This is a genomic window from Paracoccus haematequi (assembly GCF_900631945.1).
Classification (GTDB): Bacteria; Pseudomonadota; Alphaproteobacteria; order Rhodobacterales; family Rhodobacteraceae; genus Paracoccus; species Paracoccus haematequi_A.
Map to the genome: position 1 here is coordinate 1 of NZ_UZWE01000029.1, position 55,155 is coordinate 55,155.

Here is a 55,155-nt window from a genome sequence, read left to right on the forward strand (position 1 = left end):
CGCCATAGCTGGCGGCCAGCCGCCCCATCGGCACCCGGCTGGACAGGACCACCGGAACCCCCGCCGCCGCGCAGCGCGCCACGGCATCGGTCACCGCCGCCGTGGCGTTCCCCGATCCGAGCGCGGCCAGCACGATCCCCTGCGCGCCCGCCGCAAGGCTGGCGTCGATATGGGTCGCATCGCATCCCGGATGGATGGCCACCAGATCGACGCGGATTCCACCGACGGGCGCGGTCAGCGCCGCATCGGGCGCCGCCGCATCGGCCGCCAGGCGAAAGGCGTCGGCGCTGTCGGTGGCGAATTTCACCAGCCCCCAGGCGGGAAGCACCCGCCCGCCGAAGGCCAGCCTTACGCCCCCGCCGTCCAGCACCGCGCGGATCGCCGCCGCCATGTTCGCGGGACCGTCGGCCTGGGGATGATCGTCGGTGAATTGCGCGCCGGTCAGCACCACGGGCGCGCCGGGATGCTGCAAGGCCAGCAGCAGCGCCGTTTCCTCCATCGCGTCGGTGCCGTGCAGAACGACGACGCCCGCCGCCCCGCCGCCCGGTTCGGTGCCCAGTTCGGCGCGCACGGCATCGCTGATCCGCTGCATGTCGGCCAGGGTCAGGGCCGAGGAATCCTTGGCGAACAGATCGACGGGCCGCAGCCTGACCGGCGGCAGATCGCCCAGCCGGTCCAGCAGCGCCTGCCCGTCCAGGCTGGGCGTGCTGGACCCGTCCGGGTTCTTGCGGCTGGCGATGGTGCCGCCGGTGGCGATGACGGCGACAAGGGGCGCGGGGATCATGCGGCGGCCCTCGGTTCCAGCCGCGCCGCCACGCGCTGAGAGATCACGGCGCAGACGCCCAGTTGCAGCAGGTGGAACAGCATAAGCGGCAGGATGATCAGAGAGATGTTCTGCCCCGCGAACAGGATCCCCGCCATCGGCAGCCCGGTCGCCAGGCTTTTCGTCGATCCGCAATACAGCACCGCCATCAGGTCGGCATGATCCAGCCCCGCCACGCGCGCCATCAGCATCGCGGCCCCCATCACCGCCGCCAGCAGCAGGGCGCACAGCCCCAGCAGGATCGCCAGCGACGGGGCCGACATCACCTGCCAGATGCCGGCCACCACCCCTGCCGAAAAGGCCGCATAGACGATCAGCAGGATCGACCCGCGATCCACGATGGTCGTGGCCGTCCGGTGCCGGGCCAGCCATCCCGCCAGCAGCGGGCGGCACAGCTGGCCCAGGGCGAAGGGCAGCAGGATCTGCTGGACGATCTTCCAGATCGCGGACGGCTCGATCCCGTAGCCCGATCCCTGCGGGATCAGCAGCGCGAACAGCAGGGGCGACAGCACCACCCCGATCAGGTTCGACAGCGAGGCCGCGCAGACCGCCCCCGCGACATTGCCGCCCGACACCGCCGTAAAGGCGATCGAGCTTTGCACCGTGGACGGCATGCAGCCGATATACAGGATCCCCGCGCCGATGGCCGTGGGCAGCCAGATCAGCGACAGGGGCTTCAGCGCCAGGGCCAGGATCGGGAACAGCACGAAGGTCAGCGCCAGCACCGACAGTTGCAGCCTCCAGTTCGCCAGCCCCGCCAGGATGGTCGCCGTGGTCAGCTTGGCGCCGTACAGGAAGAACAGCAGCGAAATCACCCAATAGGTGACATGCGACAAGATGACCGCCGCGGCTCCGCGCGCGGGCAGAACGGTCGCCAGCACCACGGTCAGCACCAGCAGCAGCATGTATCGGTCGAAGCCGAAACGGGCCAGCACGGCCTCGGTCCTGCGCAGGGACATGGGAATTCCTAAACCTGTCTGTTTCCCGCGCTTGTATAAGTCCGGCCGATGCAATCCAACAGGGTCCATCATGTCGCCCGACCCTTCCAGAAGCACAGATCCGACCGCCCTGCTGGACCAGTTCGAGGCTTTGGGGGAAATCTCGGCGCTGTGCGCCACGCTCGCCGCGCGCCGGGCGCCCCTGGCCGAGATGCAGGCGTTGGAGGATCTGGTCAACCGGATCGAAGAAGCCGATCCCCACGCCTTCCGCCAGGCCAGCCTGGATCTGCACGACCGGATCTGCCGGCTGACGAAGAATGCCGAACTGGGCGGACTGGCCGCCGGCCTGCGGACTCGGCTGGCGCCGCTATGGCCCGTCTGGCCGGTCGGTGACGACCGTCGGCAGCGGGCGATGCACGAATATCGCGCCCTGGCCGAGGCGATCTGCGACCGCGACGAAGACCAGGCCGCCATCGTCATGCGCGGCCATCTGCGCGCCCTGTCGCGCGAGGTTCTGTTCACCGCGGGGGTGTGCCCGACCGACCTGGTTTGACATCGCGCGGCCCTGCCCCTAGGCCCAGAGCGCAACCACGACCGGATCCGCCGATGAGCCAGACCGACCTGATCCAGCGTTTGACGGCCGATCTTCCGGTCACCGCCGGTTCCTTCATCGTCACCGTCTATGGCGACGTGGTGGTGCCGCGCGGCGAAGTCCTGTGGATCGGCAGCCTGATCGAGATCTGCGCCCGCATCGGCATCAGCGAAAACCTGGTGCGCACGGCCGTGTCCCGCCTGGTCGCCGCCGGGCGTCTGCAAGGGGAACGGGTCGGGCGGCGCAGCTTCTATCGCCTGGCCCCCGCCGCGCGGGCGGAATTCGCGGATGCCGCGCGGCTGCTTTACGCGCAGCCCCGGCCCTCGGGCGACTGGCTGGTGATGCTGGCCCCCGACATGGCCGAGGATCTGACCCGCCGCCACCGCATGGCCCGGATCGGCGGCGATCTGTGGATCTGCCCGGCGCGGGGCGCCCTGCCGGACACCGGCGGGCTGGTGCTGCGCGCGTCCCCCGTCGCGGGGCTGGACCGCCTGCCGCAGCTTGCGGGATACTGGGATCTGGCGGCGCTTGCCGACGGCTATCGCACCGTCCTGGACCGTTTTGCCCCGCTGGCCGACGGTTCCGCCCTGTCACCCGAAGATGCGCTGATCGCGCGGCTGCTGCTGGTGCATCTTTATCGCGGCGTCCTGCTGCGCGATCCCGGCCTGCCGCCCGAAGCCCTGCCCGCCGATTGGCCGGGAACCGGGGCGCAGGCCCTGTTCCGCCGCCTTTACGCCGCCCTGACCCCGCGTGCCGAGGCGCATATCGCCCGCTCGATGGAGGGCGAGGACGGCCCCCTGCCGGAAACCACCCCCCGGACCCAGGCGCGGCTGGCGGCGCTGGCTTGAAACATTACAGACAAGACCACATTTTTCTTTGCAGTGTAATGTATCGCCTGCTATAAGCTGACCAATCGGTCGACGAATTGGGAGAATCGTCGGCCTCAGCTTGAAATCTCTGGGGGTCTGCATGTCCGAAGCCTTCATCTGCGATGCCATCCGCACGCCGGTCGGTCGCTATGGCGGGGCGCTTGCCACGGTGCGCGCCGACGATCTGGCGGCGCTGCCGCTGAAGGCGCTGATGGATCGCAATCCGGGCGTGGACTGGTCGGCCGTCGACGACGTGATCCTGGGCTGCGCCAACCAGGCGGGCGAGGACAACCGCAACGTCGCCCGCATGGCGGTGCTGCTGGCCGGGATGCCGATCAATGTGCCGGGCACCACGGTCAATCGCCTGTGCGGTTCGGGGATGGACGCGGTGGGCATGGCCGCGCGCGCCATCAAGGCGGGCGATTGTGACTTCATGATCGCGGGCGGCGTCGAATCGATGACCCGCGCGCCCTTCGTCATGCCCAAGGCGGAAACGGCGTTTTCGCGGTCGAACGCGGTCTATGACACGACCATCGGCTGGCGCTTTCCGAACCCGGCGCTGAAAAAGGCCTTCGGCACTCATTCGATGCCGGAAACCGCCGACAACGTGGCCGCCGATTACGGCATCAGCCGCGCCGACCAGGACGCCTTCGCGGCGCTGTCGCAGGCCCGCTGGCAGGCCGCGCACCAGGCGGGCCTGTTCCGCGACGAGATCGCCCCGGTGACGATCCCGCAGAAGAAGGGCGATCCCATCGTCTTCGACACAGACGAACATCCCCGCCCCGGCACCACGGCCGAGACGCTGGCCAAGCTGCGCGGCGTCAACGGCCCGGATCTGACGGTGACGGCGGGCAACGCCTCGGGCGTCAACGACGGGGCGGCGGCGCTGGCGATCCTGTCGGAACGCGCGGCCGCCGCGCAGGGCCTGACGCCGCGCGCCCGCATCGTCGCCATGGCGGCGGCGGGGGTCGAGCCGCGCGTCATGGGCATCGGCCCGGTGCCCGCCGCACGCAAGGTTCTGGCCCGCGCGAACCTGTCGCTGGACCAGATGGATGTGATAGAATTGAACGAAGCCTTTGCCGCACAGGGGCTGGCCGTGCTTCGCGACCTGGGTCTTGCCGATGACGATCCGCGCGTGAACCCGAATGGCGGCGCCATCGCCATCGGCCATCCCCTGGGCATGTCCGGCGCCCGGCTGGTCACCACCGCGATGTATCAGCTGCACAGGACCGGCGGACGCCATGCCCTGTGCACCATGTGCATCGGCGTGGGCCAAGGCATCGCCATCATCATCGAACGCGTCTGAGAGGAGAGACTGCCATGTATGCACAGCTGGTCAAATCCGAAGGGTCCAAGACCCGCGAAGAAATGACGCCCGAGGAGATCGCCTTCCAGGACCGGATCGACCGGAACGAGAAGATCGAGCCGAAGGAATGGATGCCCGAAGGCTATCGCAAGACGCTGATCCGCCAGATCGGCCAGCACGCCCATTCCGAAATCGTCGGCCAATTGCCGGAAGGCAACTGGATCACCCGCGCCCCTACCTTGGAACGCAAGGCGATCCTGCTGGCCAAGGTCCAGGACGAGGCGGGGCATGGGCTGTATCTGTATTGCGCCGCCGAAACCCTGGGCGTCAGCCGTGACGAACTGCTGGAGGCGCTGCATTCCGGCAAGATGAAATATTCGTCGATCTTCAACTATCCCACGCTGACCTGGGCCGACATGGGCGCGGTCGGCTGGCTGGTCGACGGCGCGGCGATCATGAACCAGGTGCCGCTGCAACGGACCAGCTATGGCCCCTATTCCCGCGCGATGATCCGCATCTGCAAGGAGGAGTCGTTCCACCAGCGGCAGGGTTACGACATCATGATGAAGATGTGCGCGGGCACCCCGGAACAGAAGGCGATGGCCCAGGATGCGCTGAACCGCTTCTGGTATCCGGCGCTGATGATGTTCGGGCCGTCCGACAAGGATTCGGTCCATTCCGCGCAGTCGATGGCCTGGAAGATCAAGATGAACACCAATGACGAACTGCGCCAGAAGTTCGTCGACCAGACCGTGCCGCAGGCCGAATACCTGGGCCTGACCGTCCCCGACCCCGACCTGAAATGGAACGAGGAGAAGGGCGGCTATGACTTCAGCGAACCCGACTGGTCGGAATTCTTCGCCGTGATCGCCGGCAACGGTCCCTGCAACGCCGAACGGCTTGGCGCCCGCGTCAAGGCGTGGGAGGACGGCGCCTGGTTCCGCGACGGGCTGATGGCCCACGCCGCCAAGGCCAGTGAACGCGCCCGCGCCGCCCGCCACGCCGCCGAATAAGCCGCCAGCCACAACCCGCATCATTGGGAGAAGCCATCATGTCCAGCGAATGGCCGCTTTGGGAAATCTTCATCCGGGGCCAGCACGGCCTCAATCACCGCCATGTCGGCAGCCTGCACGCCCCCGATGCCGAAATGGCGATCCGCAACGCCCGCGACGTGTACACCCGCCGCAACGAGGGCGTGTCTATCTGGGTGGTGCGGTCGAACGACATCACCGCGTCCTCGCCTTCGGAAAAGGGGCCGCTCTACGATCCGTCGAACAGCAAGGTCTATCGCCATCCGACCTTCTACGACATCCCCGATGAAGTGGGGCATATGTGATGCCCTCGCTTCCCGACATGACCACTCCGAACCTGGATGCGCTGGCCGGTCAGGCGCTGGCCCAAGGCGGCCATGCCCAGGTGCCCGCGCCGGATGCGGGGCAGCCCCAGTTCGTGGAATTCCTGCAACGGATGGGCGACAACTGCCTGATCCTGGGTCATCGCGTGTCGGAATGGTGCGGCCATTCCCCGGCGTTGGAGGAGGACATCGCGCTTGCCAACCAGGCGCTGGACCTGATCGGCCAGTGCCAATTGTGGCTGGGCTTGGCGGGCGAAGTGGAAGGCCGCGGCCGCGACGCCGACGCGCTGGCCTATCTGCGCGACGCGGGCGCCTTCCGCAACCTGCTGCTGGTGGAACTGCCCAACGGCGATTTCGGCGTCACGCTGATGCGCCAGTTCCTGTTCGACGCCTTCCATATCGAGATGCTGCGGGCGCTGAGAACCTCGGCCGATCCCCGCGTGGCCGAGATCGCCGCCAAGGCCGAGAAAGAGGTCGCCTATCATCTGGAACGGTCCGCCGATCTGGTGATCCGGCTGGGCGACGGCACCGACGAAAGCCATCGCCGGATGCAGGCCGCGCTGGCGAAGCTGTGGCCCTATACCGGAGAGATGTTCCTGGACGATGCCGTGGATCAGGCGATGGCCGATGCCGGGGTGGCGCCGCTGCCCTCGGCGCTGAAAGCCGCCTGGGACCGCACCGTCGCGTCGGTGCTGGACGAGGCGACGCTGGCCCTGCCCGCCGATGGCTGGCACCACAAGGGCGGCAAGAACGGCATCCATACGGAACATCTGGGATATATCCTGGCCCAGATGCAGTTCCTGCAACGCGCCTATCCCGGCGCGAAATGGTGACGCCATGTCCGCCACGACGCTGCCCGATACCGGCCAGATCTGGGACTGGCTGTCGCAGGTGCCGGACCCGGAAATCCCGGTCATCAGCCTGACCGACCTGGGCATCATCCGCGATGTGGCCTGGCGGGGCGACACGCTGGTGGTGACGGTGACGCCCACCTATTCCGGCTGCCCCGCGACCGGCGTCATCAACCTGGACATCGAATCCGCGCTGCGCGCCCACGGCATTCAGAAGCTGGAACTGAAACGCCAATTGTCCCCCGCCTGGACGACCGACTGGATCACGCCCGAAGGGCGCGAGAAGCTGCGCGCCTATGGCATCGCCCCGCCCGTCGACGGCACGGCGGCGGATGGCGTTCTGGCGGGTCGGGTGTCGCGGCTGATGGGCAGCAACCTGACCATCCAATGTCCGCGCTGCGGATCGACCCATACGCAAAAGGTCAGCCAGTTCGGATCCACCCCGTGCAAGGCCAGCTGGCGCTGCACCGACTGCCTGGAACCCTTCGACTATTTCAAGTGCATCTGACCGCACCCAAGGAAAGACACCCCGATGGCACGCTTTCTGCCCCTGAAAGTCACCGATGTGCGCCGCGAGACCCGCGATGCGGTCGTCGTGACCCTGGCCCCCCGCGACGAGGATCGCGCCCTGTTCGATTTCACCCAAGGCCAGTACCTGACCTTCCGCCGCGCCTTCGACGGCGAGGAATTGCGCCGGTCCTATTCGATCTGCGCGGGCGTCGATGACGGCTGCCTGCAAGTCGGCATCAAGCGCGTCGATGGCGGGGCCTTTTCCACCTGGGCCAACGAGAACCTGGCGCCGGGAGACGAGATCGAGGCGATGCCGCCGATGGGCAAGTTTTCCATGCCCCTGGACCCGGATTCCGCGCGCCATTACGTGGGCTTCGCCGCCGGATCGGGGATCACGCCGGTCCTGTCCATCGTCAAGACCGTGCTGCGGCGGGAACCGAAATCGCGCTTTACGCTGGTCTATGCCAACCGGCAGATCAGCAGCATCATGTTCCGCGAGGAATTGGAGGATCTGAAGAACCTGCATCTCGGCCGCTTCTCGGTCCTGCATGTGCTGGAGTCCGAGGCGCAGGAGATCGACCTGTTCACCGGCCGCATCGACGCGGACAAGATGACGGCGCTGTTCGACCGCTGGATCGATCCGAAATCGGTCGACGCCGCCTTCATCTGCGGGCCGGAACCGATGATGCTGACCGTGGCGCAGTCGCTGCGCGACCACGGCCTGCGCGACGACCAGATCCGGTTCGAACTGTTCGCCAGCAGCCAACCGGGCCGCGCCAAGGCCCGCCCCGTGTCGAAAGCGACCGAGGGGGGCGAGGGCACCCAGGCCACGGTGACGCTGGACGGCGCCACCCGCAGCTTCGCCATGCCGCGCGAGGGCCAGACGATCCTGGACGCCGCCATCGCCAACAACCTGGACGCGCCCTATTCCTGCAAGGCGGGCGTCTGCTCCACCTGCCGCTGCAAGGTGCTGGAAGGCGAGGTCGAGATGGCCGTGAACCACGCGCTGGAAGACTACGAGGTCCGCGCGGGTTACGTCCTGTCCTGCCAGTCCTATCCGCTGACCGACCGCGTGGTCGTCACCTATGACGAATGAGGCCCCCATGCCTGATACCATGAACATCGAGGACTATCTGGCCCAGGGCGGCGTCCTGACCGCGCCCGGCAACGTTCCCGCCCGCTATCGCGGCGAGCTGATGCGGCTGATGTCGTCCTTCGTGGACAGCGAACTGGCGGCCTCGGCCGGGTTTGCGTCGTCCATCAACTTCGCGCCGGGCATCCGGGAACGCATCGCCGCCAGCCGGATCACGCTGGAAAAGGCCGATCACGCGGAACGGGTGCTGGCCGTGATGGGCGATTTCGGCACCGATACGGGTCGTTACCAGACCCAGCATGACTGGGCCGCCCGCGTGGATCGCGACAGCGACCTGGGCGCCGCGCGGCAACAGGGCGACATGCGCCTGTCGGTGTTCCACTATCCGATCACAGGCTGGACCGACGCCGTGGTGATGAACGTTCTGCAAGGCCTGGCCACCGGCGTGCAGATGACGGAACTGACCCGCGTGTCTTATGCCCCCTTGGCCGAGGTGTTCCGCGAGATCGCCCCGCGCGAGGCGCGCCACGCCGAACTGGGGCTGGAGGGACTGGCCCGCATCGTCGAGACGGACCAGGGCCGGGCCGAGTCGCAGGCAAGCCTTTCCTATTGGCGGCCCCGCGTGGCGGCGAGCTTTGGGGTGGCGAACTCGACCCGTTACGACACGCAGGCGCGGTTCGGCATCCGCCATACCCCGAACGAAACGCTGTTGGCCCGCTGGAATGCACTGGCCGACGAACACCTGGGCGCATTGGGTCTGTGAACCCAGCCCTGTTGACGGAAAAAGGAACTGCCATGACCATCACGCCTCATACCCCGCGCCGCCTGGAAAGCTATCTCTGCGGGGAATGGGTGCCCGGCGCGAAAGAGGGGCAGACCCTGCTGGACGCCGCCACCGGCGATCCGGTCGCCACCATCGACGCCACGGGCCTGGATTTCGCGGCGGCCCTTGACTACGGCCGCGCCAAGGCGGGGCCAAGGCTGCGGGCCATGACCTTCCACGAACGCGCCGGAATGCTGAAGGCCCTGGGCCTGGCGCTGATGCAGCGGAAAGAGGAATTCTATACCGAAAGCCTGCATACCGGCGCCACCCGCGCCGATGGCTGGGTCGATATCGAGGGCGGCATCGGCACCATGCTGGCCTTTGCGTCCAAGGGCCGGCGCGAATTGCCGAACGCGCGCGTGCTGACCGACGGCGATGTGGAACTGCTGTCGCGCGACAACACGTTCAGCGCCCAGCATATCCTGACCCCGCTGCATGGCGTGGCGATCCACATCAACGCCTTCAACTTCCCCGTCTGGGGGATGCTGGAAAAGATCGCGCCGACGCTGCTGGCGGGGGTGCCCTGCCTGGTCAAGCCCGCCAGCCAGACCGCCTATCTGACGGAACTGGTGGTGCGCCGGATCGTCGATACCGGCATCCTGCCCGACGGCGCGCTGCAACTGATCTGCGGATCGGTGGGCGATCTGCTGGATCACGTCACCGAACAGGACGCCGTGACCTTCACCGGATCGGCCCATACCGGCCGCAAGCTGAAGACGCACCCGGCCATCGTGCAGCATTCCGTCCGCTTCACGATGGAGGCCGACAGCCTGAACGCCACCCTCCTCGGCCCCGACGCGGTGGCGGGCACGCCCGAGTTCGACCTGTTCGTGCGTGAAGTCGCGCGCGAGATGACCAGCAAGGCGGGCCAGAAATGCACCGCCATCCGCCGCGTCATCGCCCCGCGCGGCCAGGTGGACGCGCTGATCGCCGCCCTGCGCGACCGGCTGGACAAGACCGCCCTGGGCCTGCCGGGCGATGAGAGCACCCGCATGGGACCGCTGGCCAGCCTGGATCAGCGCGACGAGGTGCGGGCGCGGATCCGCGAATTGCAGGCGGTGGCGGAAATCGTCGCGGGCGATCCCCATGACGTGCGCGTCGTCTCGGGCGATGCAGGGAAAGGCGCCTTCCTGAACCCCGTCCTGCTTTACGCCGACAAGCCCTTCGAGGCGGCGGCCGTGCATGATTGCGAGGCCTTCGGCCCGGTGTCCACCGTGATGGGCTATGACGATCTTGACGAAGCCGTCGCGCTTGCCGCGCGCGGGCGGGGGTCGCTGGTGTCCTCGGTCTTCACCGACGACAAGGACGTGGCGGAACGGGTGGTCCTGGGCGTCGCGCCCTTCCACGGGCGGGTGCTGATCGGCAACCGCGCCTCGGCCAAGTCGTCCACCGGGCATGGTTCGCCCCTGGCGCCGCTGGTCCATGGCGGCCCAGGCCGCGCGGGCGGCGGCGAGGAGATGGGCGGCATCCGGGGCGTCAAGCATTTCATGCAGCGCACCGCCGTGCAGGGCGCGCCGCGCCTGCTGTCCGCCGTCACGGGCCGCTGGATCGAGGGCGCTGACGTGCAGCAGGGGGAACACCCCTTCCGCAAGTCGCTGGCGGACCTGCGCATCGGCGACCAGCTCGTGACAGCCGCGCGGCAGGTCACGCAGGAGGATGTCGAACATTTCGCGCATTTCACCGGCGACACCTTCTATGCCCATATGGACAGCGAGGCCGCGCGCGCGAACCCGTTCTTCGACGACCGCGTGGCGCATGGCTACCTGATCGCCTCTTTCGCCGCCGGGCTGTTCGTTGAGCCGAACCCTGGCCCGGTGCTGGCGAATTACGGCGTGGACAACCTGCGCTTCCTGACGCCCGTTTATTTCGGCGACAGCCTACAAGTCCGCCTGACCTGCAAAGAGATCAACCCCCGCGAAAACGCCGGCCACGGAGAGGTCCGCTGGGATTGCCGGGTAACGAACCAGAAGGACGAGGTGGTGGCCCAATATGACGTGCTGACCATGGTCGCCAAGCAATGGCCTGCCGCGTGATGGCCAAGGTCTATTCCTGGGACGGCATCGTTCCCGTCATCGACCCTGCGGCCTTCGTCCACCCCGAGGCCGTGGTGATCGGCGACGTGATCGTGGGCGCGGGGGTCTATGTCGGCCCCTGCGCGGTGCTGCGCGGCGATTTCGGACGGATCGTGCTGCATCCCGGATCGAACGTGCAGGAAACCTGCGTGGTCCACAGCTTCCCCGGCAAGGACGTGGTGGTCGAAGAATCCGGCCATATCGGCCACGGCGCCGTCCTGCACGGCTGCCACATCGGCAAGAACGCCATGGTCGGCATGAATGCCGTGGTCATGGATGAGGCGGTGGTGGGCGAAAACTCCATCATCGCGGCCATGGCCTTCGTGAAGGCGGGCGCGCGGATCCCGCCGAACTCGCTGGCGGTCGGATCGCCCGCGAAGGTGGTGCGGGAATTGACGGCGGACGAGATCGCCTGGAAGCGCCAGGGCACCGGCGTCTATCAGCAGCTTGCGGTCGAGGCGAAGGAGAAGCTGGCCCCGGCGGTGGCGCTGACCGAGGTGGAAGTGGACCGGCGGAGGGCGGAGGCGCCGCGTTATGATCCGCTGGTGACGGCGCGGACGGGGTTTGAGGGGTAGGGTGCGTGCTTGTGCGCCCTACTTTTTCTGTCATAGAAGGCGCATCTGCTTATGGCCAGGAACATATTCCAAAACCCGAGCGATCTCAATTTCTTTCGAGAGGCTGTCACGAGCTAAGCTCTGCCTTTCTATAATCAAACATAGCAGTGTGTCATTTGCCGACAAAGCAATACTGCCGTTTGCTACCTTTGTAAAAAAGTCTTCATCAGTAACCGTCGCGGTGAAGCTTTTCTCCCCTCCATCGCTAAATCGCCAGACATATCCGTCACGGAACGGAGCTGTAACAATTTTTAGCCAAGCCTTACGTTCGGACGTGGCCTCCAAGGGTTCTTCATCCAGAGGTTCAGGAATCTTTAATGATTGAAGATCACCTTTTTCGAGGATAACTTCCGGGTCCGGGTCGTCATCCGTAAATCTAACGCTAGACAAGCCGGGGATCCTGTCGAGTTTCTTACCAAAATCCTCGGTAGCTTCTCTTGTTGCGCTGTCTTCGAGAAGGATGACCGTTCGATTATCAACAATCATGACCTCGGGGCCTGAAGTAATGGTTGTAGTTCCATCCCCATTTGCTTTGATTTCATCTGGGCGTTTACCACGGAGTTTTTTCAAAACATAGAAAAAGCCCGCTAAACTGGCGCCTCCAGTTGTTCCCGGAATTATCCCTTTGACACATCAGCCTCTACATCTTGTGTCGGCATAGATTTCGTTTCCCTGTCAGATCGCCAATGTGGGTGGTCATGAGCCATGTCCATCGCCCCGTCCGCCGCAATCCCCACGACATCACCTTCGCCGCGATCGAGAGGATCGCGTCGGACGAGGCCGCATGCCTTGCCTTTTTCAAGGCTATCCGCTTTCCCGGCGGCCTGACCTGCGACAGCTGCGGCGCCGATGAGGCCGAGGGCGCGCATTTCACCCATCATCGCTCCCGTCCCGGTCTCTATACATGCGGCGGCTGCCGGCGGCAGTTCTCGATTACCTCCGGCACCGCGATGCACCGAACACGGCTGCCGCTCGGACAATGGCTCAGGGCCATCTGGCTCCTTGCGTCTTCCAGCAAGGGCATCTCGGCCCGCAAGCTGGGCGAGATGCTGGGCTTGAGCTACAAGGTGGCCTGGCACCTGTGCCACCGCATTCGCACCATGATGAGCAACCGGCAGATCAGCCTCACGGGCGTGGTCGAGATCGACGAGATCTATGCCGGCGCCCCGCCCCGCAAGCGCCATGGCGGCGGCCCCTCGGGCGTGCCTGTCGGGCGCGGCCCGCGGCGACCCCTCGTTCTGACGATGGTCGAGCGCGGCGGTCGCGTGGTCTTCGAGCGCATTGCCAGTCATTCTTCCGTTGCCATCGGCCGTGCGGCACGGCCTGTCCTGGATCCGGAGGCAACCGTCATGACCGACAACCTGCCCGCCTACCGCCGGGCCGTGAAGGGCCATGCGCACCTGACGGTCACGCACTCGTCCGGCGAGTATGTCGCGCACGACGCAGGCGGGTCCGGTCTGGACGCCCACACCAACACCGCGGAGTCGGTCCATGGCCTGATCCGCCGCGCGGTTATAGGAGTGTGGCATTGGATCTCCCAAAAGCACCTCGACCGTTATCTGGACGAGTTGTCCTGGCGCCACAACCGGCGCGACGACGGGCACCTCCTGCGCATCGCCGATGCGATCGGCAGGGGCGGCCAGCCGCTCTCCATGCGGGCACTGACGGCAGGCCTCTGATCTTTTCAACCCGTTGTAACGAATTGATGTTTCCAGTTTGTTCGCGTCGTGCTATCTCCTTCGGGAGATGAAGCGTTGCGATCACCTGCCATTGCTCGATGCCAATCCCGGCAAGATCCGGGCGCTGCTGGCCATCATGAAGGCCTTCCGGGACTGCGCGCCCGCCGTCGCGGTCCAGCAGTGGCGCCTGTTCTTCGAGACCGGCCGCTTCAACAAATACACCCCTGCGGCGGCCGACAAGGCAGCGCCCGCGCTCATGGCCGCGAAAGCCGTTCTCGGCGCACAGCGCCTGCAGATGCTGCGCTTCCAGGTGGTGGGCCAGCTTGACGGCTTCATGGGCAACCGCGCCAACGAGTTCAAGGACACCGTGCTGGGTTCGTCGCTCGACGAGACGACCCGCCACCAGCTGCTGACCATAAACTGCGCGGGAGCATGGTTCTCGCGCGAGCCGGTCTCCATGATGTCGGGACCGCTGCAAGGCCAGGTCATCCCCGATGAGATCCGCAAGCTGGCCCGCACCATCATGCGCGCCGTGCTGGCCCGCCACCGGCGGCCGCGGTTCTCGCGGATGAACCCCAACATCGACGCGCGGCAGGCCAGCGTCGAGACCGCGCAGTCCGCCCGCCATGGCGATCTGTGGATCAGCGTGGCCACGCTGGCGCCGCTCGACGGTCCGACTGCCCGCTGGCTCTCAGTGCAGGACGAGGCCCGCGCCACCCGCCAGGGGCGGGAGCCGGAGGCGTTCCGGGCGGGCAGCCACCGGATGATCCACCTGCCCGTGAGAAGCCATGGCCGTTTCGAAAGCCGCGGCGGCGATCTGGCGAAGACCGTCCAGCTGATCGAGCGCCCGGCCAGCCCACGCGCGGTCAAGCTCGGCCGCTGGACCCACCGCCTGGCCGACGGCCGTCCGGGCGAGCTGGTCATCGGGCTGGTGTCCGACATGAAGGCGGCCTTCAGGGAAAGCCGCAAGGCTTACGCCCCGCGCTGCGAGGAGATCTGTGTCGACTTCGGGCTTCGCACGATGCTGGCGACGGACCGGGGCGATCTGCTGGGCCGCGACTGGATGGACCGGCTGATGTGGCATGATGCCCGGATCTCGGGACTCGCCGCACGGCTCCAGGCCCAGGGCATCCGGCCGAACCGGTCCCCGCGCTACCGCGCCATGGTGGAAAGCCTGCGGGGCTTCATCGAGACATCCGTCGGCCGGGCGCTGAACCGGCTCGTGGAGATCCGGGCGCCCGCGCATCTGGTGCTGGAGCGGCTCGACTTCCGCGGCGCGGATCTGTCGCGCCGCATGAACCGGCTGCTGGCCAATTGCGGCCGCTCGGTGCTGCGCGCCAAGCTCAAGGATCTGAAGGAGCGCTTCGGGATCACCTCCGTTGAGGTGAACCCGGCCTACAGCTCGCAGACCTGCTCGTGCTGCGGTTATGTGAGCCGCACGAACCGCAAGGCTCAGGACAAGTTCGTCTGCGGCGCCTGCGGCAGAACCATCCATGCCGACATCAACGGGTCCCGGAACCTCGGGGGCGGACGTTCCGCCTTTGATCGGACAGCCCGCATGACGAAGGCGGAAAGCCTCCAGGCGACGGTGATCCGTCATCTGGAGCGCCTTGGGGCGGCAAGGGAGGGGGTCGTGCTCGACCCCGCGCTCTGGCCCCCTCGAACCCGGGATCGGGTGATCCCGGAGCGAAGCGTGTATGTGTCCAACCGATACTTCGGCGAGGCCCTGGGGAGTGTCATCCCCGACTGGGGCAAGAGACCCGAGAAGCAGGCACCACGGGCGCGGCGCTTGAAGTCCCGCGATGATCCATCCGGACCGGAAAAGGTGACGGCGCCGCCGGCACAAGATCTGGTAGCTGATGTGTCAACGGGATAATCACCATTGTTCCCATGTTAATGAGAAGGTCGGTCAGCTCTTTCGCTGTCGCAATGCGTTCTTTATGGCCTGTTGCATAATCAATCATGTCAACCATTGCCGATAGAAAAGAAACATCAATGCTTAGAATGGCGTCAAAACTGCCCTCAGCTGTTGCTTTAACCATCAACCGCGCCTCGGCTCGGTCGCCATTAATAGCCTGATTGGCACGTTTTACGATGTTGCCAAGAGCAAGCAGAGCTGGCGCTAGATCGGCAACGTCGATCTGATGTTCTGCAAACGCAGGTCCATCAAAAATGAACTTAAATGACTTCTCGCTCATAACACTTCCGTATTTTTCGTAGAGATAGCAGGCAGATTCGCTTATGTCTCGGGGGAAATGCGCTCACCCTCACCGAACCGCCTTGATCCCCTCCAGGATCAGCGTCGTCGCCACGTCCGCGTAATCCTCGCGGCTGATGCGGCCGCCGTCCTTGAACCACATGTAGACCCAGTTCATCATCCCGAACAGCGACATGGTGACGGGCATCAGCAGCGGGCGTTCGCGGGTGTTGAGATCCGGGTTGATCTGGTCCAGCACGGCGGAAAACCGCTTCACGATGCCGCGTTCGACCGCCATGATCTGCGCCTTCTGGTCGTCGGTCAGGGCGGCGGTCGCGTTCAGCTGGACCTTGTGCTGATTGTCGGCGCCGCGATAGCTTTCCAGCACCGCCCCCACCAGGCTGCGCAGCCGCTGGTTGGGCGGCAGGGCGGGGTCGTCGGCGGCCTCGATGGCGTCCTGCAACTCCTCCAGATGCGTCATGATGATCGCGAAGATCAGCGCATCCTTGGAGGGATAGTAATGATACAGCAGCGCCTTGCTGACCTGGGCCTGCTGGGCGATCTGGGACATGGACGCCTTGTCCATGCCCTGTTCGGCAAAGACCAGGGCCGCATGGTCCAGGATGCTGCGGCTCTTTTCCTCGAAATCCTGTGCCCGCGTTCGCGCCATGGGATCACTTTCCTGATGGACGGTCGTGTGCCGCTTTAGCGGGCGGGGGCGGCAGAGTCACCACCGCCTCCGCGCGGGCCGTCATTCTTTCGGGCGGTTGTCGATCACCCGCTTGGCCTTGCCTTCGGACCGGGCGATACCGCCGGGATCGCGCACCTCGACCCTGGTGGACACGCCCACCACCGACTTGATGTGATGCGCCAGTTCCCTGGCCGAGGCCGCGCGGGCGTCGCTGTCGGCGTGATCCTCGGCGCATTCGACATGGACGGTCATGTTGTCCATGCGGCCAGACCGCCCCAGTTCGATCTGGAAATGCGGGGCAAGGCCCGCGCATTTCAGGATCTGCTCCTCGATCTGGGTGGGGAAGACGTTGACGCCGCGCAGGATGATCATGTCGTCGCTGCGCCCGGTGATCTTCTCGATCCGGCGCATCGACCGGGCGGTGCCGGGCAGCAGGCGCGTCAGGTCGCGGGTGCGGTAACGCACCATCGGCAGGCCTTCCTTGGTCAGCGTGGTGAAGACCAGCTCGCCCATCTCGCCGTCGGGCAGGACTTCTCCGGTCGCGGGATCGATGATCTCGGGATAGAAGTGGTCTTCCCAGATGTGCAGCCCGTCCTTGGTTTCCACGCATTCCATGGCGACGCCCGGACCCATCACCTCGGACAGGCCATAGATGTCGACGGCATGCATGTCGAAGGCCTCCTCGATTTCCTGGCGCATGGCGTTGGTCCAGGGCTCGGCGCCGAAGATGCCGACCTGCAAGGACGACTGGCGCGGGTCCAGGCCCTGGCGGCGGAATTCGTCCAGGATCGACAGCATGTAGCTGGGCGTCACCATGATGATGCGCGGCTTGAAGTCGTGGATCAGCGTCACCTGCCGTTCGGTCATGCCGCCCGACATCGGCACCACCGTGCAGCCCAGCCGTTCGGCGCCGTAATGCGCGCCAAGCCCGCCGGTGAACAGGCCATAGCCATAGGCGTTGTGCAGCATGTCGCCGGGCCGCCCGCCGCCCGCGCGGATCGACCGGGCGATCAGGTTCGCCCAATGGTCGATATCGGCCTGGGTATAGCCCACGACCGTCGGCTTGCCGGTGGTGCCGGACGATCCGTGGATGCGCACCAGCTTCGATTGCGGCACGGCGAACATGCCGAAAGGATAGCAGTCGCGCAGATCCTGCTTCACGGTGAAGGGGAATTTCGCAATATCCTTCAGCGACTTCAGATCCTCGGGGTGGACATCGGCCTTGATGAACTGGTTGCGGTAGAAGGGCGAGTTTTCGAAGGCGTGTTTCAGCGACCGCTTCATGCGGTGGAATTGCAGCGCCTCGATCTCGTCGCGGGATGCGGTCTCGATCGGGTCCAGATCCTTGGGATTCGGGGTCAGGTCTTCCATGGTTTCCTCCCTGGAAATGCGGTCAGGCGGGCAGGTGCGTGCCCTTGACGGTACGCGAATGGCCGCGGAACTCGGCCACGTGTTCGCCGTCCTGGTTGGTGATGCGGATGTCGTAGATGCCCGACCGCCCCCGGCGCGACGTTTCCGTGGCGGTGGCGGTCAGCCGGTCGCCGATGCGGCCGGGGATCAGGTAGGTGATCGAGCAATGCTGCGCCACGACCATCTGGTTGTAGCTGTTGCAGGCGAACGCGAAGGCGCTGTCGGCCAGCGTGAAGATATAGCCGCCGTGGCAGTTGCCGTGGCCGTTCGACATCGCCTCGGTGACGGTCATGGACAGCGTGGCCTGGCCGGGGGCGATATGGTCCAGGGTCATGCCAAGCCGCTGGCTGGCCGAATCGTTGTTCCACATGGCGCGCGCCGAGGCTTCGGCGATTTCCTGCGGGGTCATGTCGCAGACGGGTTTCATCGGCCGGTGAACCGTGCGGGACGCTTTTCCAGGAAGGCGGTGACGCCTTCGGCATAATCGGCGCTGCGGCCCGCCTGCTGTTGGGCGTCGCGTTCGGCGTCAAGCTGCTGGTCCAGGCTGCGGGTCGCGGCATCCTGGATCAGCCGCTTGGTCAGACCCAGGCCCAGGGTCGGCCCGGCGGCAAGGCTGACGGCAAGCGCCTGCGCCTGATCCATCAGGTCGGCGTCGTCCACGGCCTTCCAGATCAGCCCCCAGTCGGCGGCTTTCTCGGCGGGCAGCGGTTCGGCCGTCAGCGCCAGGGCCTTGGCGCGGGGTTCGCCCAGGATGCGCGACAGGCTCCAGGTGCCGCCCGCGTCAGGGATCAGCCCGATCTTGGCAAAGGCCTGGATGAACTTCGCCGATTTCGCGGCCAGGACGATGTCGCAGGCGAAGGCGATATTGGCCCCCGCCCCTGCCGCCACGCCGTTGACCGCGCAGACGACCGGCTTTTCCAAGGCGCGGATCAGCCGCAGCGTCGGGTTGTAGAAGCTGTCCAGCGTCGCCCCCAGATCCGGCGCAGGTCCGCCCTTGCGCGGGTCGCGGTCGCCCAGATCCTGGCCCGCGCAGAAGCCCCGCCCCGCCCCGGTCAGCAGCACCGCGCGCACGTCCGAATCGTCATGCGCCCGCTGGACGCCCTCGCGCAGCGCCAGGTGCATCTCTTCGTTGAAGGAATTCAGCTTGTCGGGGCGGTTCAGCGTCAGCGTCAGAACGCCGTCGGCAAGCGCCGACAGCACCGTCCGGGATGCGGTCATGGTCTTCTCCCTTGCGCGTCGATTTCTCGAAGCTCCTCGCAGAAAGCTGTTGCATAAACCGACCGGCCGGTCAATGATATTCGCAAGCCGGAGGAGGAACCGGCGGAGGAGCCGATGACAGACCTGTTTGCCCGACATCGCCGGATGCTGGAGGATGCCGTCCAGGCCCTTCACGCGCGCCGTTTCTGGACCCCCTTCCCCGAGGTGCCCAGCGGCAAGATCTATGGCGAAACCGCAAAGCTGGACGGCGACGCCGCCTATGCCGCGCTGCTGGGGCGCGGTTTCGTCCTGCCCGGCCATCCCGAACAACGCCGCCTGGGCACCGAGGTCTCGCCCTGGGGCGAGGCGCTGCGAATCACCTATCCGGCGGCGGATGCGCCCGCGCTGATCGCGGCGGCGCAGGGGGCGGCGGACGCCCTGGCATCGGCCGGCGTGGAAACCCGCGTCGGCGCCTGCCTTGAGATTCTGGTCCGGCTGAACCGCATCAGCTTCCTGCTGGGTCATGCGACCATGCACACCACCGGGCAGGCCTTCGCCATGGCCTTCCAGGCGGGCGGTCCCCACGCGCAGGATCGCGGGCTGGAAGCGGTCGCCGTCGCCTGGGCCGAAATGACCCGATATGCCGACGCCGCCCGCTGGGAAAAACCGCAGGGCAAGGCTGCGGCCCTGGTCATCGACAAGCACTGGACGCTGGTGCCTGCGGGCATTTCGCTGGCCATCGGCTGCAACACCTTCCCGACCTGGAACAGCTATCCCGGCATCTTCGCCAGCCTCGCCACGGGCAACCCGGTGATAGTGAAGCCTCACCCTGCCGCGATCCTGCCGCTGGCCCTGACCGTGCAAGTCGCGCGCGGGGTGCTGGCGGAGGCGGGCCTGCCCGCCGATGCGATCCTGCTGGCGGTGGACGAACCAGGGGCCGAGATCACCAAGCCCTTGGCCAGCGACCCCGCGGTGCGGCTGATCGACTATACCGGATCGTCCGCCTTCGGCGCCTGGCTGCGGGAAAACGCCCGGCAGGCGCAGATCTTCACCGAGGAGACCGGCGTCAACAGCGTCGTCATCGCCGCCGCCGACGATTTCGACGGCATGTGCGCGAACCTGGCGTTTTCGCTGTCGCTCTATTCCGGGCAGATGTGCACCTCGCCGCAGAACCTTTACGTTCCGGCGCAGGGCATAGACACCGATCAGGGGCACAAGTCCTTCGATCAGGTCGCAGCGGGCCTGGCCCAGGCCATCGACACGCTGCTGGCGGATCCGAAGCAGGCGGCGGGCATCTGCGGCGCCATCGCCAACCCGGCGACGCGGGACCGCGTGGCCCGCGCCCGTGACCAGGGCCGCGTGGTCCGTGACGGCACGCCGCTGCTGCTGGCGGTCGAGGCCGACGCCCCCGTGGCGCAGGACGAATGCTTCGGCCCCGTCGCCTTCCTGATCCCCTGCGCGGATGCCGACGACGGCATCGCCCGCGCCGCCGACCTGGCCGCGGCCAGGGGCGCCATCACCGCCGCGCTCTATGACACCGACGACGCCCGCATCCGCCGGGCCGTCGCCGCCTTCGCCCGCGCGGGCGTGAACCTGTCGGTCAACCTGACCGGCAACATCTTCGTCAACCAGTCGGCGGCCTTCAGCGATTTCCACGTCACCGGCGCGAACCCGGCCGGAAACGCCAGCCTGACCGACACCGCCTTCGTGGCGACCCGCTTTCGCCGCGTGATGTGGCGCAGGCCGGCCGCCGCCCCCGCTTGACTAGTTCTCTGGGAGGAGACGACATGCAGAAGACCCTGACCACCACCGCCCTTGCCACCGCTCTGGCGCTTGGCGCCACCGCAGCATCCGCCGAAATCCGCATCGGCGCATCGGTCTCGGCCACCGGCCCGGCCGCCTTCCTGGGCGACCCCGAGGCCAAGACCCTGGAAATGCTGGTCGAACAGATCAACGAACAGGGCGGCATCAATGGCGAGGAGATCGCCCTGACGCTGTATGACGACGGCGGCGATCCGAACAAGGCGCGCACTTTCGCCACCCGCCTGATCGAGGATGACGAGGTGGTGGCCATCATCGGCGGATCGACCACCGGCACCAGCATGTCGATCCTGTCGGTGGCCGAGGACAACGAGGTTCCCTTCATCTCGCTGGCGGGCGCGATCGAGATCATCGACCCGGTGAAGCCCTTCACCTTCAAGACCCCGCATACCGACCGCATGGCCTGCCAGAAGATCTTCGAGGATATGCAAAAGCAGGGGATCACCACCATCGGCATGATCTCGGGCACCGACGGCTTCGGCGCGTCCATGCAGGCGCAGTGCAAGGACGTGGTGGGCGAATACGGCATCACCGTCGCGGCGGACGAGACCTATAACCCGACCGACGCCGACATGACCACGCAACTGACCAAGATCCGCAACACCCAGGGCGTGCAGGCGGTGCTGAACCCCGGTTTCGGCCAGGGGCCGTCCATCGTGACGCGCAACTATCGCCAGTTGGCCATCGACCTGCCGCTGTATCAGTCGCATGGCGTGGCGTCCGACGGCTTCATTGAACTGGCGGGGGCGGAAGCCGCCGAGGGCGTGCGCCTGCCCGGCACCGCGCTGCTGATCGCCGACCAGCTTGGCGCGGACGATCCGCAGAAGCCGGTAGTGGACGCCTACAAGACCGCGTTCGAGGAGAAGACCGGCACCCCGGTCGGCACCTTCGGCGGCTATGCCAACGATGCCTTCCTGATCCTGACCGACGCCATCAAACGCGCCGGCAGCGCCGAACCCCAGGCCATCCGCGACGCCATCGAGGCGACCAGCGGCCTGGCGGGAACGACCGGCATCTATACCATGTCGCCGGAAAACCACCTTGGCCTGGATCTGTCCGCCTTCCGCATGTTGCAGATCAAGGGCGGCGAATGGACCGTGGTGGAATGATCCGCCGACCGCCGCGCCCCTGATTGTTAGGACAGTCAGGGCGCGGCATCCCTGCCAGAGAGGGTCATCATGCCGGAACTTCTGCAATTCCTGTTTTCGGGCGTGACGGTGGGCGCGGTCTATGCGCTTGTCGCGCTTGGCTTCACGATCATCTACAACGCATCCGACGTGGTGAACTTCGCCCAGGGCGAATTCGTCATGCTGGGCGGGATGCTGACCTTCGTCTGCCATGCGGCGGGGCTGCCCCTGCCGCTGGCCGCGCTGATCGCCATCGCCGCAACCTCGGCCATCGGCGTGGCGATGAACAAGCTGGCGATCGAACCCGCGCGCGGCGCCCCGGTCGTGTCGCTGATCATCATCACCATCGGCGCATCCATCTTCATCCGAGGCGGCGCGCAACTGCTGTTCGGCAAGCAGATCCACAGCTTCCCTGCCTTTTCCGGCGACACGCCGCTGCGCATCGGCGGCGCCACGATCCTGCCGCAGAGCTTGTGGGTGATCGGCGGCGCGGTGGTGGTCTTCATCGGGCTGTGGCTGTTCTTCACCCGCACCCTGACGGGGCGGGCGGTGCTGGCCACGTCGAACAACCGGCTGGCCGCGCAACTGGTGGGCATCAACACCAATTTCGTGATGACGCTGTCCTTCGCGCTGTCGGCGGGCATCGGCGCGCTTGCGGGGGTGCTGGCGACGCCGATCACGCTGACATCCTATGACGTGGGCCTGGCCTTCGCGCTGAAAGGCTTTGCCGCCGCGATGCTGGGCGGCATGGGCAACCCCAAGGGCGCGCTTGCGGGCGGCTTTTTGCTGGGCCTGCTGGAGGCGCTGACGGCGGGATACCTGTCGTCGCAATACAAGGACGCGGCGGCCTTCGTGGTGATCCTGCTGGTGCTGTTCTTCATGCCGCAGGGCCTGTTCGGCCGCAAATCCGTGGATCGGGTGTGATATGAAGCTGACCCCCAAAACCGCCACGCTGCTGGTCCTGGTCCTGCTGGTCGCGCTGTCGCCGGTGCTGTTCCCCTCGGGCTATTACTATCGCGTCGGCGCGCTGATCTTCGTCAACGCCATCGCCGTCACGGGCATCGTCATCCTGACGGGCTATGCGGGCCAGATCAGCCTGGGCCATGCCGGTTTCGCCGGGATCGGCGCCTATGCCTGTGCGCTTGCGCCCGTGCATCTGGGCCTGCATCCGTCGCTGGCCCTGGTCCTGGGCGCCGCGATCTCGGGTCTGCTGGCCTTCCTGGTCGGCCGTCCGATCCTGCGGCTGAAGGGCTATTATCTGGGTGTGGCGACCCTGGGCTTCGGCATCCTGGTGTCCATGGTGCTGAACAACGAACGGCAACTGACCGGCGGTCCCGACGGGATGGAGGTGCCGGATCTGGGCCTGCGCGGACTGCTGAAGGATGCGGGCCTTGACCTGACCAACGGCCAGTTCTGGTATTTCCTGTGCGGCATCGTGCTGATCCTGGGCGCATGGCTGGCGCTGAACCTGTTCAACAGCCCCACCGGCCGCGCCCTGCGTGCCCTGCACGGATCCGAGGTCGCCGCCCGCACCGTCGGCGTCGACGTGGCGCGGCTGAAATTGCAGGCCTTCGTGATTTCCGCGGTCTATGCGTCCGTGTCGGGATCGCTGCTGGCGTTGCAGAACAAGTTCATCACCCCGGACGTGGCGGGCTTCATGCATTCGATCGAGATGGTGACGATGGCCGTCCTGGGCGGCGTCGGCTCGGTCCTGGGCGCGATCTTCGGCGCGGCGGTGCTGACGCTTCTGCCGCAGGTGCTGACGGTGTTCGCCGAATACGAACAGCTGGTGCTGGGCCTGGTGATGATGCTGGTGATGATCTTCCTGCCGCAGGGCCTGCTGCCGTCGATCCTGCGCAAGATCCGGGGGAGGGACGAATGAGCGTGCTTCTGTCAGTCGAGGGGCTGGGCATCAGCTTCGGCGGCCTAAGGGCCGTGAACGAGGTCAGCTTCACCGTCCGGCCGGGCGAGATCACATCGGTCATCGGGCCGAACGGCGCGGGCAAGACGACGCTGTTCAACATGATCTCGGGCGTCTATCGGCCGGGATCGGGGCGCGTGGTGCTGGACGGGCAGGACGTGACCGGCATGGCCCCGCATCTGCTGGCCCGGCGCGGCATGTCGCGGACCTTCCAGAACCTGCAAATCTTCCAGTCGATGACCGTGCTGGAAAACGCCATCGCGGGCTATCATCTTCAGGAACGGGGGCCGGTGCTGGCGGATCTGCTGGGCCTGCCCTCGTCCCGCCGCCGCGCGACCCAGGCGCAGGACGGCGCGCGCAAGCTTCTGGCCCGCGTGGGGTTGGACCGCGCCGCCGAACGCGAGGCCGGAAACCTGTCCTATGGCGCGCTGAAACGGCTGGAGATCGCCCGCGCCCTGGCGCTGTCGCCCAAGATCCTGCTGCTGGACGAACCCGCCGCAGGCTGCAACGCCGTCGAGACCGAGGAGATCGATCACCTGATCGCCGAGGTCGCCCGATCCGGCGTGGCGATCCTGCTGGTCGAACACGACATGAAGATGGTGATGCGGATTTCGAACCACATCGTCGTGCTGGATCATGGCGAAAAGATCGCCGAGGGCGACCCCGCCAGCGTCAGCCGCAACCCGGCGGTGATCGCCGCCTATCTTGGAACGGATGCAGAAACGGGGGCCGCCCATGCTGACGGTTGAGGGGCTGCGGTCGCGCTATGGCCGGATCGAGGTGCTGCACGGCATCGACCTGACCGTCGAATCGGGCGAGATCGTGACGGTGGTCGGCGCCAATGGCGCGGGCAAGACGACGCTGCTGAAATGCCTGTCGGGCACGCAGCCCGCATCCGGCGGCACGATCACCTTTCGCGGCGAAAGCCTGACCGGCGTTCCCGCCCATCGCCGCCCCGCGCGCGGCCTGACCCAATCGCCCGAGGGGCGGCAGATCTTCACCAACCTGACGGTCGAGGAGAACCTGCGCCTGGGGGCCTATCTGTTCACCGACGACCGCGTGGAAAAGGACATGGAGGACGCCTTCCAGATGTTCCCGATCCTGCGCCAGAAACGCAACCTTGCGGCGGGCGGGCTGTCGGGCGGGCAGCAGCAGATGCTGGCCATGGCCCGTGCGCTGATGGGGCGGCCGTCCTGCCTGCTGCTGGACGAGCCGTCGATGGGTCTGGCGCCGATCATCGTCCAGCAGATCTTCGATGTGGTCAGCGGGCTGAAGGCCCTGGGCGTGACCGTCCTGCTGGTCGAACAGAACGCCTTCGGCGCGCTGAAGATCGCGGATCGCGGCTATGTCATGGAAACCGGCCGCATCACCATGTCCGGCGCGGCGGCGGATCTGATCGCCGACCCGCGCATCCGCGAAGCCTATCTGGGGATCTAGCATGTCCGTTCTGACCATCGCCCGCGACGGCGCCATCGCCACCGTCACCGTGGACAACCCGCCCGTCAACGCGCTGTCGCAGGCGCTGCGCCAGGGGCTGTGGGACGCGGTCGCCACGCTGGATGCCGACCCCGAAATCCGCGCCGTGGTGCTGATCTGCGCGGGCCGCACCTTCATCGCCGGGGCCGACGTGACCGAATTCGGCAAGCCCCCGCAGGAACCCCACCTGCCGGATCTGGTAGACCGGATCGAGGACGCGCAAAAGCCCTGGATCGCCGCCATCCACGGATCCGCACTGGGCGGCGGGTTCGAGGTGGCGATGGGCTGCCGGTTCCGCGTGGCGCTTGACAGCGCGTCCGTGGGCCTGCCCGAAGTCACCCTGGGCATCGTGCCCGGCGCCTCCGGCACCGTGCGCACCCCCCGTCTGGCGGGGGTCGAGGCCGCCGTGGATCTGGTCACATCGGGCAAGCCGGTGCGCGCCGCCAAGGCGCTGTCGCTGGGCCTGATCGATGCCGTTTTCGCGGACGACCTGCACACGAACGCGCTTGCCTTCGCGCGCGAGGCGCTGACCCGCGACCTGCCGCCGCCGGTGTCCCTGCGCCCGATCACCGCCCCGAATGCCGCCTTCTGGGAAGACCGCCGCAAGACCGTGACGAAGGCCGCCAAAGGGGCCGAGGCGCCGCTGCGGGCGCTCGACTGCCTGCGCAAGGCGGCCGAGGCGCCCTTCGCGGAAGCCATGGCCTACGAACGCCAGACCTTCCTGGACCTGCGCGGATCGGACCAGGCGGCGGCGCTGCGGCATGTGTTCTTTGCCGAACGCGCCGCGCCCCGCCCTGCGCATCTGCGCGACGTGGGCCCCCTGCCCCTGCGCCGCGCGGGCGTGATCGGCGGCGGCACCATGGGCGCGGGCATCGCCGCCGCGCTGCGCGATGCGGGCATTCCCGTCACCCTGATCGAACGCGACGACGAGGCCCTGGCGCGCGGCACCGCCACCCTGCGCGCCATCTTCGACGGCGCGGTGAAGCGCGGCAAGCTGACGGATGCGCAAGCCGACGGCCGCATGGCCGGTGTCGCCGCCACCACCGATTACGCCGCGCTGTCCGACGCGGATCTGGTGATCGAGGCCGTGTTCGAAGACATCGCCGTCAAGCGCGCCGTCTTGGACCAGCTCGCCGCCGTCTGCCGCCCCGATGCGGTGCTGGCGACCAACACATCCTATCTGGACCCCCGGCTGATCGCCGAGGGGCTGCCCAACCCCGGCCGCTTCATCGGGCTGCATTTCTTTAGCCCCGCCAATGTCATGCGCCTGCTGGAGATCGTGCCGGTCCCCGAGACCGCGCCGCAGACGCTGGCCAGCGGCTTTGCCCTGGCGCGGATGCTGAACAAGATCCCTGTCCAGTCCGGCATCTGCGAGGGCTTCATCGGCAACCGCATCCTGAAACGATACCGCGCCGGGGCGGAAGCCCTGCTCCGCCAGGGCGTCCCCATTGCGGACATCGACGCGGCCATGCGCGGCTACGGCTTTGCCATGGGCCCCTTCGAAGCGCAGGATCTGGGCGGGCTGGACATCGCTTTCCTGCAACGCGAGGGCGCGCGGGCGGCAGGGCGGGACGTGCCGGAAACGCTGGGCGACATCCTGGTCCGCGCGGGCCGCAAGGGGCAGAAGACCGGCGGCGGCTGGTACGACTATGCGCCGGGCGACCGCAGGCCGCAGCCGTCCACCGCCGTTTCGGACCTGCTGGCCGGGCGGATCACCGGCGCCGTGCAGATGGACCACGACGCCATCGCCCGGCATCTGGTGGCCGAGATGGCCGCCGAGGGCCGGGCGATCCTGGACGAAGGCATCGCCGCGCGGGCGTCCGACATCGACCTGGTGGAAATCCACGGCTATGGTTTCCCCCGCTGGCGCGGCGGGCCGATGTTCGCCACCGGCCGGCAGGGATAGCGGCGGCGCCTAGTGCAGGCCGAATTCGGCCATCAGCAGGCGGCGCATTTCGACGAAGCCCGCTTCGCTGCGGTCTCGGGGGCGGGGCATGTCCACCTCGATCAGGCGCGGAACCGTGCCGGGATCGCGCGACAGGACCAGCACACGATCCGCCAGGAAGATCGCTTCCTCAAGATCATGCGTCACCAGGATCATGGTGACGTTTTCCTCGCGCCAGATGCGTTCCAGTTCCTCTTGCATGGTTAGCTTGGTCATCGCGTCAAGCGCGCCCAGCGGTTCGTCCAGCAGCAGGATTTCCGGCTGCACGGTCAGCGCGCGGGCGATGCCGACGCGCTGCGCCATGCCGCCCGACAACTGCCGGGGCCAGGCGCCCTCGAAATCCGACAGGCCGACCAGCCGGATATAGCGGCGGGCGCGGTCGCGGGCGAGGCTGCGCGGCACGCCCCGGACTTCCAGCCCGAAGGCCACGTTTTCCAGCACCGTCAGCCAGGGCAGCAGGCGCGGTTCCTGATAGATCACCGCGCGTTCGGTGCCGACGCCCTGGACCGGGCGGCCGTCGATCAGCACCTGCCCGCCATCGGCCCGTTCCAGCCCGGCCAGCAGGCGCAAAAGCGTGGTCTTGCCGCAGCCCGAAGGCCCGACGATGGCCAGGCTTTCGCCGCCGCGAATGTCCAGCGACAGGTTGCGCAGCACCGGCAGGGGCTGGCCGTTCAGGGTGAAGGTCTTGGAGATGTGGCGCAGCGCCACCTCTCCGCGCAGGGCGGTGGCAGTCATCTGGCGGCCACCTCCTCGGCCGTGGTCAGCAGCACGTCGCTGGCCTTCAGCTGGCCTTCCGGCAGCTTGCCCTCGCGCACCAGAACGTCGATCCAGAACTGGATGTCGCGTTCGGTGGGCAGCCCGCCCGGACGCACGCCGAAGCCCGCGAAATACTGCGCGACCTCGGGATTCTCGCCGCGTTCCTTCAGGACGCGGGCCAGGATCTCGCGGGTTTCCTCGGGGTTTTCACGGGCATAGTCCAGGGCGCGGGCCGACTGCCTGACGAAGTGCTGGGCGGCCTCGGGGTGATCGGCGACCCAATCCTTGCGCAGCACGGTGAAGCCGCCCGCGATGTCGCCCAGGATCTGGTTGTCGTCGAACACTTCGCGCAGCCCGCCCGTCTTGCGGGCCGCGCCCTCGAAGGTGGTCTGCCAATAGCCGAAGGCCGCGACATCCACCTGGCCCGACCGCAGCACCTGTTCAAGCTGCGGCCCCGGCACCGTCACCAGATTGGCGGCGTTCTCCGGCAGACCCTTCTGGTGCAGCGCCTCGCGCACGGTGTAATCCAGATGGGCGCCCAGCGTGTTGACGGCGACGGTCTTGCCCTGGATATCCTCGACCGTCCTGATCGGGCTGTCCTCCAGCACGTAGAAGATCGACTTCACGTCCTTGTTGATGCCGTTGGTCGGATAGGCCGCGACGAATTCGTTGCCGCCGATGATCGAGTTCAGCACCGCAGCCGTCGCCGCGCTGCCGATATCGACCGATCCGCCCGCCAGGGCCATCAGCGATTCCGGCCCGCCCGAGGCATAGCCCACGGTTTCCACGGTGACGCCGGTGCCGTCGAAATAGCCCAGTTCCTGCGCCAGTTCATGCGCCGCGATGCCGCCATGGCTGGCCAGATAGCGCAGGGTCACGTCCTCGGCCCAGGCCGGGGCGGTCAGCGCGGTCGAGAGCGTCAGAGAGATCAGAACGTGTTTCATGATGGTGGTATCCTTAGGAACGGGGGGGATCAGCGGTCGGTCACGGACCAGCGGCACAGGCGGCGTTGCAGCGCGACCAGCACGGCGTTGGCGGCCAGCCCCAGGAAGGCCAGCAGGAAGATCGCCGCGAACATCAGCGGGATCTGGAAGTTGTATTGCGCGTTCATCACCTGGAAGCCGACGCCCTTGTTCGCGCCGATCATCTCGGCCGCGATCAGCAGCAGCAGGGCGGTGGTGGCCGACAGGCGCAGCCCGACGAAGATCGCGGGGACCGAGGCGGGCAGGATCACCCGGCGGAACACCTGAAGATGCGTCGCGCCATAGCTGCGCGCCATCTCGATCAGCTTGCGGTCGACCTCTTTCACGCCGCCGATGGTCGCCAGCAGGATCGGAAACAGCGTGGCCCAGAAGATCACGAAGACCTTCGATGTCTCGCCCAGGCCCAGCAGCAGGATGAACACCGGATAAAGCGCCAGCGCCGAGGTCTGGCGGAACAGTTGCAACAGCGGATCGAGCGCGCGTTCGATGGCGGGAAGCTGGCCCATCAGCAGGCCCAGCGGAATGCCCAGCACCACGGCGGCGACGAAGGCCGTGCCCGCGCGTTGCAGGCTGATGGCGATGTCGTCCAGCAGGGCGCCGCTGGCGATGCCGTCCCACAGCGCCACCGCGATCCTGTCCAGCGGCGGAAAGACGGCGGGGCTGACCCAGCCCAGCGTGCTGGCCACCTGCCACAGGACCACGAAGCCGATCACCAGCCCCCAGCGGGACAGGAACCGCCCGGCGCCGTCGCGCAGCGCGCGGGCCGGGTCGGGGCGGGTGCGGGGGGTGTCGAGTGTCTGGATGGCCATAGGATCACTCCGCTGCCTGGGCGGCCGCGCGGGCGGCGGCATGGCGGTTGATCGGGAAGGGCAGGCCCAGGTTCTCGCGCAGGGTGCGGCCTTCGTATGCGGTGCGGAACAGCCCGCGCCGTTGCAGTTCGGGGATCACCAGGTCGATGAAATCGGTCAGGCCGGTGGGCAGCCAGGGCGGCAGGATGTTGAAGCCGTCGGCGCCCTCGTTCTCGAACCAATCCTGGAGCACGTCGGCGATCTGGGTGGCGCTGCCGACCACCGTGAAATGGCCGCGCGCCGAGGCGACCCATTGGTAAAGCTGGCGGATCGTGAAGTTGTTGTCGTCGGCGATCTGGCGGATCAGCGCCTGGCGCGACTTCATCCCCTCGGTCGGCGGCGCGGGCGGCAGGGGGCCATCCAGGTCATAGCCTTTCAGGTCCAGCGTGCCGCCGGTCAGCCCGTTCAGCAGCGCCACCCCGTCCTCGGGGCGGATGAGGCTGGTCAGGCGGTCGTATTTCTCGCGCGCCTCGGCCTCGGTCCGGCCCACGAAGGGCGAGACGCCGGGCATGATCAGGACATGCGACGGGTCGCGGCCCAGCCCCAGGGCGCGGGACTTGATGTCGCGATAGAATTCCTGCGCCGTGTCCAGCCGCTGATGGGCGGTGAAGATCACTTCCGCCGTCGCGGCGGCCAGGGCGCGGCCGTCGTCGGACTGGCCCGCCTGCACGATCACCGGATGGCCCTGCGGGGACCGGGGCACGTTCAGCGGCCCCTCGACCTTGAAATGCTCGCCCTTGTGATGGGCGCGGTGCAGCTTGTCCCGGTCGTAGAAGGTGCCGCTGTCCTTGTCGCGGATGAAGATGTCGTCCTCGAAACTGTCCCACAGCTTCTTCACCACATCGACATGTTCCGCCGCCCGCCGATAACGGAAGGCGTGCGGATGCTGCTGGTCCAGGTTGAAGTTCCGCGCCGCCGCCTCGGTCGCGGTCGTCACCACGTTCCAGCCCGCGCGCCCGCCCGAAATCAGGTCCAGCGAGGCGAATTTGCGCGCGGTGTTGAACGGCTCTTCGTATGTGGTCGAGGCGGTGGCGATGAAGCCCAGATGCGAGGTCTGCGTGGCAAGCGCCGCGAACAGCGTCACGGGCTCGAACCCGGCGATCCGGGCCGGGCCGCCCTCGGACAGGCCGCCGGTCGAGGTGGCAAGCCCGTCGGCCAGGAAATAGGCGTCGAACAGGCCGCGCTCGGCCTCTTGCGCAAGCTGGACATGGAAGTCGAAATTGACGGCGCCGTCTGCCGGCTGGTCGGGATGGCGCCAGCTGGCGATATGCTGGCCGCCGCCGGGAAGAAAGGCGCCAAGGCGGATCTTGCGGGTCATCGGATGCTCCTTCAGGCGGGGATCAGGGGGGTGCTGGCACGGCCGTCGACGCCCACCGGCACGTCGCCGTCCAGGGTGATGCGGCGCACGACGCGATGGGCGTCGCCGTAATCGTTCACGGCGATATGCTGGGTGGCGCGGTTGTCCCAGATCACCACGTCGCCCGCCTGCCACCGCCAGCGCACGGTGTTTTCGGGCGCGGTCACATAGGCTTGCAGGATGTCGTAGATGCGCAGCGATTCCTCGCGCGAGAGGCCTGCGATGCGTTGCAGGAAGCTGCCCAGCACCAGGACCCGCTCGCCCGTTTCGGGATGGACGCGGACCACCGGATGCTCGGTCTCGAACACCTCGCGGCGGAAGACCTGTTCGTAATGCTCGCGGTCCTTGTCGCTGGCCCTGGGGCGCTGCGCGGCATAGTCATAGGCGTTCGAATGGACCGCCCGCAGCCCGTCCGCCAGATGCCGCAGCGGTTCCGGCAGGTCGGCATAGGCGGTGGCGGTATTGGCCGAGATCGTGTCGCCGCCGACCGGCGGGATCACCACGCCGCGCAGCACGGACGCCTTGGGATAGGCGGGCACGAAGGTCACGTCGGTATGCCAGCGATCCGCCCGCCCGCCGCCCTTGCTGCTGTCCAGTTCCAGGATCGAGGCGGTGCCCGCCACCACCGCCTGCGTGGGATGCGGCGCCAGATCGCCCAGGCGGCGCGCGAACGCCTCTTGCGACTGGTCGTCCAGATGGTGCTGGCCCCGGAAGAACAGCACCTTGTGGCGCAGCAGCAGCGATTCGAGGTCGGCCAGGGTGGCATCCGGCAGGTCGGCCGACAGGACGATGTCGCGGATCTCGGCCCCGATGCGGGGGGTGACAGGCAGCACGGTGTCGGCGGGGATCGTGGCGGCGAAGGTTTCGTGGCGGGTCATGGCGGTCTCCTTCGGTCAGGCGGCGGTGGACAGCGCCGCGTGGCGGCGTTCGACGAAAGGGGCGAATTGCGTGACGGCGCGGTCCAGCCGGTCCAGCAGCGCGGGTGCGGCGGGCTGGCCGCCGCAGAAATCCGCGCCACCCGCATAGACGCCGGTCGGCAGAACGGCGGCCTCGAAGAACGCGAACAGCGGGCGCAACTGATGCTCGATCACCAGGGCGTGCTTGTCGCCGCCGCCGGTCGCGGTCAGCAGCACCGGCTTGCCCGCCAGGGTGGCCGGGTCGATCAGGTCGAACAGGTGCTTGAACAGCCCCGCATAGCTGCCCTTGTAGACCGGGCTGCCGACGATCAGCGCATCCGCCGACAGGATGTCGCCGACGATGCCGCGCGCGGTGGGATCCAGGTCGTCCAGCGTCGCCGCCCGCCCCAGCGACGGTTGCAGATCGGTCAGGTCATAGGTGACGGCGGTGCCGCCGAACCGCAGGGCGGTGCGGCCCGCCGCCTGTTCGACCAGGGCGCGGGTCCGCGACGGGCTGCTGAGGCTGCCTGCGAAGGCGGCGATGCGGAGGGTCATGGGCTGCTCCTGAAAAGACGATTTCTCTTGTCGTGAATATTGCGTGAAGCCGGTCTTGCAGCCATTCCAAAGGTCGCGCCGGTTTTGGGGCATGGCTGTCGGCAAGCCCCGCCCAAAGAGGAAATCCTTCTGTCGCGGCAACGGTGCCTCGGCCGCGGCGCGGGAAGGAATTCAGGGTCAACCGCGTGGCGGCGAACAGGATCGTTGTCGGCGGGGGCTTTCGGGAAAGGATTTTCCCTCTCGCGCGCCAAGATTGGAACGCCGAAAGACGACCAATGCGCTAGATTAAACGGATCAAGGAGAATCCCGATGCCCCGGAATCCGTTTGTCGCCCAGCACCTGCCCCGATGTCGGAGGATCCGGCCATGACCCAGGCCCTGCGCGCGTCGCCCCTGCGCCCGGCCTCACCCGCGCCGCATGTCGTCATCATCGGCGGCGGCGCCAGCGGCGTCCTCATGGCCGCGCACCTGCTGTCGCGGCCTGGCGCGCGCCTGCGCGTCACCCTGGTCGAGGGGCGGAACATGCTGGGTTGCGGCATCGCCTATTCCACCGACGATCCGCAGCATCTGCTGAATACCCGCGTCCAGAACATGAGCGCCTTCCCGGACGATCCCGACCATTTCCGCCGCTGGCTGGAATCGCATCGCACAGCGGCCGGGGACGCGGTGGACGGGGATGGCGCGGCGACGGCGGCATCCTTTGTCAGCCGCCCGACCTATGGCGCCTATCTGGCAAGCCTGCTGGCGCCCTGGCTGTCCGGGGCGGGTGCGGGGGCGTCGCGGCTGTCCTGCATCCGCCAGACCTGCCTGCGGATCGGCGGCGGCGGGGCGCTTCTGACGGTGCATCTGGACAACGGGCGCAGGCTGCTGGCCGACCAGGTGGTCCTGGCGACGGGCCATGTCCTGCCCGAACCCGATCCTGCGGGCATCCTGTCGGGCGCATGGCAGCCGCTGGGCGACCTGGATCCCGACGGCCGGGTCATCATCATCGGCACCGGCCTGTCGATGGTCGACCAGGTGCTGTCGCTGATGAACCGCAACCATCGTGGAGAGATCCTGGCCCTGTCCCGACGCGGGTTGATCCCGCGCCGCCACGCCGCCGCCATCCCCCTGCCGATCGCGGCCGAGGACGTGCCCCTGGGGGCCAGGGCCAGCGTCCTGTTCCGCTGGGCGCGTGGCTTGGCCCGGCAGGCGGCGCGGGACGGCGGCGGCTGGCGCGATGCCGTCGACGGCATCCGCCCCCATGTGCGCCGCTTGTGGGCCTCGCTGCCCTTGGCGGAACGGGCGCGCTTCCTGCGCCATGCCGCGCCCTGGTGGGACATCCATCGCCACCGGATGCCGCCGCAATCGGCGGACCGGATCGCGGACGCCCTGGCCTCGGGGCAGTTGCGGCTGATCCGGGGCCGCTTCGCGGGCGCGGACCGTGGCCCGGACGGCGGGCTTGTGGCGCGGATCGCCCAGCCCGGCGGCGCGGCGCGCGAGATCCGGGCCTGCCGGATCATCGATTGCCGGGGGATCCTGCGCGATCCCCGGCAACATGCCTCGCCCCTGGTCGCGGACCTGATCGCCAGCGGCCGCGCCCGGATCGACCCGATGGGAATCGGGCTGGACGTGTCGCCCGATTGCGCGGTGATCGACGCCGCCGGGATCCCCTCGACCCGGCTGCACGCCATCGGCCCGGCATCCCGCGCGGCCTTCTGGGAAATCACCGCCATCCCCGACATCCGCGAACAGACCACGGCCCTGGCCCGGCGGATCGAGGCCTTGACCCCCGTGACGCCCCGGCCGGGTTACGGCGCCGACACGGACTGGGCAATGGCTACATGCAGGGCGAGCGTCCCTTCAGGACCAGAATGCAGGTCATGATTTCCCGCCAGGCACGTCCGCGCCTTGCGTGACCCGATCCAGGATCAGCGGCATCAGCCCGCCCTGCGCCAGGGTCTCGACCTCCAGGCTGGTCTCGATCGCGGCAGCGGCGTCCATCGTCTGAACCGCGCCCGAGGCCCGGCGCAGCGTCACGCGCACAGGCGCGCGCGGCGACAGGCGGGCGGGATCCAGGTCCAGCTCGATCCGGTCCCGCGCTGTCAGGGCCAGCGACTGCGGGGTGACGCCATCGGGCAGGCGCAGCGGCAGGATGCCCATGCCGATCAGGTTCGACCGATGGATCCGCTCGAACCCCACGGCAAGCACCGCGCGGGTGCCCAGCAGCGCCGCGCCCTTGGCGGCCCAGTCGCGCGACGACCCCATGCCATAGCGTTCGCCCGCGACGATCACCACCGGGACGCCCTGGGCGCGATACAGGTCCGCCGCCTGCCACAAGGGCAGGACCGCGCCGTCGGGCAGGACGGTGCTGCCGGGCGGGATCTCCGGGGCCAGCAGGTTCCGAACCGACCTGTTGGTGAACAGCCCGCGCAGCATGGCCTCCCAGTTCCCGCGCCGGGACGAGAACACGTTCAGGTCGTTCTCTGGGTCGCCCCGTTCGATCAGATAGCGCCCGGCCTCGCCCCCTTTCGGAATGGCCCCTGCGGGAGAGATGTGGTCGGTGGTGATGTCGTCGCCCAGGACCAGGATCGGGGCGGCGCTGATCCGGGTGTCTCGCGGCGCGGGAAAGGCCGCGAAAGGCGGGCGGCGGATATAGGTCGATGCCGGATCCCAGGGGAACAGCGGCGTGGCGGGCGCGTCGAGGTCGCGCCACAGCCGGCTGGCCTCGGCCTGGTCATAGGCGGCGGCGTAATCGGCGCTGTCCTGCGCCAGGGCCAGCGCCGCGTCGATGTCCGCCCCCGTGGGCCACAGGTCGGACAGCCGGACGCCGGGCGCGATGTCGTCATGCAGGATGTCGCGTTCCACGTCCCCCGCCAGGGCGAAGGCCACCACCAGGGGGGGCGAGGCCAGGAACCCGGCCTCAAGCTGCGGATGGACCCGGCCCGGAAAGTTGCGGTTGCCCGACAGGACGGCGACCTGCAACCGGCCGTCCGCCTGCGCCCGAACCGCGCTGTCGGGCAGCGGGCCGGAATTGCCGATGCAGGTGGTGCAGCCATAGCCGACGATGCCGAAGCCCACCGCCTCCAGATCCTCAAGCAGCCCGGTGCGGCGCAGATACCGTTCGGCGGTGGGCGATCCCGGCGCCAGCGAGGTCTTGACATGCGCGGGCGGGCGCAGCCCCAGGGCGCGGGCCTTGCGCGCGACCAGCCCGGCGGCGACCAGCAGACGCGGATCGCTGGTATTGGTGCAACTGGTGATCGCGGCGATGGCGACGGCGCCGTCCGGGGCCTCGCCCCGCGGCGCGGGCCGGGGCGCGCCGCGCAGCACATGGGTGGCCTGGGCGGTGGCCGAGGCCGCGATGCGGTCCTGGGGACGGCGGGGACCGGCGACACTGACCTGGACCTGGGCCAGATCCAGGTCCAGCGTGTCGGTGAACACCGGGGTTTCACCAGGGTCGAACCACAGCCCCTGGCGGCGGCAATACCCCTCGACCAGGGCGCAATGATCGGCGCTGCGCCCGGTCTGGCGCAGATAGGCGATGGTCGCGCCGTCGACGGGAAAGAACCCGGAATTGGCCCCGAATTCTGGCGTCATGTTGGCGATCACCGCCCGGTCGCCCGCCGACAGCGTGGCAACCCCCGGCCCGAAGAATTCCACGAAGCGGTCCGCCAGATCCACGCGCCGCAGCCGTTCCGTCACGGTCAGCGCCAGATCGGTGGCCGTCACCCCATCCGGCAGGCGTCCGGTCAGCCGCACGCCCACCACATCCGGGACGCGCAGCATCACCGGCATCCCGAAGAAGACGCTTTCCGCCTCGATCCCGCCGACGCCCCAGGCCAGGACGCCGATGCCGTTGATCATCGGCGTGTGGCTGTCGGTGCCGATCAGCGTGTCGGGCATCATCCAGCCGTCGCGGGTGGTCACGACGGTGGCCAGCCGTTCCAGGTTCAGCGTGTGCATGATGCCGGTGCCGGGCGGATGGACGCGGAAATTCGACAGCGCGTTCGTGGCCCATTTCATGAAGCGATACCGCTCGGCGTTGCGGCGGTATTCGTTTTCGATGTTGCGGGCCATCGCGCCGGGGGCGGCCCAGGTATCGACCGCCAGCGAATGGTCGGTCGAGACATCGACCGGCAGCACCGGGTTCAGCAGCGCGGGGTCGTGGCCCGCCTCGGCCAGGGCCGACCGCATGGCGGCGATGTCCACCAGGGCGGGGCCGCAGGTGGTGTCGTGCATCAGCACGCGGCCCGGCAGAAAGGCGATCTCGGCCGTGCTGCGCCCGTGGTCCAGCCAGGACAGGATCGCGGCCCGCCCGCCCTTGGCGTCGCCGCCGCTGCGCAGCACGTTTTCCAGCAGCAGGCGATGGACATGCGGCAGGCGCGGCAACGCGGGACCGGCGGCCGCCGGCAGGTCGATGATCCTGTATCCGTCATGGGTCGCGGCAAATTGCATGATGATCCCCCCGCTGGCCGCAGGATAGCATTATTTCATCATGAAATGCAATCAAGCAAACATCGCCGTCTTGATCGCCGCCGCTTCGCGGATATGGCGGTACAGGAACGTGGCGGCGGCCTGCATGTCGCGTTCCTCGATCAGGTCCAGGATGCGCAGATGCTCGCGGCATTGCTGCGGCATCCGGCTGCGGTCGTGGGTGATGCTGTATTCCATCAGCCGCCGCACCCGGTTCACGCGGCGCACGGCGTCCAGGAAGAAATCGTTGTTGGCGCAGGTCATCAGCATTTCGTGGAATTCGACGTTGGTGCCGAAGACCTTCTGGGGCCTGTCGCGGCCATAGCTTTCCAGCAGCGCCTGCTGATGGCGGCGGGCGGCGGCGAAGGCATCCCGGTCGATGCGGAAGCTGGGCAGCAGCAGGGCCTGCATCTCGGTCGCGGCGCGGAACTGGTAGGCGTCGGCATAGGCCTTGCGCGAGGTCAGGATTTCCCGGAACTCCCAGCCGTTGCCCGGCAGCCGTTCGATCCAGCCTTCGTCCGCGATCCGCCGCAGCACCCGCAGCAGGCGGCCGCGGGTGACGCCGTAAAGCCGGATCAGCTCGTTCTCGCTTTGCCGGTCGGGCAGCGCGCCCGCCAGCCGGTCGGCAGCGATGCGGTCATACAGAACGTCGTCGCCCTCGGCGTCGGTGTCCAGCCGGGGGATCCGGTCGGCGTCGCAGGCCAGGAAGAAGCCACGATTGGGTGTCGCCTCGACGATGCCCATGTCTTGCAGCTTCTTCAGCGCGCTGACGATGGGCTGACGAGAGACCTTGAAGCTGTCGGCCAGGGCCTGGGCGGGCAGGTGCTGGCCCGCCTTCATGTCCAACTGCCGGGCGTGGTCGACGATTCGGGCCATGATCTGGGGGGAAAGGCTGGCACGGGCCATGGAACCTCCGGCAGGAAGGCGGGCGGCGCGGCCCTGAGACCGCGCCGTCCGGAACGTCAGTCCTCGTCCTGGCGGAACCGGGCCAGGCTCTTGAACAGGAACGGCGCCACCAAGGCCAGGACGGCGATGGCGATCATCGTGGCGGACCCCGGATGCTGCAACAGGATCATCGGGTCGCCCAGGCTCATCTGCAAGGACCGGCGCAGGGCGCTGTCGGCCATCGGACCCAGGATCAGGCCGACGACCACCGGGGCGATGGGATAATCGTATCGCCGCATCACGAAGCCCAGGATGCCGAAGGCCACCAGCATCACCAGTTCCACCACCGAGGGGTTGGCGGCGATGGTGCCCATGCAGGCAAAGACCAGGATGCCCGCGTAAAGCCAGGGCAGCGGGATCTTCAACAGCCGCACCCACAGCCCCACCAGGGGCAGGTTCAGGATCAGCAGCATCACGTTGGCGATGAACAGCGATGCGACCAGGCCCCAGACCAGGGCCGGGTGCTGCACGAACAGCAGCGGGCCGGGTTGCAGGTTGTATTGCTGGAACCCCGCCAGCATCACCGCCGCCGTGGCGGACGTGGGCAGCCCCAGCGTCAGCAGCGGCACAAGAGTGCCTGCGGCGGATGCGTTGTTCGCGGCCTCGGGCCCGGCCACCCCCTCGATGGCGCCCTGGCCGAATTCCTCGGGCTTCTGGGCCAGCTTGCGTTCCATCGTATAGGACAGGAAGGTCGGGATCTCGGCTCCGCCGGCGGGCAGCGCGCCGATGGGAAAGCCCACCGCCGTGCCGCGCAGCCAGGGCTTCCAGGACCGTTTCCAATCCTCGCGCGACATCCAGATGGAGCCCCTGATCGCCATGGGCTTTTCGTCGTTGAACAGGTGGCGCGACGCGACATGCAGCGCCTCGCCCAGGGCGAACAGGCCGACGGCCAGGGTCGTCACCTCGACCCCGTCCAGCAGGTTGGGGACGCCGAAGGCCAGCCGGGCCTGGCCGGTCAGCTGGTCGATGCCGATCAGCCCCAGCCACAGGCCGAGCGCAAGGCTGGTCAATCCGCGCAGCGGCGAGGATCCGAAGGTCGCCGACACCGTGACGAAGGCGATCAGCATCAGGCCGAAGTAATCCCACGGCCCGAACTGGATCGCGACCTTGACCAGCATCGGCGCGAAGAAGGCCAGCCCCATCGTGGCGATCAGGGTGGCCACGAACGACCCGAGGGCGGCGGTGGCCAGCGCCGGGCCGCCCCGCCCGCGCCGGGCCATCTGGTTCCCCTCAAGCGCGGTGACGACCGACGCGCTTTCGCCCGGCGTGTTCAGCAGGATCGCGGTGGTCGATCCGCCATACATGCCGCCGTAATAGATGCCCGCGAACATGATCAGCGATCCGCCGGGATCCAGCTTGAAGGTGATCGGCAACAGCAGCGCCACCGTCAGCGCGGGCCCGATGCCCGGCAGCACGCCCACCGCGGTGCCAAGCAGCACGCCGATGGCCGCGAAGGCCAAGTTCATGGGGTCCAACGCGGTGCCGAAGCCCTGCAACAGGAAGTTCAACGATTCCATAGCCGCCCCCGGTCAGAACAGCCGCTCGACCGGGCCCATCGGCAGGGACAGGGTCAGCAGCTTGTTGAACAGCAGGAAAATCCCGCTCGCCAGGATCAGCCCCAGGGCCAGGTCGGCCGCCCAGGCCCGGCGCCCGAAGGCCCGCGCGGTGAAGACGAACAGCAGCGTCGATCCGGCGATGAAGCCCGCCCCCAGCCAGATCGCGGCGATCAGGCTGCCCAGCCCCAGGGCCACCCAGCCCACCGCTGTCCAGTCGGTCGGGCCGGGATCGTCCTGCCAGCGGAAGGCGGCGATCAGGTGCCCCGCCCCCATGACCGCCAGGAACAGCGCCACGAAATAGGATGCCGCATCCGCGCCCATCCCGTAGGTGGCGCGGATCTGCATGGCGCTGGCGTCGCGCCAGGTGATGAAGGCCATGGCAAACAAGGCGATGCCGATGGCAAGCGTGGGTCTGTGCAGACCCCGTGCGGTCGATGTGGTCACGGACGTTCCCCCGATGGGTCAAGGACGCGGGGACCGGCAAGGCCCCCGCCTCGGGTCACTCAACCAGGCCGATCGAGGTCAGGATGGCCCTGACCCGCTCGGTTTCGGCTGCCAGGAAGGCGGCGAACTCGTCCGAGGGCGCGTAATAGTTCGACCACCCGCGCGCCTTCAGCAAATCCTGCCATTCGGGCGATTCCACCGTCTTGGCGATGGCGGCTTCCAGGGCGGCCTTATCGGCGTCGCTGATGCCCGGCCCGGCGAAGATGCCGCGCCAGTTCACCAGTTCGATGTCGATGCCCTGGGCCTTCAGCGGCTGGGCGGCGATGCCCTCGATCGGTTCGGGATAGGAGATCGCGAGGGCGCGCAGGTCGCCCGATTCGATCTGTCCCTGCCATTCGCCATAGCCGGAAACGCCCGCCGTGACCTGCCCGCCCAGCATCGCGGCCAGGGCCTCGCCGCCGCCGGAATAGGCGACATAGTTCACCTTGGCCGGATCCTGCCCCGCCGCCTGCGTGACCAGGGCCGACAGCATGTGGTCGGCGCCGCCCGCCGATCCGCCCGCCCAGATGGTGTGTTCGACATCGCCCTTGATGCCCTCCATCAGGTCCGCCATCGTCTGATAGGGCGATGCCTTCGGCACCACGATCACCAGCGGATCGCCGGTCAGCCGGGCAAGGGGGGTGACGGCGGTCAGGTCATAGGGCGCCTTGTTGGTCAGGATGGCGCCGACCAGGGTGATGCCGCCGACCAGAAGCTGGTTGGGGCTGCCTTCCGCCCCCTGGACGAATTGCGCCAGGCCCACCGTGCCGCCCGCGCCGGGGACGTTGATCACCTGCACGCTGCGCGCGTTGCCGGTTTCCATCATCACCTGTTGCAGGGACCGGGCGGCGGCGTCCCAACCGCCGCCCGCGCCCGCTGGGGCGGTGATGGTCAGTTCCAGATCCTGCGCCATGGACGCGGGGGACGACAAGGCGGCACCGGCCGCGACCAGCCATCCGGCCGCCAGCCGGGAACGAAAGAATGTCATTGTATCCTCCCTGATGTCGCTTTTGCGATCCGGGAAATGATGCACAACATAGCAATAAAATGCAATTCAATTTTCAGGGCGCGTCGGTCGTCGGGGGGCGTTCCCCGAAGGATAGCATTCGCCGGGTCGCTTTCCATCACAAAGCGACCCGGCCCTTTCGGATCGGCAGGAAATGCCGCATGACGGCGCGACCGTCCCCCGGATGCTGCACGCCCGATTCGACGCAGGCACCGCGCAACCCACCCTGGAGCTGGTCAACCGGGTCGAAACGCGCGGCCGACTGGTCCCAGACCGCAGAAGTCCACGAGGATCCGGCGGTCCTGCAAGCCGCGCTGCAAGGCTCGGGCCTGAAGCCGCTGGACGGGGTGGTGGCCGAACGCCCGGCCCGGATTACCCAGGGCGCGATCACCGACCGGCAGAAGGTGGCGCCGGTCAATGCCGCCCTGCACGGCAATTGGGAAGGCAACCGGATGGCCTTCAACACCGCCAGCGACCTGTCCCCGCCCGGAGCCGAGGGTGCCCTGCCCTTCCTGATGTATCCGCAGGGCCTGACCGGCCAGGGCCGTCTGGACGAGCCGGATCCCAAGGCTTTCGCCTATGAGATGACTGCGGCGGCGGTCTGATCCGATCCGGCGGGCGGTTCGCGCCGCCCGCCGGATCGTGCCCTAGACGCGCTCCAACGCGACCGCGATGCCTTGGCCAACGCCGATGCACATGGTCGACAGCGACCGTCTGCCGCCGGTGCGCGCCAGTTCCAGGGCGGCGGTGCCGGTGATGCGCGCGCCCGACATGCCCAAGGGGTGCCCAAGCGCGATGGCCCCGCCATTGGGGTTCACGCGCGGATCGTCGTCGGCGATGCCCAGATCGCGCAACGTGGCAAGTCCCTGGCTGGCGAAGGCCTCGTTCAACTCGATCACGTCGAAATCGGCCTGGCTCAGCCCCAGCCGCGCCATCAGCTTTTTCGAGGCAGGCGCCGGGCCGAAGCCCATGATGCGCGGGGCCACCCCCGCCGTGGCCCCGCCCAGCACGCGGGCGATGGGCGTCAGCCCGTGCCGCCTCGCCGCCGCCTCGGATGCGATGATCAGCGCCGCCGCCCCGTCGTTCACGCCCGAGGCATTGCCCGCCGTCACCGACCCGCCCTTGCGAAATGGCGCCTTCAGCGCGGCCAGGGCCTCCAACGTCGTTTCGCGCGGGTGTTCGTCGCGGTCTACGACCTTGGGATCGCCCTTGCGCTGCGGGATCTCGACCGGCGCGATTTCCTGCGCCAGACGGCCGTTCGCCTGCGCTGCCGCCGCCTTCTGCTGGGACCGCAGCGCGAAGGCGTCTTGGTCGGCCCGGCTGATGGAAAAATCTTCCGCGACATTTTCGGCGGTCTCGGGCATCGAATCGACGCCGTATCGCGCTTCCATGGCCGGATTGACGAAGCGCCAGCCGATGGTGGTGTCGTAAACGGCATTGCTGCGGCTGAAGGCGCTTTCGGCCTTGGGCATGACGAAGGGCGCGCGGGACATGGATTCGACCCCACCCGCGATCATCAGGTCCGCCTCGCCCGCCTTGATGGCGCGGGCGGCGGCGATCACCGCGTCCATGCCCGACCCGCACAGCCGGTTGATGGTGGTGCCCGGAACCTCGACCGGCAGGCCCGCCAGCAACAGCGACATGCGCGCGACGTTGCGGTTGTCCTCGCCCGCCTGGTTGGCGCAGCCCAGGATCACGTCATCGACGGCGGCCCAGTCCACGCCCGCGTTGCGCGCCATCAGCGCCCGCAGCGGGATCGCGCCCAGGTCGTCGGCGCGGACCGATGACAGCGCGCCCGCGAAGCGGCCGATGGGCGTGCGGATATAGTCGCAGATATAAGCGTCGGTCATGTCACACCTCGGGGCAGGTCAGGTCGGCCACGCCGCCATCCAGATGCAGCGGCGCGCCGGTCAGGGATTGCAACTCCTCGAAGGACAGCGAGGGCAGCTTTTCGCGCAGCACGAAACGACCGTCCACGATGTCCACCACCGCAAGCGAGGTATAGACCCGCGTCACGCAGGCGACCCCGGTCAGCGGCAGGGTGCAGCGATCCAGCAGCTTCGGCTTGCCGTCCTTGGTGACGTGATCGGTGATGACGGCCACGCGTTTCGCGCCATGGACCAGATCCATCGCGCCGCCCACGGCGGGCACGCCCTTCGGCCCGGTGGACCAGTTCGCCAGATCGCCGGTCTGCGCAACCTGATAGGCGCCCAGGATCGCCACATCCAGATGCCCGCCGCGCACCATCGCGAAGCTGTCGGCATGGTGGAAAAAGGCGGTGCCGGGCTTCAGCGTCACCGCCTTCTTGCCCGCATTGATCAGATCCCAGTCCTCCTGGCCCGGCGCGGGGGCCTCGCCGAAGCCGAGGATGCCGTTTTCCGTGTGAAAGATCGCCTGCCGTCCCTTTGGCTGGAAGCGGGCGACCATCTCGGGGAAGCCGATGCCCAGATTTACATAGGCGCCGTCATGGATGTCCTGCGCCGCGCGCCAGGCGATCTGGGCGTTGGTCAGCTTGCCGGTCATGCCGCCACCTCCGGGTAATGGGCGTTCGCGCGGTTCAGGTCTTCTTCCTGCGCGGGGTTGGGGACTTCAACGATGGCATCGACGAAGATGCCGGGCGTGACGACCGCTTCCGGGTCGATGCCGCCCGGCGCGACCGCATGGCTGACCTGGACGATGGTGCGCGCCGCCGCCATCGCCATGATCGGCGCGAAGTTCCGCGCGGCCATGCGATAGGTCAGGTTGCCGAGGCTGTCGCCGGTTTCCGCCTTGATCAGCGCGAAGTCGGCCTTCAGCCAGCGTTCCTGCACATAGCTGCGCCCGTCGAATTCCGCGACCGGCTTGCCCTTTGCAAGGTCGGTGCCGAAGCCGGTCGGCGTATAGAAGGCCGGAATCCCCGCCCCGCCCGCGCGGATACGTTCGGCCAGCGTGCCCTGCGGAACCAGTTCCAGTTCGATCTCTCCGGCCAGGTATTTCTCGGTGAAGACGCGTGGATCGGCGGATCGGGGGAAGGAACAGACCATCTTCGCGACCATGCCCTGTTCGATCATCGCCGCGATGCCGACATGGCCGTTGCCGGCGTTGTTGTTGATGACCGTCAGGGTCCTGGGGCTGCCGGTCGCCAGATAGCGGTCGATCAGCGCGTGGATCAGTTCGATCGGCGCGCCCGACCCGCCGAAGCCGCCGATCATCACCGTGGCGCCGTCGGGAATGTCGGCCACCGCCTGCGCCAGGTTTTCAATGCGTTTGTCCATCGAATCCTCCTGCTTTCAGGCCCGGCATAGGACCGGCCGCGTCGTCGGACCAGCCGCTTCGTGCGCATCTTGACCTTTGTCCGCATTCTGCGCGATCCTGTGCGCATGGCGAACAAGAACACCATCGGATCGCTTGCCAAGGGCCTGCGCGTGATCGAGGCGTTCACCGCCGACCACCCGCGCATGTCGATCTCGGACATCTCGGCGGCAACGGGCCTGGACCGCGCCACCGCCCGGCGCTGCCTGCTGACGCTGCACGACCTGGGCTATGCCGATTACGACGGCAAGTTCTTCACCCTGACCGCCCGCGTCCTGCGGCTGGGCATGGGCGCACTTGCCGCGATGCCGCTGGCGCAGATGGTCCAGCCCTGGCTGGACCAGTTGTCCGAACGGATCGGCCAGTCCACATCCGTCTCGATCCTGGACGGGACCGAGATCGTCTATCTGGCCCGCGCGGCGCAGCGGCGGGTGATGTCCATCGGGTTGATGCCGGGATCGCGGCTGCCCGCGCATTGCACGTCGATGGGCCGGGTGCTGCTGGCCGCCCTGCCCGCCGACCGGGCGCGCGGCGTGGTCGAGGCGTCGGACCTGACGCCCCGCACCCCGCACAGCCTGACCGACCCGGCCGAGATCATGGCCCGCGTGGACGCCGCCCGCCGCGACGGCTATGCGGTGATCGACCAGGAGGTCGAGCTGGGCCTGCGCTCCATCGCCGTGCCGCTGTTTTCCGCGCAGGGCCGGGTGGTGGCGGCGATCAATACCGGGGTGGCGGCGGTCCAGGCCGCGGCGGCGGATCTGGCGGGCCTGTATCTCGATCCGCTTCTCAAGGTGCAGGACGGGCTGCGGCGCGTGCTGCGCTAATCGCCCCAGGCGATGTCGTGCAGGCGCACCAGGTCCGCCACCTGTCCGGGCGTCAGCATCGCGGGCGTGGTGCCGCGCAGCAGCATCGCCAGCCGGGCGGTGGCCTCCAGTTCCTCGACGGCGTTGCAGGCGGCGTCCAGATCCAGGCCCGCGACAACCGGGCCGTGATTGGCCAGCATCACCGCCGACCGCTTGCCCGCAAGGCCGCGCACCGCATCGCCGATGGCGGGATCGCCGGGGCGGAAATAGGGCAGCAGCTTCACCCGGCCCAGCTGCATGAAGGCATAGGGGGTGATCGGCGGCAGGAAATCGTCGGGGTCGGCGTCCGGCAAGGTGGACCAGGCGACCGAGTGGCAGGAATGCAGATGCACCACCGCCGCCGTGCGGTTGCGGGTTTCATAGAACGCGCTGTGCAGCGGCATTTCCTTGGTCGGCCTGTCGCCGCCGACATGCCTGCCCGCCGCGTCGAAGCGCGACAGCCGCGCCGGATCCAGACGGCCGAAGCTGGTCCCCGTGGGGCTGACCAGCAGCCCGCCGTCTTCGGTGCGCGCGCTGATATTGCCGGTGGACCCATGCGTCAGGCCCCGGTCGAACAGCGACTTCGCCAGCAGGCAGATCCGTTCGCGCAGGGCGGCCTCGCTCATCCCGCCAGCCTTTCTGCGGCCTTGGCGAAGAAATCCTCGGCGCCGAAATTGCCGGATTTCAGGGCCAGGACCAGGGTTTCGCCCGCCCGGATCGCGGGAACGCCGGGATCGATCTCGGGGCCGATCTCCAGCGTCTTGACCCCCAGCCCCTCGACCACCGCGCCCGAGGTCTCGCCCCCCGCGGTGATCAGGCGCGTGACGCCGCCCGCGACCAGCAGGCGCGCGCATTCGGCGAAGAAGGCGTCCAGCCTGTGGGCAACCGCCTCGGCCCCGTGGCGGGACTGCACGGCGCGCACGGCATCGGGATCGGCCGAGGAATAGACCAGCGGCAGGCCCTTCTGCGACAGCGCCCAACCGGCGGCATCGCGCGCGGTGGTCCGGCCCGCCATCACCGCCTCGGGGTCGATCTCCATCGCCGGTTGGCCGTCCGCGACATGCCGCGCCACCTGCCCCCGCGTGGCGCGAGAGCAGGATCCCGACAGCGCCGCGACAGGCCCCGCCTGCCCGCGCCATTGCGGGCCCTCCGCCGACAGCAGCCCCTGGGCGCGGAAATTGCCGGGCAGGCCAAGCGCGATGCCCGATCCGCCGGTCAGCAGCACCTGATCGGCCACGGCTTGCCCCAGCACCACCAGATCCTGGTCCCGGATCGCGTCCGCCACCACGAAACGATGGTCCTGCGCCCGCAATGCGGCGCGCACGGCCTCGGGCCCCTGCCAGACGGTCGCGGCGGGAACATGCCCCACCCCTTCCCGCGCCTGCAAAGCCAGCCAGCGGCGCAGGTCGGGGTCCGTCATCGGGGTCAGCGGGTGGTTCTCCATCCCGCTTTCCGACAGCAGCCGGTCGCCCACGAACAGGTGGCCCTGGAAGATCGTCCGTCCCGTCGCCGAGAAGGCCGGGCAGAAGATCACCCGGTCGGCCTTCAGCGCATCCGCCAAAGCCTCGGCCACCGGGCCGATATTGCCCTGCGGCGTGGAATCGAAGGTCGAGCAATACTTGAACAGGAACTGCCGACAGCCCTGCGCGCGCAGCCAGTCCAAGGCCTCCAGCGACAGGCGCACGGCCTCGGCCACCGGCATGGTGCGCGATTTCAGCGCGACGATCCCGGCCTCGACATCGGGGGCGGCGGGGGTGGCCGGCGTGCCGGAATACTGCACCACCCGCATCCCCGCGCGGGTCAGCGTATTGCCCAGATCCGACGATCCGGTGAAGTCGTCGCCGATGCAGCCCAGCAGCATGTCAGGACCAGTCCGTCACGGCGTCCTGCGCGGCGCGCAGGCGGTACAGTTCAGAGTCCGTATCCAGATCGACATCGCCGCAGAGGATCATCTGCCCCGCCTTCACATCCCGTTTCAACCGACGCCCCGACAGCAGGTAATAGGGAATCGGCGCATCATCGGCCAGCACCCGCGCAGGCGTCATCCGGCCCGAGACATGGGCGATGGTGTGGTGATGCCCCTCGGCCACCAGCAACGATCCGGCGGACAGGTCGGCATCGGCATGGGCGGTCAGATCCATCACCGGGCGCGGTTTCTCGGCCCCCGAGGACACGCCCAGCAGCGCGGCCTCGAAGACGGTGGTCGCGGCTTCCATGCCCAGCAGGTGGCGCGGCAGGCCGATCATCGCGGTGCGGCCGTTACGGGCGACGACATGGCCCTTGTCGCGCAGCATCGCCCAGGTCTCGTCATCCTCGCAGGCGACGGTGACGAAGACCCCGCCCGCGAAGCTGGGTTCCCCCGGCAGGCGCAGGCAGTTGAACACGTCAAGCTGCCCCTGCCCGGTCAGCAGACCGCCATCGGCGGCGGGCGCCATCAGGTCGGCCAGTTCGGTGATCCGGGCGATGGGGGCGTGGTAATCGGGACGGTCGGGCGCCATGTTCAGGGCGTTCGCGACCACGACCATCTCGCACAGGTCGGGCACGGCGCGCTGCGGCAGCGGCACCAGGCGGGCGCGGGCGGCCACGACCTGTGACCAGGGGCGGTCGCCCGCATCGACCCAATCGCCAAAGCCCGGCGCGTCCACGGTGACGCCGTTGCTGGTGATCTCGTCCGTGGCGGGGTTGAAGACGAAATCGTATTCGCTGGACTTGCCCGCCGCGACGATCCGCAGCCCGATCACCTGCGCCCAGGTGGCAAGCCCGATCAGCAGGCTGGGCTGGTCGCCGTCGATGGGCGAACAGACGACACCCCGTTCCGCCGCCATCCGCGCCAGGATCGGCCCGGCCACGCTGTCGGTTTCCTTGGTGACCATCACGACATGCTTGCCCGCCCGGATGGCAAGCCGCGCGTGACGGGCGCCGGCCTCGGGGTTGCCGGTGGCTTCCAGCACCACGTCCACGGGCAGGTCCGCCACCACCGCCAGATCGGCGGCGGCGATCGCCCGTCCCGCGTCCCAGGCGGCGCGGGCAGCCGCCGGGTCAGCGCATTCGGCGATGTCCGTCACCCCGACCGAGGCCAGGACCCCCGCCGCCGTGGCCGCATCGCGGTCCACCGCCACGCGGCAGGCCAGCCCCTTCACATGACGCGCCTGCGCCAGGAAGCTGCGCCCGAAGCCGCCGGTGCCGACGATGACGCATTCGACCGTCCGGGCATCCAGCCCGGCGAAATAGCGATGATGGTTCATGGTATTCCCTTATTCGACAGGCACCCGGCGCCGGAAGCGCGATCCGAAAGCCATCAGCTTGGGCAGCACCAGAAGCGCGATGCCGACCGCCATGATCCCGCTGACCAGCGGATTCGAGAAGAAGATCCCCAGCGACCCGTCCGACAGCAGCATCGACTGATGGAAGGCGTTTTCCGCCTTGTGGCCCAGCACCATCGCCAGGACCAGCGGCGCCAGCGGGTAATCCAGGCGGCTGAACAGGTATCCGACCAGGCCGAAGATCAGCACCAGCCACAGATCGAAGGTCGCGTTCGACACCGTATAGGCGCCGACGAAGCAGATCGCGACGATCATCGGGCCGATGATGGTGAAGGGGATGCGCAGCAGCGCCGCGAACATCGGCACGGTCGCCAGCACCAGCACGACGCCGATCAGGTTCGACACATACATGCTGGCGATCAGGCCCCAGACGAAATCCGGTTGCGTCGCGAACAGCATCGGTCCCGGCGTCAGGCCCCAGATCATCAGCCCGCCCATCATCACGGCGGCGGTGGCGGACGACGGCACCCCAAGCGCCAGCATCGGCAGCATCGCGCAGGAACCCGCGCTGTGGTCGGCCGTTTCCGGCGCGACGATGCCTTCCGGGCGGCCGGTGCCGAAGGGCGCGCCCTTGCGGCTGGATGACCGGGCGATGCCATAGGACATGAAGGACGCGGCGGTCGGCCCGCCCGGCGTGATGCCCATCCAGATGCCGATCAGGCCCGACCGGATATAGGTCGCCCAGTATCGCGGCAGTTCCGCAATGGTCTTGAACACGTCGCGCAGATCGATCTTGGACGCCACGCCGCGGAAGCGCAGTCCCTCCTGCACGGTGGACAGCAGTTCGCCGATGCCGAACAACCCGATCACGACGACCAGGAAGCTGATGCCGCCCAGCAGATCCTCGAAGCCGAAGGTCAGGCGGATGGATCCGGTCACGCTGTCCATGCCGACGGATGCCAGCAGCAGGCCCGCCGCCAGCGACACCAGCGTCTTCATGGGCGCGGCGCTGCCCATGCCGACGAAGGCGGCGAAGGCCAGGAAATAGACCGCGAAATATTCCGGCGCGCCGAAGCGCAGCGCGAAGTTCGACGCCCAGCCCGCCAGCAGGGTGATGACGATCACGCCCAGCAGCGCGCCGAAGCCCGCCGACATGAAGGCCAGGGTCAGCGCGCGGGTCGATTGCCCCGCCCGCGCCATGGGATAGCCGTCGAAGGTGGTGGCGACCGACGACGGCTCGCCCGGAATGTTGAACAGGATCGAGGTGGTCGATCCGCCGAACAGCGCCCCCCAGTACATCGACGACAGCAGGATGATGGCCGAGGTCGGGTCAAGCGCGAAGGTCAGCGGGATCAGCAGCGACACGCCGTTCGGCGCGCCCAGGCCCGGCAGCACGCCGACGATCAGCCCCATCAGCACGCCGCCGACCATCAGCATCAGGTGCATCGGCGTGATGGCGACGCCGAAGCCATGCATCAGAAGATCAAAGTTTCCCATGCGCCCGCCCCTTTAGTAGATGCCCAGAAGCGGCTCGATCGGGCCCTTCAGCAGCGGAATCTTGAAGATGACCTCGAAGATCACGTACAGCGCGAGCGCGAAGCCCGCGCCCGTGCCAAGCGCCAGCGGCAGGCGGTATCCGCCCTGACGCCACGCGCTCCAGGTGATGTAGAGGATCGAGCCGACATAGATGCCCATGGTCAGGGTGACGACCACGAAGGCCAGCAGGGCGGCGATGAAGATGCCCAGGCGGCGGGCGCGTTCGCCGTCCAGAAACGGCTCGTCGGCCTCTCCGCCAGCGGCAAGATGGGCCTGCGCCCGGCGATGATGGATGAAGGCGGCGACCAGGTTCCACAGGCTTGCGCCGATCAGGATCAGGCCGACATAGAACGGGAAATACCCCGCCTCGGGACCGCTTTCGGTCCAGCCATGGCCCAGTTCGTTCGCCCCGACGACGCCCGCCACGCCCAGAAGCCCGGTTGCGACGGCGGTGCCCAGTTCGGCATGAAAGACTTTGACGGTCATCCTCTCCCCCCTGTTCTGGTGGTCATGGCCCGCGCCGGGATCCGGCGCGGGCCGGTCGTGCTTATTTCGCGGTCCAGCCCTCGGCCTCGAAGACCTTGACGGCATTGCCTTCGCTGGTCTCGATGAACTTGGCCAGCTCGTCGCCGGTCAGGAAGCTTGCCGATTGCGAGGTCTTGGCCAGGTATTCCTTCCAGGCATCGCTTTCGGCGACCTTTTGCAGCGCGGCCTCGTAATAGGCCAGCACGTCGGGCTCGGTCCCGGCGGGCAGCCAGACGGTGCGCGGCATCTGATAGCTGTCGATCTCCAGCCCCTGTTCCTTGCAGGTGGGGATGTCGTGCCAGCCCATGTCGCCGCTGATCGGGGCGCTTTCCGCCATCCGCTGCGGCGCGAAGACGCACAGCGGCCGGACCGCCCCGGCCTGCCACTGGCCCGCGTTCTCGTTGGGGTTGTTCACGTTGGCCGCCACATGGCCGCCGGCCAGCTGCACGCCGACCTCGCCGCCGCCGTTGAAGGGGATATACTTGAAATCCGCGCCGGTGGTCTGTTCGATCAGCGCGACCAGGGTTTCGTCGGTATCCTTGGACTGGCTGCCGCCGAAGGGAATGGTGCCCGGCGCGTCCTTGGCGGCGTTCACCAGATCCATCACCGTCTGATAGGGGCTGTCGGCCTTGACCCAGACCAGGAATTCGTCAAGCGCAAGCGCCGCCACGGGCTGCAAATCCTCGACCGTATAGGCCAGCTTGGCGACATGCGGCAGCAGATAGACGTTGTTCGTGCCGAAGATCAGCTTGTGCGGGTCGCCGTCGTTCTGGCGGGCATAGAGGAAGGCCTCGGCCCCCGATCCGCCGCCCTTGTTCAGCACGACGACGGGATTGTCGATGATCCCGTCGCGGGTCAGGATCGCCTGGATGGTGCGGGCAAAGTTGTCGGTGCCGCCGCCCGCGCCGGACGCGACGACGAATTCGATGGGACGGCTGGGCGCCCATTCGGCCTGGGCCGGGACAGCCAGCAGCAGCGCGGTCGCGGCCAGAAGGCCGGTCTTGATCGTGGTCATGGGTTTCCTCCTCCGGGGATGAACCGGCCCCCGACCGGGGACCGGGAAAACGGGTCTATTCGGCGACAAGCGCGGCCGCGCCCTCGACCCCGGCCGTGGCCCAGTCGGCGGGCAGCGGCTGCGGGTCGCGGGCGGGGTTCAGTTTCGCAAGGCGCGCGCCCAGCAGCGCCGCCTGCATCGTGGCGCCCAGGTCGGCCTTGCCCTGGCCCGCGATGTCGAAGGCGGTGCCATGGGCCGGGGTGACGATCGGGAAGCCGTAACCGGCGATCAGCGTGACGCCGCGGTCGAAGCCCATCAGCTTCATCGCGATCTGGCCCTGGTCGTGATACATGGTCAGCACAGCGTCGAATTCGCCGCGCACAGCGCGCACGAACACGGTGTCGGACGGGATCGGTCCCTTGGCGTCGATGCCCTCGGCCACGCCAGCGGCGACGGCGGGGGCGATGATGTCGTCATCCTCGGTCCCGAAATTCCGGCCGTCGCCCGCATGGGGGTTCAGCGCCGCCACGCCAATGCGCGGGTTCGGCTTGCCCGCCCCGGTCATCACCTCATGGGTCAGGCGCAGGCTGCCAAGGATCCGCTCCACGCTCATCCGGCCGGCGACTTCGCTCAGCGGGATGTGGGACGTGACGCGGGCGTTCCAGACCTCTTCCAGCACGTTGAATTCGCGGCCCGAACGGTCGGTGTCCAGAACGCGGTCGATGAAGCCGATCTCGTCGATATAGGACGGACGGGCCAGGCGCATGGAATGCTTGTTGAAGGGCGTGAACATCACCGCATCGGCGATGCCCGCGCGGGCCAGCCGCAGCACGGCGGCGAAGTTCTGCAACGACGCCGCGCCGGTTTCCGGGCTGGACTGGCCCAGCGTCACCCTGTCCGCCGGGATATTGCCCAGATCGACCAGAACATGGCCCGAGGGCAGACCCTCGGCGACCCGGTCCGGCGCGACCACCGGCAGGTCCAGCGTCACCCCGGCATGAGTCGCGCCCATCTTCAGCACGCTGGCGTCACCCACCACCACGATGTCGTTGTCCTGCATCGCCGGATCGGCCAGCAGCCTGGCCGCCAGTTCCGGCCCGACGCCACCCGCGTCGCCGATTGCCAAAGCTATGCGCATGATTCCCGTCCTCTATGTAACATTCTGTATGCAGAATTTTGCATCGGGTCCACTCGATTTTGCCCGATGCCGCCTGTCGAAAGGGACAGGCGCGGATCGGCGCCTGTCCCGGAATTGCCTCAGCCGGGCAGGTTCGCGCCCACGACCCGCGCGCAGAGCGCCAGCGAAACCGCGCCCGCATCCGGGTGGCCCAGGCTGCGTTCGGCCAGCGGCCGCGCGCGGCCCAGCCTGGGGGTCAGTTGCGCGGTGGCATCGGCGGCCTCGGTCGACCGGGCGGCGGCGGCGGCCCAGGCGATGCCCAGGGCCTCGCCCGCCGCGACACGTTCGTTCAGCACCTGGACGAAAGGCACCAGCGAATCCACCAGGGTCTTGTCGCCGACCTGCGCCCCGCCCAACCGGACGATGGCGTCATGCGCGGCCTGCGCCCCCTGCGCGACGGCCTGGACGGACGGCTTGCCGTCATCGCCAAGCGCCTGCCCCCAGGCCCGCAGCGCCACGCCCCACAGCGCGCCCGAGGTGCCGCCCGCGCGGTCTGCCCAGGCATCGCCCGCCAGGGATAGCACGGTCCCAGCCCCCGCACCGGCCTGCACCGCCTTTTCAGCGGCATCGGCGGCGGCGGCGGAACCGCGCGCCATGCCCTGCCCATGGTCGCCGTCGCCCGCCTGCGCGTCGATGCGGCCCAGTTCTTCCTCGGCGTCCGCCAGGGCCCTGGCGACATGGCCGATCAGCGCCGCCACACAGCGGCCCGCCGCCTGCGCGTCCGGGCCAGCCGCGACGATCTGCGCCGCGCTTTCCGCATCGGCCCCGATGTCCTCGGCGGCAGCGGCGGGGCGCGCGACGGTGCCCTTGCGGAAGGCGGGCGCGTCGGCGGGCGCGCGCCAATAACCCTCAAGCTCGTCGTCCAGCCAGGTCAGGGTCAGCGAACAGCCAGCCATGTCCAGGCTGGTGACGAATTCGCCGACCTCGGGGTCCACCGGGGTCAGGCCGGCATCCGACAGCAGCCCGGTCAGGTGATGCCACAGGACGAACAGTTCTTCGTATTTCGTGCGGCCCAGGCCGTTCAGGATCACCGCGACGCGGCCGTCTTGACCGGCGGGGCGTTCGGCCAGCAGCGGATCCAGCAGGGTGCGCGCCAGATCGGCGGCGGGCATCATCGGCCGGGTGCTGATGCCCGGTTCGCCGTGAATGCCCAGGCCCATGCCGACCTGACCCGCATCGACCGTGAACAGCGGCGTGCCCTGCCCCGGCAGCGTGCAGCCGTCGAAGGCCACGCCGAAAGAGACCGTGGCATCGTTCGCGCGGCCCGCGACGGCCATCACCGCGTCCATGTCCAGCCCGGCTTCCGCCGCCGCGCCGGTGATCTTGAAGACCGGCAGGTCGCCTGCCACGCCGCGCCGCTTGGCGCGTTCGTCCGCCCCGGCGCTTGCCACGTCGTCGGTCACGGCCAGGATGCGCGCGTCGATCCCTTCCGCCCGCAGCCGTTCCGCAGCCGAGCCGAAGTTCAGCACGTCGCCCGCATAATTCCCGAAACCCAGGATCACCCCGCCGCCCCGGTTCGCCGCCTTGGCGACCCCGTGGATCCAGGCGGTCGAGGGCGAGGCGAAGACATCCCCCGCCACCGCCGCATCGGCAAGGCCGGTGCCGACATAGCCCAGGAAGGCCGGGTAATGGCCCGATCCGCCGCCCACCAGCAGCGCCACCTTGCCGCGCGGCCCCGGCGCGGCGCGCACCGCGCCATGGGCCACGGCCCGCACGCGATCGGCATTGGCGGCGCAAAAGCCCGCCAGGGCCGCGGCGGCGAAATCTTCCGGCTTGTCGAACACCTTGGTCATTTCAGGACTGTCCTCCCCGACAGGATGCGCTTGATATAGTCGCGGTTCTCGGCGCAGACGCCCAGGCCGTCGCCGCCGTAATGCTCGACAAGGAACGGGCTGGCGAATCCGGCGTCAAGCGCCTTGCGGATCGCCGCGCGCCAATTGATCGTCCCGCCCATCAGCGGCGCGGGATGCGACATGACCAGGCCCGAGGGATCCTCGATCCGGTAGTAATTCTTGACGTGCCAATAGCCCGCGAAGGGAACGCAGAGGTCGATCATCTCGGACCAGTGCTCGACCGGGCGGTGCAGGCGGATCAGGTTGCCGATGTCGATGTTCAGCTTGACCGACGGATGGTCCACGTCGGTGACGAAACGCACCGCGTCGCGGGCGGTGCCGACATAGGTATCCTCGTACATTTCCAGGGCGACCTGGATGCCCAGATCGGCGGCATGGCGGGCCAGGTCGCGGATCCGGTCCACGGCCAGCCGGTAGGTCGCGGCGTCGTCGGGGTTCTTCACCCCCTGTTCGGTCCAGAACCACAGCGCCTTCTGCTGGGCGGGCGTGAAGGGGCCGAAGAAGCCGAAGCTGACATGGCCCGCGCCCA

53 protein-coding genes and 1 pseudogene (1 of these 54 only partly in view) are annotated in these 55,155 nt (G+C 68.1%); 23 read left to right on the forward strand and 31 right to left on the reverse strand.

Going from position 1 to position 55,155, the window contains the following annotated elements:
- Together PARHAE_RS08695 and PARHAE_RS08700 are read right to left on the reverse strand one after the other, a co-directional pair.
- A partial coding sequence (locus PARHAE_RS08695; RefSeq protein WP_126154224.1) for an asparaginase domain-containing protein occupies nt 1-784 on the reverse strand: 784 nt, incomplete at its 3' end.
- Complete coding sequence (locus tag PARHAE_RS08700; protein WP_126154225.1) at nt 781-1,782, reverse strand: bile acid:sodium symporter family protein; 1,002 nt, start codon at nt 1,780-1,782, stop codon at nt 781-783. The genes PARHAE_RS08700 and PARHAE_RS08695, both read right to left, overlap by 4 nt.
- A 70-nt stretch (nt 1,783-1,852) precedes the next feature.
- On the opposite strand from PARHAE_RS08700, the gene PARHAE_RS08705 reads away from it, so the two are divergent.
- The 11 genes from PARHAE_RS08705 (at nt 1,853) to PARHAE_RS21875 (ending at nt 11,806) form a co-directional block, all read left to right on the forward strand.
- The gene (locus tag PARHAE_RS08705; protein WP_164555189.1) at nt 1,853-2,314 is read left to right on the forward strand and encodes a GntR family transcriptional regulator; all 462 of its coding nucleotides are present in this window, start codon (nt 1,853-1,855) and stop codon (nt 2,312-2,314) included.
- A gap of 53 nt (nt 2,315-2,367) precedes the next feature.
- Nucleotides 2,368-3,201 carry a PaaX family transcriptional regulator C-terminal domain-containing protein gene (locus PARHAE_RS08710; RefSeq protein ID WP_126154227.1) on the forward strand — a complete coding sequence of 278 codons (834 nt, stop codon included), beginning with the start codon at nt 2,368-2,370 and terminating at the stop codon, nt 3,199-3,201.
- A 121-nt stretch (nt 3,202-3,322) separates the two neighbouring features.
- A complete protein-coding gene (gene pcaF, locus PARHAE_RS08715; protein ID WP_126154228.1) occupies nt 3,323-4,528 on the forward strand; it encodes a 3-oxoadipyl-CoA thiolase in 1,206 nt (401 codons plus the stop codon).
- Nucleotides 4,529-4,542: 14 nt separating this feature from the next.
- Nucleotides 4,543-5,541, forward strand: coding sequence for a 1,2-phenylacetyl-CoA epoxidase subunit PaaA (gene paaA, locus PARHAE_RS08720; protein WP_126154229.1), 999 nt, complete (start codon nt 4,543-4,545; stop codon nt 5,539-5,541).
- Between the two features lie 38 nt (nt 5,542-5,579).
- Nucleotides 5,580-5,864: a 1,2-phenylacetyl-CoA epoxidase subunit PaaB gene (gene paaB / locus PARHAE_RS08725; protein WP_126154230.1), complete on the forward strand. Its 285-nt coding sequence runs from the start codon at nt 5,580-5,582 to the stop codon at nt 5,862-5,864.
- Nucleotides 5,864-6,715 carry a 1,2-phenylacetyl-CoA epoxidase subunit PaaC gene (gene paaC / locus PARHAE_RS08730; RefSeq protein WP_126154231.1) on the forward strand — a complete coding sequence of 284 codons (852 nt, stop codon included), beginning with the start codon at nt 5,864-5,866 and terminating at the stop codon, nt 6,713-6,715. Before paaB ends, paaC begins: the two co-directional genes overlap by 1 nt.
- 4 nt (nt 6,716-6,719) lie before the next feature.
- Nucleotides 6,720-7,241 carry a 1,2-phenylacetyl-CoA epoxidase subunit PaaD gene (paaD, locus tag PARHAE_RS08735; RefSeq protein ID WP_126154232.1) on the forward strand — a complete coding sequence of 174 codons (522 nt, stop codon included), beginning with the start codon at nt 6,720-6,722 and terminating at the stop codon, nt 7,239-7,241.
- Between the two features lie 24 nt (nt 7,242-7,265).
- Nucleotides 7,266-8,339, forward strand: coding sequence for a 1,2-phenylacetyl-CoA epoxidase subunit PaaE (gene paaE / locus PARHAE_RS08740; protein ID WP_126154233.1), 1,074 nt, complete (start codon nt 7,266-7,268; stop codon nt 8,337-8,339).
- A 7-nt stretch (nt 8,340-8,346) separates the two neighbouring features.
- Nucleotides 8,347-9,099 carry a Phenylacetic acid catabolic protein gene (locus PARHAE_RS08745; RefSeq protein WP_126154234.1) on the forward strand — a complete coding sequence of 251 codons (753 nt, stop codon included), beginning with the start codon at nt 8,347-8,349 and terminating at the stop codon, nt 9,097-9,099.
- Between the two features lie 32 nt (nt 9,100-9,131).
- Nucleotides 9,132-11,192 (forward strand): phenylacetic acid degradation bifunctional protein PaaZ, encoded by a 2,061-nt coding sequence (gene paaZ / locus PARHAE_RS08750; protein ID WP_126154235.1) that lies wholly within the window; start codon nt 9,132-9,134, stop codon nt 11,190-11,192.
- Nucleotides 11,192-11,806 (forward strand): acyltransferase, encoded by a 615-nt coding sequence (locus tag PARHAE_RS21875; protein WP_126154236.1) that lies wholly within the window; start codon nt 11,192-11,194, stop codon nt 11,804-11,806. Before paaZ ends, PARHAE_RS21875 begins: the two co-directional genes overlap by 1 nt.
- A 30-nt stretch (nt 11,807-11,836) precedes the next feature.
- Here the strand turns inward: PARHAE_RS21875 and PARHAE_RS08760 are convergent, their stop codons facing one another.
- Nucleotides 11,837-12,466: an LAPAL motif-containing putative phage structural protein gene (locus tag PARHAE_RS08760; protein ID WP_478354264.1), complete on the reverse strand. Its 630-nt coding sequence runs from the start codon at nt 12,464-12,466 to the stop codon at nt 11,837-11,839.
- Nucleotides 12,467-12,543: 77 nt separating this feature from the next.
- On the opposite strand from PARHAE_RS08760, the gene PARHAE_RS08765 reads away from it, so the two are divergent.
- Nucleotides 12,544-13,524: an IS1595 family transposase gene (locus PARHAE_RS08765; protein ID WP_164555190.1), complete on the forward strand. Its 981-nt coding sequence runs from the start codon at nt 12,544-12,546 to the stop codon at nt 13,522-13,524.
- 67 nt (nt 13,525-13,591) lie between these two features.
- Nucleotides 13,592-15,400, forward strand: coding sequence for a zinc ribbon domain-containing protein (locus PARHAE_RS08770; RefSeq protein ID WP_126154239.1), 1,809 nt, complete (start codon nt 13,592-13,594; stop codon nt 15,398-15,400).
- Nucleotides 15,401-15,476: 76 nt separating this feature from the next.
- On the opposite strand, the pseudogene PARHAE_RS22240 reads toward PARHAE_RS08770, so the two are convergent.
- The 5 genes and pseudogenes from PARHAE_RS22240 to paaG form a co-directional block, all read right to left on the reverse strand.
- Nucleotides 15,477-15,722 (reverse strand): annotated as a pseudogene (locus PARHAE_RS22240) (LAPAL motif-containing putative phage structural protein); the annotation flags it as partial.
- 69 nt (nt 15,723-15,791) lie between these two features.
- The gene (locus tag PARHAE_RS08775) at nt 15,792-16,391 is read right to left on the reverse strand and encodes a TetR/AcrR family transcriptional regulator (RefSeq protein ID WP_126154240.1); all 600 of its coding nucleotides are present in this window, start codon (nt 16,389-16,391) and stop codon (nt 15,792-15,794) included.
- An 81-nt stretch (nt 16,392-16,472) separates the two neighbouring features.
- Nucleotides 16,473-17,783: a phenylacetate--CoA ligase PaaK gene (paaK, locus tag PARHAE_RS08780; protein WP_126154241.1), complete on the reverse strand. Its 1,311-nt coding sequence runs from the start codon at nt 17,781-17,783 to the stop codon at nt 16,473-16,475.
- A gap of 22 nt (nt 17,784-17,805) precedes the next feature.
- Entirely contained in the window at nt 17,806-18,231 is a 426-nt protein-coding gene (gene paaI / locus PARHAE_RS08785; protein WP_206436903.1) for a hydroxyphenylacetyl-CoA thioesterase PaaI, read from the reverse strand.
- Between the two features lie 14 nt (nt 18,232-18,245).
- A complete protein-coding gene (paaG, locus tag PARHAE_RS08790; RefSeq protein ID WP_126154243.1) occupies nt 18,246-19,040 on the reverse strand; it encodes a 2-(1,2-epoxy-1,2-dihydrophenyl)acetyl-CoA isomerase PaaG in 795 nt (264 codons plus the stop codon).
- Between the two features lie 114 nt (nt 19,041-19,154).
- Between paaG and paaN the strand changes: the two genes are divergently transcribed.
- The 7 genes from paaN to PARHAE_RS08825 all read left to right on the forward strand — a co-directional run bounded on the left by paaN (nt 19,155) and on the right by PARHAE_RS08825 (nt 27,270).
- A complete protein-coding gene (gene paaN, locus PARHAE_RS08795; protein WP_126154244.1) occupies nt 19,155-20,783 on the forward strand; it encodes a phenylacetic acid degradation protein PaaN in 1,629 nt (542 codons plus the stop codon).
- A 23-nt stretch (nt 20,784-20,806) separates the two neighbouring features.
- Nucleotides 20,807-21,949, forward strand: a complete 1,143-nt coding sequence (locus tag PARHAE_RS08800; protein ID WP_126154245.1) for an ABC transporter substrate-binding protein — start codon at nt 20,807-20,809, stop codon at nt 21,947-21,949.
- 69 nt (nt 21,950-22,018) lie between these two features.
- The gene (locus tag PARHAE_RS08805; protein ID WP_126154246.1) at nt 22,019-22,891 is read left to right on the forward strand and encodes a branched-chain amino acid ABC transporter permease; all 873 of its coding nucleotides are present in this window, start codon (nt 22,019-22,021) and stop codon (nt 22,889-22,891) included.
- A gap of 1 nt (nt 22,892) precedes the next feature.
- Nucleotides 22,893-23,849, forward strand: coding sequence for a branched-chain amino acid ABC transporter permease (locus PARHAE_RS08810; protein WP_126154247.1), 957 nt, complete (start codon nt 22,893-22,895; stop codon nt 23,847-23,849).
- Complete coding sequence (locus PARHAE_RS08815) at nt 23,846-24,637, forward strand: ABC transporter ATP-binding protein (RefSeq protein ID WP_126154248.1); 792 nt, start codon at nt 23,846-23,848, stop codon at nt 24,635-24,637. The genes PARHAE_RS08810 and PARHAE_RS08815 overlap by 4 nt, the downstream gene beginning before the upstream one ends.
- Entirely contained in the window at nt 24,624-25,325 is a 702-nt protein-coding gene (locus tag PARHAE_RS08820) for an ABC transporter ATP-binding protein (protein ID WP_126154249.1), read from the forward strand. The genes PARHAE_RS08815 and PARHAE_RS08820 overlap by 14 nt, the downstream gene beginning before the upstream one ends.
- Before the next feature lies 1 nt (nt 25,326).
- On the forward strand, nt 25,327-27,270 hold the full coding sequence (locus PARHAE_RS08825) for a 3-hydroxyacyl-CoA dehydrogenase NAD-binding domain-containing protein (RefSeq protein WP_126154250.1): 1,944 nt from the start codon (nt 25,327-25,329) through the stop codon (nt 27,268-27,270).
- 9 nt (nt 27,271-27,279) lie between these two features.
- Here PARHAE_RS08825 and PARHAE_RS08830 read toward each other — a convergent pair whose 3' ends face one another.
- The 6 genes from PARHAE_RS08830 to msuE are packed head-to-tail and all read right to left on the reverse strand — an operon-like array spanning nt 27,280 to nt 32,704.
- Nucleotides 27,280-28,044, reverse strand: a complete 765-nt coding sequence (locus PARHAE_RS08830; protein ID WP_126154251.1) for an ABC transporter ATP-binding protein — start codon at nt 28,042-28,044, stop codon at nt 27,280-27,282.
- Entirely contained in the window at nt 28,041-29,009 is a 969-nt protein-coding gene (locus tag PARHAE_RS08835) for an ABC transporter substrate-binding protein (protein WP_126154252.1), read from the reverse strand. The genes PARHAE_RS08830 and PARHAE_RS08835 overlap by 4 nt, the downstream gene beginning before the upstream one ends.
- Nucleotides 29,010-29,038: 29 nt before the next feature.
- Nucleotides 29,039-29,857 carry an ABC transporter permease gene (locus tag PARHAE_RS08840; protein WP_126154253.1) on the reverse strand — a complete coding sequence of 273 codons (819 nt, stop codon included), beginning with the start codon at nt 29,855-29,857 and terminating at the stop codon, nt 29,039-29,041.
- Between the two features lie 4 nt (nt 29,858-29,861).
- Nucleotides 29,862-31,214: an LLM class flavin-dependent oxidoreductase gene (locus PARHAE_RS08845; RefSeq protein ID WP_126154254.1), complete on the reverse strand. Its 1,353-nt coding sequence runs from the start codon at nt 31,212-31,214 to the stop codon at nt 29,862-29,864.
- An 11-nt stretch (nt 31,215-31,225) separates the two neighbouring features.
- Nucleotides 31,226-32,131, reverse strand: a complete 906-nt coding sequence (locus tag PARHAE_RS08850) for a TauD/TfdA dioxygenase family protein (protein WP_126154255.1) — start codon at nt 32,129-32,131, stop codon at nt 31,226-31,228.
- Between the two features lie 15 nt (nt 32,132-32,146).
- Nucleotides 32,147-32,704 (reverse strand): FMN reductase, encoded by a 558-nt coding sequence (msuE, locus tag PARHAE_RS08855; RefSeq protein ID WP_126154256.1) that lies wholly within the window; start codon nt 32,702-32,704, stop codon nt 32,147-32,149.
- 365 nt (nt 32,705-33,069) lie between these two features.
- Here msuE and PARHAE_RS08860 point away from each other — a divergent pair, with 365 nt between their 5' ends.
- Entirely contained in the window at nt 33,070-34,569 is a 1,500-nt protein-coding gene (locus PARHAE_RS08860) for an FAD/NAD(P)-binding protein (RefSeq protein WP_126154257.1), read from the forward strand.
- Here the strand turns inward: PARHAE_RS08860 and acnA are convergent.
- From acnA to PARHAE_RS08885, 5 genes are read right to left on the reverse strand one after another with little or no spacing between them, the layout of a single operon-like run.
- On the reverse strand, nt 34,564-37,137 hold the full coding sequence (acnA, locus tag PARHAE_RS08865; protein ID WP_126154258.1) for an aconitate hydratase AcnA: 2,574 nt from the start codon (nt 37,135-37,137) through the stop codon (nt 34,564-34,566). The two genes, PARHAE_RS08860 and acnA, sit on opposite strands and share 6 nt — an antisense overlap.
- Before the next feature lie 51 nt (nt 37,138-37,188).
- A complete protein-coding gene (locus PARHAE_RS08870; protein ID WP_126154259.1) occupies nt 37,189-38,061 on the reverse strand; it encodes a GntR family transcriptional regulator in 873 nt (290 codons plus the stop codon).
- A gap of 56 nt (nt 38,062-38,117) precedes the next feature.
- Nucleotides 38,118-39,617, reverse strand: coding sequence for a tripartite tricarboxylate transporter permease (locus PARHAE_RS08875; protein ID WP_126154260.1), 1,500 nt, complete (start codon nt 39,615-39,617; stop codon nt 38,118-38,120).
- Between the two features lie 12 nt (nt 39,618-39,629).
- The gene (locus PARHAE_RS08880) at nt 39,630-40,100 is read right to left on the reverse strand and encodes a tripartite tricarboxylate transporter TctB family protein (RefSeq protein ID WP_126154261.1); all 471 of its coding nucleotides are present in this window, start codon (nt 40,098-40,100) and stop codon (nt 39,630-39,632) included.
- A gap of 55 nt (nt 40,101-40,155) precedes the next feature.
- Complete coding sequence (locus PARHAE_RS08885; RefSeq protein ID WP_126154262.1) at nt 40,156-41,127, reverse strand: Bug family tripartite tricarboxylate transporter substrate binding protein; 972 nt, start codon at nt 41,125-41,127, stop codon at nt 40,156-40,158.
- 179 nt (nt 41,128-41,306) lie between these two features.
- Between PARHAE_RS08885 and PARHAE_RS08890 the strand changes: the two genes are divergently transcribed.
- Nucleotides 41,307-41,750: a hypothetical protein gene (locus PARHAE_RS08890; protein ID WP_126154263.1), complete on the forward strand. Its 444-nt coding sequence runs from the start codon at nt 41,307-41,309 to the stop codon at nt 41,748-41,750.
- A gap of 42 nt (nt 41,751-41,792) precedes the next feature.
- Here PARHAE_RS08890 and pcaF (PARHAE_RS08895) read toward each other — a convergent pair whose 3' ends face one another.
- The 3 genes from pcaF (PARHAE_RS08895) to PARHAE_RS08905 are packed head-to-tail and all read right to left on the reverse strand — an operon-like array spanning nt 41,793 to nt 44,399.
- The gene (gene pcaF / locus PARHAE_RS08895; RefSeq protein ID WP_126154264.1) at nt 41,793-42,995 is read right to left on the reverse strand and encodes a 3-oxoadipyl-CoA thiolase; all 1,203 of its coding nucleotides are present in this window, start codon (nt 42,993-42,995) and stop codon (nt 41,793-41,795) included.
- Between the two features lies 1 nt (nt 42,996).
- Nucleotides 42,997-43,668 carry a CoA transferase subunit B gene (locus PARHAE_RS08900; protein ID WP_126154265.1) on the reverse strand — a complete coding sequence of 224 codons (672 nt, stop codon included), beginning with the start codon at nt 43,666-43,668 and terminating at the stop codon, nt 42,997-42,999.
- Nucleotides 43,665-44,399 carry a 3-oxoacid CoA-transferase subunit A gene (locus PARHAE_RS08905; RefSeq protein WP_126154266.1) on the reverse strand — a complete coding sequence of 245 codons (735 nt, stop codon included), beginning with the start codon at nt 44,397-44,399 and terminating at the stop codon, nt 43,665-43,667. The genes PARHAE_RS08900 and PARHAE_RS08905 overlap by 4 nt, the downstream gene beginning before the upstream one ends.
- Before the next feature lie 105 nt (nt 44,400-44,504).
- On the opposite strand from PARHAE_RS08905, the gene PARHAE_RS08910 reads away from it, so the two are divergent.
- Nucleotides 44,505-45,260 (forward strand): IclR family transcriptional regulator domain-containing protein, encoded by a 756-nt coding sequence (locus tag PARHAE_RS08910; RefSeq protein WP_126154267.1) that lies wholly within the window; start codon nt 44,505-44,507, stop codon nt 45,258-45,260.
- Here PARHAE_RS08910 and otnC read toward each other — a convergent pair.
- The 9 genes from otnC to PARHAE_RS08955 all read right to left on the reverse strand — a co-directional run.
- Nucleotides 45,257-45,904, reverse strand: a complete 648-nt coding sequence (otnC, locus tag PARHAE_RS08915) for a 3-oxo-tetronate 4-phosphate decarboxylase (protein ID WP_126154268.1) — start codon at nt 45,902-45,904, stop codon at nt 45,257-45,259. The two genes, PARHAE_RS08910 and otnC, sit on opposite strands and share 4 nt — an antisense overlap.
- On the reverse strand, nt 45,901-47,139 hold the full coding sequence (gene otnK, locus PARHAE_RS08920; RefSeq protein ID WP_126154269.1) for a 3-oxo-tetronate kinase: 1,239 nt from the start codon (nt 47,137-47,139) through the stop codon (nt 45,901-45,903). Before otnK ends, otnC begins: the two co-directional genes overlap by 4 nt.
- Before the next feature lies 1 nt (nt 47,140).
- Entirely contained in the window at nt 47,141-48,523 is a 1,383-nt protein-coding gene (locus tag PARHAE_RS08925) for a Gfo/Idh/MocA family oxidoreductase (RefSeq protein ID WP_126154270.1), read from the reverse strand.
- Nucleotides 48,524-48,532: 9 nt separating this feature from the next.
- On the reverse strand, nt 48,533-50,038 hold the full coding sequence (locus PARHAE_RS08930; protein WP_126154271.1) for a tripartite tricarboxylate transporter permease: 1,506 nt from the start codon (nt 50,036-50,038) through the stop codon (nt 48,533-48,535).
- A 12-nt stretch (nt 50,039-50,050) separates the two neighbouring features.
- Entirely contained in the window at nt 50,051-50,563 is a 513-nt protein-coding gene (locus tag PARHAE_RS08935) for a tripartite tricarboxylate transporter TctB family protein (protein ID WP_164555191.1), read from the reverse strand.
- Nucleotides 50,564-50,624: 61 nt separating this feature from the next.
- Nucleotides 50,625-51,617, reverse strand: coding sequence for a tripartite tricarboxylate transporter substrate binding protein (locus tag PARHAE_RS08940; protein WP_206436904.1), 993 nt, complete (start codon nt 51,615-51,617; stop codon nt 50,625-50,627).
- 55 nt (nt 51,618-51,672) lie between these two features.
- Complete coding sequence (locus PARHAE_RS08945) at nt 51,673-52,734, reverse strand: 4-hydroxythreonine-4-phosphate dehydrogenase PdxA (protein ID WP_126154273.1); 1,062 nt, start codon at nt 52,732-52,734, stop codon at nt 51,673-51,675.
- Nucleotides 52,735-52,853: 119 nt separating this feature from the next.
- Nucleotides 52,854-54,566 carry a dihydroxyacetone kinase family protein gene (locus PARHAE_RS08950; RefSeq protein WP_126154274.1) on the reverse strand — a complete coding sequence of 571 codons (1,713 nt, stop codon included), beginning with the start codon at nt 54,564-54,566 and terminating at the stop codon, nt 52,854-52,856.
- Nucleotides 54,563-55,155 carry the 3' portion of a sugar phosphate isomerase/epimerase family protein gene (locus PARHAE_RS08955; protein WP_241232737.1) on the reverse strand. It continues 346 nt past the right edge of the window, so the window shows 593 of its 939 coding nt (coding positions 347-939); its start codon lies off the right edge, out of view; it ends in the stop codon at nt 54,563-54,565. The genes PARHAE_RS08950 and PARHAE_RS08955 overlap by 4 nt, the downstream gene beginning before the upstream one ends.

What these genes read in the sequence shown, in the direction of transcription:
- PARHAE_RS08700 (WP_126154225.1), bottom strand. Translation starts at nt 1,782, where the DNA reads ATGTCCCTGCGCAGGACCGAGGCCGTGCTGGCCCGTTTCGGCTTCGAC.
- PARHAE_RS08705 (WP_164555189.1), top strand. Translation starts at nt 1,853, where the DNA reads ATGTCGCCCGACCCTTCCAGAAGCACAGATCCGACCGCCCTGCTGGAC.
- PARHAE_RS08710 (WP_126154227.1), top strand. Translation starts at nt 2,368, where the DNA reads ATGAGCCAGACCGACCTGATCCAGCGTTTGACGGCCGATCTTCCGGTC.
- pcaF (WP_126154228.1), top strand. Translation starts at nt 3,323, where the DNA reads ATGTCCGAAGCCTTCATCTGCGATGCCATCCGCACGCCGGTCGGTCGC.
- paaA (WP_126154229.1), top strand. Translation starts at nt 4,543, where the DNA reads ATGTATGCACAGCTGGTCAAATCCGAAGGGTCCAAGACCCGCGAAGAA.
- paaB (WP_126154230.1), top strand. Translation starts at nt 5,580, where the DNA reads ATGTCCAGCGAATGGCCGCTTTGGGAAATCTTCATCCGGGGCCAGCAC.
- paaC (WP_126154231.1), top strand. Translation starts at nt 5,864, where the DNA reads ATGCCCTCGCTTCCCGACATGACCACTCCGAACCTGGATGCGCTGGCC.
- paaD (WP_126154232.1), top strand. Translation starts at nt 6,720, where the DNA reads ATGTCCGCCACGACGCTGCCCGATACCGGCCAGATCTGGGACTGGCTG.
- paaE (WP_126154233.1), top strand. Translation starts at nt 7,266, where the DNA reads ATGGCACGCTTTCTGCCCCTGAAAGTCACCGATGTGCGCCGCGAGACC.
- PARHAE_RS08745 (WP_126154234.1), top strand. Translation starts at nt 8,347, where the DNA reads ATGCCTGATACCATGAACATCGAGGACTATCTGGCCCAGGGCGGCGTC.
- paaZ (WP_126154235.1), top strand. Translation starts at nt 9,132, where the DNA reads ATGACCATCACGCCTCATACCCCGCGCCGCCTGGAAAGCTATCTCTGC.
- PARHAE_RS21875 (WP_126154236.1), top strand. Translation starts at nt 11,192, where the DNA reads ATGGCCAAGGTCTATTCCTGGGACGGCATCGTTCCCGTCATCGACCCT.
- PARHAE_RS08765 (WP_164555190.1), top strand. Translation starts at nt 12,544, where the DNA reads ATGAGCCATGTCCATCGCCCCGTCCGCCGCAATCCCCACGACATCACC.
- PARHAE_RS08770 (WP_126154239.1), top strand. Translation starts at nt 13,592, where the DNA reads ATGAAGCGTTGCGATCACCTGCCATTGCTCGATGCCAATCCCGGCAAG.
- PARHAE_RS08775 (WP_126154240.1), bottom strand. Translation starts at nt 16,391, where the DNA reads ATGGCGCGAACGCGGGCACAGGATTTCGAGGAAAAGAGCCGCAGCATC.
- paaK (WP_126154241.1), bottom strand. Translation starts at nt 17,783, where the DNA reads ATGGAAGACCTGACCCCGAATCCCAAGGATCTGGACCCGATCGAGACC.
- paaI (WP_206436903.1), bottom strand. Translation starts at nt 18,231, where the DNA reads ATGACCCCGCAGGAAATCGCCGAAGCCTCGGCGCGCGCCATGTGGAAC.
- paaG (WP_126154243.1), bottom strand. Translation starts at nt 19,040, where the DNA reads ATGACCGCATCCCGGACGGTGCTGTCGGCGCTTGCCGACGGCGTTCTG.
- paaN (WP_126154244.1), top strand. Translation starts at nt 19,155, where the DNA reads ATGACAGACCTGTTTGCCCGACATCGCCGGATGCTGGAGGATGCCGTC.
- PARHAE_RS08800 (WP_126154245.1), top strand. Translation starts at nt 20,807, where the DNA reads ATGCAGAAGACCCTGACCACCACCGCCCTTGCCACCGCTCTGGCGCTT.
- PARHAE_RS08805 (WP_126154246.1), top strand. Translation starts at nt 22,019, where the DNA reads ATGCCGGAACTTCTGCAATTCCTGTTTTCGGGCGTGACGGTGGGCGCG.
- PARHAE_RS08810 (WP_126154247.1), top strand. Translation starts at nt 22,893, where the DNA reads ATGAAGCTGACCCCCAAAACCGCCACGCTGCTGGTCCTGGTCCTGCTG.
- PARHAE_RS08815 (WP_126154248.1), top strand. Translation starts at nt 23,846, where the DNA reads ATGAGCGTGCTTCTGTCAGTCGAGGGGCTGGGCATCAGCTTCGGCGGC.
- PARHAE_RS08820 (WP_126154249.1), top strand. Translation starts at nt 24,624, where the DNA reads ATGCTGACGGTTGAGGGGCTGCGGTCGCGCTATGGCCGGATCGAGGTG.
- PARHAE_RS08825 (WP_126154250.1), top strand. Translation starts at nt 25,327, where the DNA reads ATGTCCGTTCTGACCATCGCCCGCGACGGCGCCATCGCCACCGTCACC.
- PARHAE_RS08830 (WP_126154251.1), bottom strand. Translation starts at nt 28,044, where the DNA reads ATGACTGCCACCGCCCTGCGCGGAGAGGTGGCGCTGCGCCACATCTCC.
- PARHAE_RS08835 (WP_126154252.1), bottom strand. Translation starts at nt 29,009, where the DNA reads ATGAAACACGTTCTGATCTCTCTGACGCTCTCGACCGCGCTGACCGCC.
- PARHAE_RS08840 (WP_126154253.1), bottom strand. Translation starts at nt 29,857, where the DNA reads ATGGCCATCCAGACACTCGACACCCCCCGCACCCGCCCCGACCCGGCC.
- PARHAE_RS08845 (WP_126154254.1), bottom strand. Translation starts at nt 31,214, where the DNA reads ATGACCCGCAAGATCCGCCTTGGCGCCTTTCTTCCCGGCGGCGGCCAG.
- PARHAE_RS08850 (WP_126154255.1), bottom strand. Translation starts at nt 32,131, where the DNA reads ATGACCCGCCACGAAACCTTCGCCGCCACGATCCCCGCCGACACCGTG.
- msuE (WP_126154256.1), bottom strand. Translation starts at nt 32,704, where the DNA reads ATGACCCTCCGCATCGCCGCCTTCGCAGGCAGCCTCAGCAGCCCGTCG.
- PARHAE_RS08860 (WP_126154257.1), top strand. Translation starts at nt 33,070, where the DNA reads ATGACCCAGGCCCTGCGCGCGTCGCCCCTGCGCCCGGCCTCACCCGCG.
- acnA (WP_126154258.1), bottom strand. Translation starts at nt 37,137, where the DNA reads ATGCAATTTGCCGCGACCCATGACGGATACAGGATCATCGACCTGCCG.
- PARHAE_RS08870 (WP_126154259.1), bottom strand. Translation starts at nt 38,061, where the DNA reads ATGGCCCGTGCCAGCCTTTCCCCCCAGATCATGGCCCGAATCGTCGAC.
- PARHAE_RS08875 (WP_126154260.1), bottom strand. Translation starts at nt 39,617, where the DNA reads ATGGAATCGTTGAACTTCCTGTTGCAGGGCTTCGGCACCGCGTTGGAC.
- PARHAE_RS08885 (WP_126154262.1), bottom strand. Translation starts at nt 41,127, where the DNA reads ATGACATTCTTTCGTTCCCGGCTGGCGGCCGGATGGCTGGTCGCGGCC.
- PARHAE_RS08890 (WP_126154263.1), top strand. Translation starts at nt 41,307, where the DNA reads ATGACGGCGCGACCGTCCCCCGGATGCTGCACGCCCGATTCGACGCAG.
- pcaF (WP_126154264.1), bottom strand. Translation starts at nt 42,995, where the DNA reads ATGACCGACGCTTATATCTGCGACTATATCCGCACGCCCATCGGCCGC.
- PARHAE_RS08900 (WP_126154265.1), bottom strand. Translation starts at nt 43,668, where the DNA reads ATGACCGGCAAGCTGACCAACGCCCAGATCGCCTGGCGCGCGGCGCAG.
- PARHAE_RS08905 (WP_126154266.1), bottom strand. Translation starts at nt 44,399, where the DNA reads ATGGACAAACGCATTGAAAACCTGGCGCAGGCGGTGGCCGACATTCCC.
- PARHAE_RS08910 (WP_126154267.1), top strand. Translation starts at nt 44,505, where the DNA reads ATGGCGAACAAGAACACCATCGGATCGCTTGCCAAGGGCCTGCGCGTG.
- otnC (WP_126154268.1), bottom strand. Translation starts at nt 45,904, where the DNA reads ATGAGCGAGGCCGCCCTGCGCGAACGGATCTGCCTGCTGGCGAAGTCG.
- otnK (WP_126154269.1), bottom strand. Translation starts at nt 47,139, where the DNA reads ATGCTGCTGGGCTGCATCGGCGACGACTTCACCGGATCGTCGGATCTG.
- PARHAE_RS08925 (WP_126154270.1), bottom strand. Translation starts at nt 48,523, where the DNA reads ATGAACCATCATCGCTATTTCGCCGGGCTGGATGCCCGGACGGTCGAA.
- PARHAE_RS08930 (WP_126154271.1), bottom strand. Translation starts at nt 50,038, where the DNA reads ATGGGAAACTTTGATCTTCTGATGCATGGCTTCGGCGTCGCCATCACG.
- PARHAE_RS08935 (WP_164555191.1), bottom strand. Translation starts at nt 50,563, where the DNA reads ATGACCGTCAAAGTCTTTCATGCCGAACTGGGCACCGCCGTCGCAACC.
- PARHAE_RS08940 (WP_206436904.1), bottom strand. Translation starts at nt 51,617, where the DNA reads ATGACCACGATCAAGACCGGCCTTCTGGCCGCGACCGCGCTGCTGCTG.
- PARHAE_RS08945 (WP_126154273.1), bottom strand. Translation starts at nt 52,734, where the DNA reads ATGCGCATAGCTTTGGCAATCGGCGACGCGGGTGGCGTCGGGCCGGAA.
- PARHAE_RS08950 (WP_126154274.1), bottom strand. Translation starts at nt 54,566, where the DNA reads ATGACCAAGGTGTTCGACAAGCCGGAAGATTTCGCCGCCGCGGCCCTG.